Here is a 57671-nt window from a genome sequence, read left to right as displayed (position 1 = left end):
GAAAATAATTTTTAGGCATCAATTTAAAAATGCTCCATTTGCTTTCAAAGAACATTCCTCCAGTTTCTATGCTAGGATTTGATGCAGAAAAAAAGAAAAAAGATTTAGCTCTTACTGCCAAGTATGTGTAATAAAACCCTAATGGGAAATATACCACCCACATAGGCCAATATTCCCAGCTACATAATTTAATGTAGAATGATTTGAACTTAAATATTGCGTCTTGAGAAATCATAAATAGGGTACTTCAACCAATCGCTTTAAGGCTAATGTGGTTGTACTTTTTGTAGCATTTAAAAAATCGTGATACTGTATATTGACAGATTCAGCTAATGCTATAAAAGTGTAGCTGAGCGTTTGCATTGTAGCACTTCTATTAATTAAGAAGCCATTTGTAGTATCATTTACTGATTGAAAAAAACTAAGAATAGATTGCTGTGAAATCTGAGGATTTAACGATAACCATTGTTTAAATATTTGGCTTCGTTTTGTTTTTGCAGCGCTATTATACAGCGTTGAGGATGACCATATATGAGGCTGTGTAGCATCTAAAGAAACGCTGTGTTTTTTTTGACCATCCCAAACCAATTGATACAAATTATTATCACTAAACACAACCAAAGTAAACGGTTCAATATTACTTAAATCCATCTCTAGCCAATCGCTTACAGGTGCTTCAACAGCTAATAATTCTTTTACAATCAAACCTCTACTTTTTCTGTAACTAGCTTGCCTGATATGATTTTCAAAACCTCCATTTAATAAGATGACAACGTTACCAAATTCATTTACACCAACCCATGTACCACCAGCTTTTGCATCTAACGGCGCAACATAATCAACATCATATTTTGTGTAAATAGCAGGTACTAATGCAGCCTCCCTCAATGGACTTTCATCTCTTAAAGAAGCGAAGCAATGTTTACCATTATTTGGCAAAAAAACAACTGTACACATACGTGATTATTTATGAACTAAAACCCTACCCTTGTACCAACTAGTATTGACAATGCTTTAGGTTTACTGTTTTGCACCTCAATATTAGCAGACCAAAATGCTGCATCTACATACAATGTTTGCAACACTTTAGATTTTGTATTATAACCTAATCTTAACCCTTCCTTTAAGTATACACCTTGCATCCGTGTTACTTCTTGCAATACAATACCAGTAACAGTATTTACCATCAAACGTGGCTCTCCAATATTGGCATAGCCAATACCAATGTAAGGCGATACAAATACTTTCTTTGACTTGGCAATAGCAATATTTCTGCCCACATTAAACCCTGCTAAAAACACAGAACTGTTAGTATGCTGAAACAAATAATTTGAGCTGGCATCTTTTACTTGCTGATTATATTTTACCGCATTAAAATCGAGCACAAACTGTACAAAATAACGTTTACTAAAGCGGTATTCAATACCAGAATTTAAAGCCAAAGAATTTTCATAAGCATTTGCAAATGATGATTTGGGCACAAACACACCAGCAGCCGTTGTAAAATATATCTTGCTACTATCCTGCGCCAGCAAAGCCTTACTGGTACTGCTTAATATCAATACTAAAACAATGTATTTAGCAATCCGCATCATTAACTGTTTAGTGTTGCTTGGTATTTTATTGTTGAATAAGCCATACCAAATTGACTATCTACAACTGCTAATTTCATTTCTATTAAGGCTACTTTTATTAGTGCTAAATGATGAATGGTATGTTCTGTATTGTACACAATTTCTCTGAAATAAGTAGTACTTACAATAGGTGCTGTCGTATCACCAATTTCATCTACTACCATAGTTAATAACTTGTCTGGCATTCTTAACTGCTCATCTATTGCATCTAATGTTGAGGCTGCTAATGTTCTACTTGTTTCTAAAGCAAGGTTACGCATACGGTTCACATAATCTACCTTACCATTTTTATAGCCGTTGATAGCACACTGCAACAACTCAATAATGTGTCTAGTGTGGCCACCAATACTTGCATTACCTAAATGCTCAATTTTATGTGTGTATTGCTCGTCTTGCAATGTTTTTAATAGCTTACTGAGGGATTGTAGTTGTTGCGATAATTGTAAGAAAATCATAAAAGCAGTTTTCAATTTAATAATGCTGAACCAAACAAATGATTAAAAGCCACGCAATGTATAGATATATATTTATAACTAGTAAAATCTGGCATACCTGTTATGGTATAAACCTGATTACCATTGGTAGATTTTAAAGCACCTAAATCAATAAAGTTTACAGGCATTGCCTCTTTAGATACAAAAACATGTAACGCCGGCCCATTAGATACATTGAAATTACTAAGCTGTAGTACAAATGCATTAGAAGCAGTTTTATAAATTTCTGCCTTGCCGCTAGTACTGCCATAAGGCCCAGAATTAAAGCTGCCTGAATATTTTAACACAGCGGTTGTATCTGTACCGCCATTGTTTCCACCACTGCCAGTTCCTCCACCGCTGCCACCACCATTTGCAGAGGTATCAATAATTACTTCGTTCAATGTAACTGTTGGTGCTAATTGCTCTTTTTTACAAGCAACAGCTACTATCACCACTAACAAAACCATAATTACGTAACGCATGATTGTTCAGTTTTAAAAATGAAAAATTATTTCAGGTGATACTACAAATGAGCGCGTTAAACCATCTGGTCTGATGTCTCTAACCACAAATGGCACGCCACCTGTAAGACCTAATGAGAAGTTAGAACTAGGCTTGTACCAAGCAGAAAAAGTGCCATTTAACGTTAATCCATCTGAGCCTTGCAACTCAATAGGTTTATTGCTGACGTTGCCATCTATGTAGGTATCTTTTCCTAAATGATAGATGCCTAATAAGCCTGCATTTAGTTTCCATTTTTTAGTAGTGGCAACATCATAGCCAGCTCGTAAAAGCACATCACCTTTACGGTTAAAATCGTTTGTTGGCGAATATTTTGCAGCTTCTGCAGTACCCCAATAAATAGGCAAAAATGTATTGCGATTAGTACCAGTAAGCGGCTGTTGAATAGCCGTAGCAAATAACCATTTGTTATTAGTAACAGTAATACCAGCAATTATATCAATAGTGCCTAAACTACTTTGATACTGCATAGGTAAAGGCTTGCTACCATTTTTAATATCACCAAGATTTAATGGAAATTTACCTCCCAAAATAAAAGAAGTTACCCATTTTTTATTGGTTTTAGGGCTATAAATACCAGATAAAAAACCATCACCTAAGCCGAATGCTGTACCCAAATTGCCGGATGCATAATTGGCTGTAAGTCTTGCCTGTAAAGCCCATCGCTGGGTCAATCTCACATCGTATTGAATGCCTGGGGTAAACACATACACATTTTCATCGCCTACACCATTTGCCAAAATAATTGTGAGGTTTTGTTTTTTTAACGATGAAGAATCTGCACCGTGTGGCTTTATATTACCAAGCGTACAAAAGCCAGCATCGCTACAACCTTGGGCTAGTATTTTTGCCGAAGGCACAAAGAAAATGACACATAAAACAACAATTGCTTGACGCATGATTAGTTCTTTTTTAATAATTTATTGTACAGTGCAATGCCTTCTTTTCTATGAATAATTGATATTGCTAAGCAGCATACCAATACCAATATGGCAAGCATAAACAATTGCCCACCATCGCCTTTAGACTCAATACCAATAACGGTTAGATGCGATAGTATTGCGCCAGCCATTAACCCAATACCTAAAAAAGCACCTATAAAAGCGGTAGTAGGAATTAGAAGTAGAATACCTGTAATCAATTCAATAACACCAGTACCAATTCTGCCCCAAGGCTCTACACCAAGTTTGGTAAATAATTCAACTGATTCTGGATGACCTGTAAATTTAAAGTACAAGGTTTGTAGCAAAATAATAGCTGCGGCAATGCGTAAAAGCCAAGATATAATGATAGTTGTTTTGTTCATGATAGTTAGTTTGGTATTTGTGTCCCGATAGCTATCGGGATGAAATGGTTTAAGTGATATAGTGCTAAAATGAAAGTGTTGGTTTATTTGAATTTTGTTGCCCAATTAGCGTCTGCTTTTGGCTTTAAAGTGCCTTCGTCTTTATTCCATTTGGTAAGCGTATTGTTTACCCAACTGTGATAAAACAGGTACAATTTACCACCAACTATTTTAAAGGTTTCTGGGTCTATTTCTACTTTCTCGTTAGTTGCACCCATAGCGTAAGCACACCAGCCACCATATTGCGGTTCGTATTTTTTAGGGTCTTTTACAAACAAGTCTTTATCAGCAGCACTTGCAAAATTGTAAGTTATACCTTCTACAGTGGCAGCAAATTGTTTATTACCTTTTACAGCTTTGCTTTGGGTAAAATAAGCCACAGGGTCGTAGCCTTGAATTGCCACACCTTTTTCTATGTTAAATTGTTTTACTCTGGTATCGGTTTGTGCTTGTAAGTTGAAGGTAAATACAGTTGCTAGAATAGCTAGAACGATTGTTTTCATTTGTTATTTTATTTAAAATTTAATTGAGATTATTTATTTAATGAAGGCCATAAACCATCTGCCTTTTTTATAAGATTGGTAGTATCTTTTATCCAAAAGCCTTTTACTTTTAAGTTGTAGTTTAGGTACAATTTGTCGTTCACAATTGTCCAAGCATTTGGGTCAGTTGGCGATAAGTGATTATCGCTGCAACCATAGGCACAGTAACCACCATATTGAGGGGCATATTTTTGTGGGGCAATTTTAAAACTGTCTAAGTTGGCTTTAGATGCAAACTTCCATTTACTGCCACTCCATTCTGTGGTAAAAGCATCGTTGCCTACAACGGCTTGTTGTTGGCTAAAATAAGCCACCACATCGTAGCCTTTAATGGCCACACCATCTGTACTGTTAAACTTTACATTTTGTGCATTTGTAATACCAATTGTAAGTATTGTAAGTAGTATTACTGAGAGAATTTGTTTCATTATTTGTTTGTTTCCCCTAAAAACGGCTGTGGAAACAAAACCTTACAACTTGCAGTAACTTTTATTTTTTTAACAAATAGGGTATTTGTAAGTTTTATTATAGTTGTATTTGTAAGTATTGCATATTTATGGCGTCGCCCGCTTGAGGCGGGTCGGGCTGTTCGCTGCAATCTTTTTTTCGTACCTCAAAAAAAGAGAACTCTAACATAAAATTAAACTGCTAATTGGTGATTACAAATAGTAACGATTAGGTTAATTCTAAGTGTAAAACTTCTTCTTCTGTTTCTGTATTTTTTGGCTAAGACACTAAATATTTTCATAATTCGGATAACATTTTCTACTACAACCTTTATTGAAGATAACTGCTGATTCTCTTTTTTCTGTGCGTTTGTAAGCGGTATTTACTTTTTACCCTTGATGAGTATTTACTATTATGATGCTTGCGCCTGTTTTTGTAACAACAGGCTAACAATGCATTTCACTAATGCCATAACTTTCACTGATGTGTAAAAAAGTACGATAATCTTGATAGTACATCAGTAACATTAACAGTTAATCTTCTATTGATAATTTAGGCAGCCTACTATGTTTAGAATCCTTGGACAATGCAATTGCTTATAGTTGATAACTAACAATGTCATCTCAATAAATATCGTTGGTTTTACACCTGTACAAATGCTTTAGACGCCACCACAAAGTGAAGATGCTGCACAGGCGTCTCGTTGTGAGACGATAATTATTGCAGCGACAACTATATACCAATCTGTATTGGAATAATCATCATTTTTTAACGAGAGAAAAGTCTCCTCGAATTAATTGACATTTACAGCACACTTCTACGTTCTGTTCGCTTTACAGCACTAGTGTGAACCAAGACTGTACAGGATTGATAATTAGTGAAAAAAACATATTAATCCCCAATCCTTTTAATCCATCTAAATCTAGGTTCAGACGAATACATTTGCAACCTTAAAACACCTACAATGCCTATAAATACTGTAATTTTTGATATGGATGGTTTACTTATAGACAGTGAACCATTATGGAACGAAGCGGCCATAGAAGTGTTTGCCACATTTGGCGCCACACTTACCGATGAACTTTGCAACACCACCACAGGCTTGCGTACAAGAGAATTTATACAATGGTGGTTTGCCTATTTCAACATCAATCACGTTGAAACTAAAACCGCTGAGAACCTCATTTTCGATAGCATTTTACAAAAAGTAGAAGCTAAAGGCACCATCATGCCGGGTGTGCATCACATCATCAACTTCTTTCACGATAAAGGCCTTAAAATTGGTATTGCCACATCATCACCACAATCGCTAATTGACTTAGTAGTAAGGCTTACAGGTATTGCCCCATACATTCATGCAACTTCTTCTGCTGAAGATTTACCTTATGGTAAGCCGCACCCACAAGTGTACCTTGATTGTGCCCAAAAACTAAACACCAACCCTACTAATTGCTTGGCGTTTGAGGATAGTTTTAATGGTATGATTGCAGCAAAAGCCGCCAGAATGAAATGTGTAGTAGTGCCACATGGTAGCGTTCAGAAAGATGATAAATGGGGCGCCGCAGATTTAAAATTGTCATCGCTACAAAACTTTGGTGAGCTACATTTTGAGATGCTTAATCGATAGTTTCTTTTTGTCATGCTGAGGCACGAAGCATCTAACCAAATATCAGGCAGATTCTTCCTTCGTTAGAATGACAATCAACTTTTCTACTTCTTGCATGGTATTAAAACTATGTAAAACAATTCTCAACCGCTCTTTGCCTTTTGGCACAGTTGGGTACAATATTGGTCTGATGTCAAAACCTGCATCTTGTAGTTTATTGGCTAGTTGTTTTACCGCATCATTGTTAGGTACAATAACTGCTTGTATTGGTGTATGTGATACCAATTTTTCATAAGCTATTGGCGCAGCCTGAAAATAGTCAATCAATGTTTGTAAATGCGCTCTTTCAGCCACCATTTCAGGAAATATTTGGTAGCTTTTTTCTATTGCAGCTACAGCATGTGGCGGCAAGGCCGTTGAATAAATAAAACTTCTTGCAAAGTTGATGAGATAATCACGCAACAAGCTAGAACCTAATACCACAGCACCATGGCAGCCACAAGCTTTACCAAATGTATGCACCCTTGCAAACACATTTGCTTGTAAACCTAAATGCTGCACCAAGCCTTCACCTTTTGCCCCAATAACACCTGTTGCATGTGCTTCATCTACAATTAAGTGAGCTTGATACTGCTCGCATAATGCCACTATTTCCAGCAAAGGACACATATCGCCATCCATACTAAACACAGATTCTGTAACTACGAAAATATTACCGCTAGCTTGCTGTAAACGCCTTTCCAAATCAGCTACATCATTATGCAAAAAAGCAAAAGATTGTGCAGCAGATAATTTGATGCCATCACGAATAGAAGCATGACTAAGAAAATCGTATAAAATAGTATCGCCTTTTTGTGGTACGCTAGAAAGCAAGCCAATATTAGCATCGTAACCAGAATTGAATATTAATGCTGCTTCACTTTGATGAAAGTTTGCTATTTGCACTTCTACCCCTTCTATCAGTTCATAATTACCAGCCAATAAACGAGAACCAGTTGAACCCAAATCGGTCGACGGTCGACGGTCAACGGTCAACAGTTTTGCTAGCCCCAAATAATCATTACTGCAAAAATCAATCTTGCCACTTGGCAGGCGCAAGGTTCTAAACGCATTTTGCTGCCTACGCTCATCCAATTTCTTTTGTAAAAATGTTTCGTTCATATTTGCAGTGGTAAATATCTTCTTAATCTATTTAACAGCAAAACCTTGACGCACACAGAAGACGTAAAGAATATTTTAGGTTTACAATTACCAACAGACCCTCGTTGGGTAGATTTGGCTTCGCTTGATTTAGAAGCCATATTAACTGACCATGCTTATTGCGAGCAAAAAGCTGCCCTTACTTGCATTTCTTATATTCAGCGCTACTCACATTTAGAAAAATTAGTGGCAGACCTTGCACCAATTGTTACTGAAGAATGGGGACATTTTAGACTAGTACTAAACGAACTTAAAAAACGTAACCTACAACTTGGTAGGCAACGTAAAGATGAATACGCCAACCAACTGATTAAGTTTCAAAAAACTGGTGGCAAAGAAGAAGATAGATTGCTAGACCAATTGCTTACCATGGCCATGATAGAAGCAAGAAGCTGTGAGCGTTTCAAGCGCTTAAGCGAGGGCTTAAATGATGAGTACATGCGTAATTTTTATCGCCGCTTTATGGAAAGTGAAGCTGGCCATTACACTTTATTTATAGAGCTTGCAGAAACCTATATTGATAAAGAAAAGGTCCGTAAACGCTGGAAAGAATGGTTGGATTATGAGGTAGAAATAATGAAAGAATTAGAGGTTAGAGGTGATAGGATACATTAGTGAATGGTCAATAGTCAATAGTCAATAGTCAATAGTCAATAGTCAATAGTTGGTGATTGGGTTTTCAATAATTATGTTGCGTGAATTGTAAAATTCTCACTGAGCTTTCACAATTCACTATTGACTATTCACTTCTCACCAAAAAAACCTAGCTCTTCACTAAAATCTAAATACGGATACAATTCTTGCAGCTTTTGAGTTTTTTGTAATTGGGCTTTTAAAAACTGTTGGTGCTGATTAGAAGTTGGGTTAAATGGCTTGTGGTTACGAGCAATTATAAGCTTCTTAATCTCATACATTAACTGTTGTGTGTCTTTATTGGTACAGCTTTCAGCAAAATGCTCTAGTACAAATTGTGTAGCGGCATAATTAGGATGTGCCAAGTCAATATCAAAAAAGCGATAGTCACGCAATACATCTACTACTAACTCGTAAGCAGGAAAATAATGCAGCTTGTCAAACTTGTTTACCAAGTGATGCACCGCTTCTATCAACCTTGCTTTGCTGCGGTTATTATCTACCACACCATCACGCAAATGCCTTACAGGGCTGATGGTAAACAATACTTTTAAATCAGGATTAAATTGAAACAACTGGTACAAAATGGTATCTAAAGCCACGATTGTTTCTTCAATAGTTGACAAGTGCTTTTGAAAAGTTTGTGCAGGTGCTTTGTGACAATTGGCAACGGCAGCACCACCCCCTGCCCCTCGCCCAAAGGGGAGGGGGGAATTATCTAGCAGTTTGTATACAAAGGAAGAACCTAGTGTTATAATTAACCAATCTGCTTCTTTTAAAAACTGATGCGCAGTTTGTTGTGATTGATTGATGTTTGCAAGCACTTCATCTTTATCAATACCAGAAAAGCGACTATGGTGCTGCCAACTGTGCCAAGCCTCGTTTAAATACACCAAATCATCTGCTATGTATTGCTTGTTTTGGATGTAGGATGTGAGACTATTGCACACACTTATCGGATCAAACAGAATGCCGTTGGGATTTTGCAATGCCCTAAACTTTACATCCATTAAATAATTACCAATATGCTCGGTAAAGCACGAACCAATGAGCAATAGCTTATCGTGATAAGTAATGCTTGGTTGCAATAGTTTAATATTGATGTTGGCTTGAAATTGCACTTTTATGTTTTTGAGTTTTGTGTTATGGGTTTTGAGTTCTTTGTTTTGTGTTATGGGTTCTGTGTTTTTGGTTGATTGAAATGATTGGCTAAAAGGCTTTTGTTGAAGCGGTTATTTTACCTTTTGTAGCGGTTTACCAGTTTCTTGATGCGGTTTAGTCATTTCTGGCAGCGGTTTTATGATTTTCTACTGCGGTTCTACCATTTCTTGATGCGGTTTATTCATTTCCTTACGCGGTTATGCGGTTTTCAGATGCGTTTCTATCATTTTCGGTAGCGTTTCTACGATTTTCTCATGCGTTTTTGCATGTTTGTATGCGTTTTTGGGCTTTCTGTTGCGTTTTTGGACAGTTTAACACATGTATTTTCATCATACCTTGGCTAAAGCCTTGGGGTATGAAAATGGCTTTGTGTTCTTAGTATTCTTAGTTACGTTGTATTAAAAACTACGCTACGATAAAAGACCCACAACGTTCTGAACGTACAAGTGAGTGACACAACAGACGATGAAAAGAACTACTACAGCTGGTAACCAAAAAATCTTCGCTTTCAAAGCCCCACCTTTGGAGGGGTTGGGGCGGCCAGTGTTTTACATTCTATTTTTCATGGCTTCGTACAAAATAATACCTGTGGCAACTGATACATTGAACGAATCGAACTTAGTGACCATTGGTATGGTAAAGTATTCATCAGCGGCTTTGGCTAAGTAAGGCTGTACACCTTTTTCCTCATTACCCATAATAATACAGCAAGGCTCGGTGAGCGGTAAGTCGAATACTTTTTTATCGGCTTTCATATCGCTGGTAAATACGAGAATGCCACGTTCATGCAGTGTATCTACGGCTTTAAGTAGGCTATTTACACGCACAATATTGATGTGTTCTAATGCGCCTGCACTACTTTTCATGGCTTCTTCGTTGAGTGCGCCCACACCTTTATCGGGTATAATAATGGCCTGACAACCGCAGCAATGCGCACTACGAGCAATAGCGCCGATGTTGCGCACATCGGTAATACCATCGAGCATTACAAACAATGGCACTTCGCCTTTGGCTTGCACCTCGTCTAGCACGGTTTCTAAATCTTTATATTCAATCAATGCAGCCAATGCAATAACGCCTTGGTGATTGGCCTTGGTCATGTAATTCAACTTTTCAGCAGGCACCATTTGCATAGGCACTTTGTACTCGTTGCTTAGCGCTCGTATAGCACTCATCACTTCGCCATTGGCATTTTTTTGTACCAATATTTTATCAATGGCTCTACCACTGCGCAAGGCTTCTATTAACGGTTGACGACCTATGATTAAGGATTCTTGTTTTGACATATTATTTCACGAATTACTTACACGGATTTAAGAACAATTGCACTAATTACACGAATAAGTGAACTATTTAAACTACTATAAACTCTAAACCCCAAACTAAAAACTATAAATTGACTTTCTCTTGCAACATCAACAATTGTAACTTTTGCAACGCCAAAATAGACAAGGTATCTGTAATTGTACCATTGTCTACCATGGCAAAGACTTCATCTAAAGGTAGTTTTTTCAAAACCAATTGCTCGGTTTCTTCTGGCTCGGCTTGATGTTGGGTTAAGCCTGTGGCTAAAAAATACTCTGCATATTCATCACTTACCGAGTTTGATAAATAACTACTACCAAGTTGTAGCCAATTGCTGGCTTTTAAGCCTGTTTCTTCAAGCAACTCACGTTTGGCAGTTTCAAGCGAATCGGTATGTTCAGGGCAGCCGCCTTCAGGAATTTCCCAACTATAAATATTAATAGGAAAACGATATTGACCTACTAAATACGTATTTCTATCAGCATCTACCGCTACCACACCTATGGCTTTGTTTTTAAAATGCACCTTACCATAAATGCCTTTGCCACCGCTTGGGTTAATTACGTTGTGGTGAATGACTTGTAACCAAGGGTTGTCGTAAGCCACCGTTGCATCTACAATTTGCCAAGGATTTACCGATTCATCAACCGCCATAGTTTGTTTTTTGGCAAAAGTACCCGCATTGCACCTTACTGGCAAACCATAATTATCAGCTAATTTTTACCACATAGGCACAGTAGGTACATAGTAAAATATTAAGAAATCACAATAACTCTTAGCAGTTCTCAATACTTGATGATTACTAGATTTTCACCTTCCTATTTGCGCAAAAACTATGTGACTATCTGCCTATGTGGTGCATAAAACTTAAATAGTAACCTTATATCCACCGCTAACACATTATTTTTGCGCCGAAAATTGTAAGTATGTCGATAGTAAAAATTGGTACCGTACAAACTACCTGTACCGCTAACAAAGCCGAAAACTTGGCAAAAGCCATTGAGCAAATTCGTGTAGCTGCTGCCAAAGGCGCACAAATTGTTTGTTTGCAAGAGTTATTTACCTCATTATATTTCTGCGATGTAGAAGACCACGATAATTTCTTATTAGCAGAAGCTATTCCTGGCCCATCAACCGATGCTTTAAGCCCTGTGGCTAAAGAATTAGGCGTGGTAATTATTGCGTCTTTGTTTGAAAAAAGAGCGCAAGGTTTGTACCACAATACCACCGCAGTAATTGATGCTGATGGTGCGTATTTAGGTAAATATCGCAAAATGCACATACCTGATGACCCTGGCTTTTACGAGAAATTTTACTTTACACCAGGCGATACTGGCTACAGAATTTTTGAAACTAAATTTGCCAAAATTGGTGTCCTCATCTGTTGGGATCAATGGTACCCTGAAGCAGCAAGAATTACTGCTTTAATGGGTGCTGAAATTCTCTTTTACCCTACTGCAATTGGCTGGGCCACTACACAAAACGAAGAAACCAACGTAGAACAATACAATGCTTGGCAAACCATTCAGCGCAGCCATGCTGTAGCTAATGGTATACCTGTGGTAAGCGTAAATCGTGTGGGTTTTGAGGCCGATATGAAGTTCTGGGGCGGCAGTTTTATTTGCAATCCTTTTGGCACATTGTTGTACAAAGCATCGCATGAAGCCGAAGAAACCGTGGTTACAGAAGTGAACCTAGAAAAATCTGAATACTATCGCACACACTGGCCGTTTTTACGTGACAGACGCATAGATAGCTACGAACCAATTTTAAAAAGATTTATAGATTAAAACGAGGCAAAGAGTTGTGAGGCAGAAAGGCAAAAAGTTGGAAGTATTTATGTAACCAGCTTTTGTATTTCAATGTAGCATCGTTGCGAGTTTACACTGAGTTTACGAAGTGCCTTGTACGTTCAGTTCTTTTTTCATCTTTTATCGAAGCAAAAAATTCAATGCAAATATCTCTTACAAATACACCAGCCGCTCAAGGGTTTTCTTTTCCAGCAGAGTGGCATCCTCATGTGGCTACATGGTTAAGTTGGCCACATAAAGAAGAAAGTTGGCCTGGCAAAATAGAGACTGTTTATCAGCCTTATGCCAAGTTTATTAAAGCCGTAAGCGAGGGCGAAAAAGTATGCATCAACGTGTACAACGAAGCCATGCAAGCCTTTGCCACACGGTATTTGGTAGCAGAAGGTGTAGATATGAACCAAATTCAGTTCTTCCACCACCCTACTAACGATGCTTGGTGTAGAGACCACGGCCCTGCATTTTTAATTAACCCAACTACTAAGCAAAAAGTGATTGTTGATTGGGATTACAATGCTTGGGGCGGTAAATATCCACCACACGATTTAGATGATGTAATACCAACTTTAATTGGCGAGAAATTAGGCTTACCAGTCTTTAATCCTGGCATAATCATGGAAGGCGGTTCGGTTGAGTTTAATGGTGCAGGTACAGTGTTAACCACTACAGCTTGTTTATTAAACCCAAATAGAAACCCACACTTAACTAAAGAACAAATAGAACAATACTTAAAAGACTTTTATGGTGTGCAACAAGTATTGTGGCTAGGTGATGGTATTGTAGGTGATGACACCGATGGACACATTGACGACATTACACGTTTTGTAAATGAAGATACCGTAGTTACTGTGGTAGAGGAAAATCCAGAAGATGATAACTACCATTTACTGCAAGAAAATTTAGCGCAGCTAAAAACCATGCGATTGCTAGATGGCAGACCATTAAAAGTGGTAGCATTACCTATGCCAAAAGCCGTTGAATGGGAAGAACAAAGATTACCTGCATCTTACGCTAATTTTTACATTGCTAACGCAGCAGTAATTGTACCTACTTATAGAGACGAAGTTAATGATGCCAAAGCATTAGACATTTTATCGGCATTATTTACAGACAGAAAAGTAATTGGTATAGATAGTACAGATGTTATTTGGGGCCTTGGTAGTTGGCATTGCTTAAGCCAGCAAGAACCATCAATTTAGATAGGAACACTAATGACACTAATTGAACGAGTGGAAAGACCTTTCTGCTGGTGCAGATTTTGAATAATTAGTTGCATATTTTTATAAAACACCTGCTAAGTTTTAAAAACTTAGCAGGTGTTTTTATTTGGTTACCATCAGTAGTAGTGCTATGATGCTTTTGTTGCGTCGCACACTTGTACGTTTTGTTCGCTACGCAGCTTTTTCCACCAAGTATTACCATTTGCCTGCTTTTTTAATGCACCAATAACACACATTCGCTTTGTGGCTTATGCCGTAACAACTATTTTTGCGCCTCAAATCATAAACCAATAGATACATGCAAAGAGATACTTTGGTATTCGACCTCATCAATCAAGAATTGCAACGCCAGCGCCATGGCATAGAACTTATTGCCAGCGAAAACTTTACATCGTTACAAGTAATACAAGCAACTGGTAGCTGCTTAACCAATAAATATGCAGAAGGCTACCCAGGCAGACGTTACTATGCTGGTTGCGAAATTGTAGACCAAACAGAACAACTGGCCATTGATAGGTTGAAACAAATTTTCAATGTAGAATATGCTAACGTACAACCACACAGCGGTGCGCAAGCAAATGCTGCTATTGCTTTGGCAGTATTACAGCCAGGCGATAGAACTTTAGGTTTAGATTTAAGCATGGGTGGTCACTTGACACATGGTAGCTCTGTAAACTATAGCGGTAAAACTTATGAAGCCCATTTTTATGGTGTAGTAAAAGAAACTGGCTTGGTAGATTACGAAATGCTTGAAACAAAAGCTCGTGAACTAAAACCTAAATTAATTATCTGTGGTGCTAGTGCTTACAGCCGCGATTGGGATTACAAACGCATTCGTGCAGTAGCCGATGAAATTGGCGCATTGGTTTGGGCCGATATTGCACACCCAGCAGGTTTAATTGCAAAGGGCTTATTAAGCAGTCCTTTCGAGCATTGCCACATTGTATCTTCTACTACACACAAAACGTTGCGTGGTCCTCGTGGTGGTGTAATTATGATGGGCAAAGATTTTGAAAATCCATTTGGTCAAAAAGATCCAAAAGGTAATATCAGAATGATGAGTAGCTTGCTAGACCTAGCAGTATTTCCTGGTACACAAGGCGGCCCATTAGAGCATGTGATTGCTGCTAAAGCCGTGGCTTTTGGTGAAATTTTAACCGATGAGTTTTTAGTATATCAACAACAAGTACAAAAAAATGCCCAAGCAATGGCAAAGGCATTTATGGATAAAGAATATGGCCTTGTAAGCGGCGGTACTGATAACCATTTAATGCTAATTGATTTGCGCAGCAAAAACATTAGTGGTAAAAAAGCAGAACAAGCTTTGGTAAAAGCCGATATTACTGCCAATAAAAACATGGTGCCGTTTGATGATAAAAGTGCTTTCATTACAAGTGGTATTCGATTTGGTGTACCAGCCATTACTACTCGTGGCATGAAAGAAGAACACATGGGCTTTGTGGTAGATTCTATTGACAAGATATTGATGAATGCTGAAGATGAAGCCGTAATTGCTAGCGTTAAAAAGCAAGTAAACGAGTTTATGACACAGTTCCCTTTATATCCAGAATTGTAGCCCCCCGCCCTAAAGGGTGCTTAGGTAAATAACTTGTTTTAAGAGCACCCTTTAAGTTTGGGGTAAAATATTAGCAATATGATACAACGCATTCAATCAATTTGGCTTTTACTAGCAGCAACTTGTGGTTTTATTACCCTTGTTGCTTCTTTTTATATTGGCAGTAGCGGTACATTACCTGTAGAGCATTTTACCGCAAAAGACAACTTACTGTTACTCATTTTCACCGTTATAGCAGCTACTTTATCAGCGGTAACTATCTTTTTATATAAAAACAGACCTTTACAAATAAAATTAGGTTTTGCCGCCTTTGCGTTAAGCATTATCAATATTGTGTTGTTTTTTGTAGGTATCAAAAAATACACGTTAGGTGGCATTGCTTTAGAATCTGTTGCAGCTTTTGCAGTACCTGTATTTATTCTTTTAGCCATTCGTGCCATTTGGAAAGATGAAAAATTGGTAAAAAGCACTGACAGATTAAGATAAACTTATCTTATGAGTTTCAAGTAACCAACAACCTATTTGCTTTTTAAACTTTCATATCCAAACGTTTGTAATAATCCTGCGTCAAAATTCTTTAATCAATGGAAGTTCACCACCATTCACACAGCGGTCATGGCAAAAAAACTTGGAAATCTTATTTCTGGGAATTTTTGATGCTATTTCTTGCTGTGTTCTGTGGCTTTCTTGCTGAATATCAATTAGAACACAAAATTGAACACGATAGGGAAAAAACCTACATCCATTCAATGATTGAAGACTTGCAAAAAGATACTTCCAATCTACGCATTTCATTAGCAAGTTTTAAAAAGCAAGAAAACAACTTCGATACTGTTTTAGCCCTATTTCCTGAATTGACCAAAGGCTATAACTATACATTACGCAGTAACCTCAATGCCATTATAGGCTATAAAGATTTCTTTGCTACTGACAGAACATTGCAACAGCTAAAAAGCTCTGGCAATATGCGATTAATAAGAAACAAAAATGCCGCCGATGGTATTATGTTTTACGATGCCAAGCTAAAAGAACATGAAAAATCCTTAAGTACCTTAGACGATATATTTTTCAAATTTTACGAATTAAATAGCCAAATTCAAGACAATCTCTCACTAGATTTAGATAAGAAAACAATGTCTATTGAGGCGCTTGAAAATGGGAATAAAAACTATTTGTTAGTGAGTGACAAAGCCACACTTGGTTTGTTTTACAATCGCATAAAGTCGCACCGACTACTTAGGCAAATTGTTATTAGACGCATGGAAACACTTTCTAAAAGTGCCAACGACCTTATCGCAACCCTGAAAAAAGAATACGACATAGAATAAAGTTAGATACTTGGATGAACCTCTAAGCATTTTAGTCTTTGCTATATTAATTTCTTCTCCTGCAAATATAATTAAAAGCCATTTTTGGTAGCCATTAGAAGTAATGAAATAATAATTTGGTTTTGTATAAAATTTTAGTAATTTGGCATCGCCAAAAACAAATTTTACAAAACCAAAACGACACTCATGAAGAAATCTTCGCTACTTGGTTATGCACTAGTGCTAACCGTTGTATCCTTTTGTGCATTGATGCAATCGTGCAAAAAAGACCTATTTAATTTAGACAAACTAGTTGCTAACCAATGGGATCCAGAATTTGCTGTTGGATTAGCAAGCGGTTCTGTAGGAGTTAATGACATTAATCTAAATGCGGATAGCTATTTACTAATAGCTGGCGATAAATCGGCCAGTATTGTGTACAATGGTAGTTTTAAAACCTACAAAGCCTCAGACTTTATACCAGGATTATCATCGGCACCATTTGTTCAAACTATTGCATTAACAACACAACAAGCTGCGGCATTATCATCACCATTTGTACCAGTTGGTACCACATTTACAAGTTCATCTAGCCTATCGCAGCCTGTTGGTGCATCAGGCACAAGCTCAAGAGTTTTTATAGATTCTGTAATTTTAAAAACAGGAGCCATAAAGCTTGATATTGATAACCAATTCGCCCACACAGTAAAAGTAGATTTGACTGTTCCAGGTGTTTTGAGAAATGGTGTGCCAGTTGGCGGTACTGCAACAGTACTTTCAAAAGCAAAAGGTGTAGTAAACATCGATATAAGCAATTTAACTTCCATTTTAAAAAGAGGCGGTGCTACTACAACTGACTCGCTAGAGATTAAATATGATGTTACAATTACAAAAACGGCCTCAACGGCTACGAATGGTAATTTAACGTTTTCGAGTAGTCTTGTTAACCCTGCTTTTAGAATAGCTTATTGCGATACAAGAATCCAAAATATAAATATAACAAGCAATGATAGTATCGCACTTAGTGTGTTTAAATCTGCCCCTACTGGTTCATTCACGTTTAACGATGCTACAATAAAACTAAATTTTTCAAACTCATTTGGAATACCAATTGGTCTTAAAGTCAATAGTATAAAAGGATCTACCCCTTCAGGTGAAATTTTATTAAATGCAGCAGGTATTGCACCTTTCACTATCGCCGCACCTCTTAGTCCTAATCAAACAGCTACTTCATCACTTATATTAAATAAAACAAATCCAACAGGAAATGGTACTTTATTAAGCCTTCCAGATTTTTTAAGTAAATTTCCCAGTGGCATGAAACCCGATTTTAGTGCAACTACCAATCCAGGGTCAGGGTTACCAGCCAATAGAAATTTTGTAACAGATACTAGTAAAATTGCAATTACTACAGAGACTACAATACCATTCGATTTCAAATCAACCAATTTTGTAGTAAGAGATACATTTGATTTTGATTTCGGCACAATCGACAATGTAAAATCGTTTATCCTTAGAGCGTATTTTAACAATGGATTTCCAGTAACACTTGCCCCAAAATTCACATTTACCGATAATTTGTATAATACAATTTATACAATTAATGGGCAAACTACTGCATTAATTAATTCTGCAACGGTAGATGCGACTGGCAAGGTAACCGCAAAAACTGCTACTACTAGCGACTTTGAATTTAGCTCAACAGTAGTTCCAAACTTAAGTAAAGTTAAAAAAGTAATAATGAGTGCTGGCATCACAAGTGCAAATAATGGTAGTTTATTTACCAAAATTTACTCAGACTATCTTTTAGATGTAAAAATTGGAGCAAAAGCAAAATTGAAACAATAAACAAACAGCAGCCTAATTTTAAACAATCATTATCACTAATAATACTATAACCATGACTACTAAATATAAATACGTATTTATTTTACTTGCTTCACTGCTTGCTCGCAATGCACAAGCTCAAGAAAACCTAACATTATATCACATGAAAGGTATACAACAGTCTATTTATCAAAACCCAGCTAAAATACCAGAGAATAAACTGAATATTAGCTTGCCAGGTTTATCATCTACCAACCTTCATTATAATAATAACGGCTTTGCATATGCCGACTTAGTAGCCAAGCGTTCAACAGATGACAGCTTAGAATTAACTATAGACAATATGCTTAGTAAATTAAAAGATAATAACACATTAAGTACCACAATTTCTACCGACATTATTGGTATTGGTTTTAAAGTAAAACGTAGTTATTGGTCTTTTAATGCAGCAGTTAAAACAGATGTAGGATTTAATTTTTCTAAAGACTTGCTTACGTTTGCTTTAAAAGGTAATTCAGCATTTTTAGGTAAAACCGCCGATCTTTCGTTTAAACTAAACAGTACTGCTTACTTAGAATATGGTTTAGGTTTTGCTCAAACATCTAAGAATCAAAAATTGAGCTACGGTGTACGATTTAAATTACTATCTGGCATAGCCAATACACAAACAGAAAGAACAAATATTACTGTTTTTACCAATGAAAATGATTATTCAATAAGAGCAAAAGGAGACATCTTATTTAATACTGCAACACTAGATACAGGTGACATTAAAATAAATGCTTCTGATTATGCTTTTGGCAAAAATTCTGGTACAGCTTTCGATTTAGGTTTTGTGTACAAAGCAACCGAAAAATTAACCGTTTCTGCTAGTGTTACAGACATTGGGGCGATAACTTGGAATGATAAAGTAAGTAATTATAAAAGTAAAAACCCAAACGCGTCTTTTGATTTCAATGGCTTTAGCTTAAAAACTTTTTTTGATGGTAAAAATGGATTTAAGGCATCACTTGATAGCCTTGGTGATAGCTTAAGACACACCTTCGACCTAGTAAAAAGTACCGATGCATATAAAACCAAATTAAGTACTAAAATATATGCTGGCGCTAGCTATCAGCTTAATAAAACCTATACAGTAAACGCTTTATTTGCTGGTAGATTTGTTAATAGTCAAATGCAAAGCAATATATGCGTATCGGTAAATGCAGCTGCTACTAATTGGTTAAATTTTACAGGTAGCTACAGCATTACAAATGGCATTGCAAGCAATATTGGCTTGGGCGCATCTGCAAATCTTGGCCCATTACAATTCTATTTTGTTACAGATAATATTATTGGTTTGGCAAGCCCAGATAAAGCGCAGAATCTAAACGTTCAAGCTGGTCTAAACTTACGTTTTGGTAGAACCAAAGCCGCAAAATCTTTAAAAACAGACAAGCCGAAAGCATAATACTAAGTATGTAACAAGCAAAAGCAGATTGCGCATTTTTAAATGCCAATCTGCTTTTTTATGTCTACACTATTTAATAACAACCAAACAACATCTCAATTACGCACTATTTTTATTCACCTTTCACAAGTATTAGTCACCATCAAACAAGTTCGTTTGCCAATATTTTCCAAATGTGGCATCTTTACCAACTTATTAAGATTCTAAGCGTTTAAAATATTATAGTCTAATTCTAATTTTATGCTCGCAATAAGTAACAGAGGTAAAGAAATGCCGGCTTCGCCGATAAGAAAGTTAGTGCCATTTGCAGAAGCTGCTAAACAACGTGGTACCAAAGTGTATCACCTTAATATTGGTCAGCCCGATATTGAAACACCAAAAATGGTACTTGATGCTGTGCGCAATAGCGACTTTAAAGTACTAGAATACAGCCATAGCGCAGGTAATGAAAGCTACCGCAGAAAACTCGTTGGCTACTACGAAAGCGTAGGCATTCATGTCAATCACCAACAAATTATCATTACCACTGGCGGTAGCGAAGCAATTTTGTTTGGCTTTATGGCTTGCCTCGATGCAGGTGACGAAGTCATTATTCCTGAACCTTTTTATGCGAACTACAACGGGTTTGCAGTAGCAGCAGGCGTTAAAGTAGTGCCTATTACTTCTCATATCGAGAATGGTTTTGCTCTACCACCTATCGAAGCTTTCGAGGCTAAAATAACTGCTAAAACAAAGGCCATCGTTATCTGCAATCCTAACAATCCTACGGGCTATTTATACAGTGTTCACGAGATGGAGCAATTGAAAGCTATCATCTTAAAGCATAACCTCTATCTCTTTAGTGACGAGGCTTACAGAGAATTTTGCTACGATGGCGTTAATACCTCTGCCATGCACTTACAAGGTGTAGATGAGAACGTCATCATCATGGATACAATCAGCAAACGCTACAGTGCTTGCGGTGGTCGCATTGGTGCTTTGGTTACTAAAAATCAAACTGTGTTAGATGCGGTTATGAAGTTTGCACAAGCACGTTTAAGCCCACCAAGTTTTGCGCAAATTGCTGGTGAAGCAGCTATCGATTTACCAGCCAATTATTTTGATACCACCAAGGCCGAGTACAAAAGCCGCCGTGATTTAATTGTGCAACGCCTCAATGCTATGGATGGTGTTTTTTGCCCCAATCCTGGTGGTGCTTTTTATGCCATAGCCAAGTTACCCATTGATGATGCCGATATATTTTGCCAATGGCTACTAGAAGAATTTAACTACAAAAATACCAGCGTTATGCTTGCGCCTGCTACAGGTTTTTATAGCACACCAGACCTAGGCAAGCAAGAAGTGCGTTTAGCTTATGTACTCAACAAAACAGATATTGCTAACGCTATGGATTGCCTAGAAGCCGCCTTAAAAGCTTACCCTCGTAAAACGAATTAACCATAGTCATTGATAGGCAGGAAGCGATCTGCTTTTTATTTAGAAGCACAAAACATCTTACATAAAGCAAAAATCCCTGCACATCACCATGCGGGGATTTTTTATGTCTCCAAATTGGTGCTACTATGCATCGTTTAGTCAGCACACTTGTACGCTTTGTCTGCTTTTCGGCTTTTACTGTAGCGTAATATTCAGCAATTATAGTTAATATTGTAACTAACAAAATTTGGCAGATTACAATTACCATTTGTTACTTACAAATTTAATCCTTACTTTCTCTATTATTGCATTTTTACAAAGAGGTATTTTAAAACTAAAAATATAGTATGACAGAAAGTGAAGAAATAAAATTTATGCAGGAAGCTGTAAGACTTTCTGTGTCAAATGTAGAAGAAGGAAAAGGCGGTCCATTTGGTGCTATCGTAGTAAAAAATGGTAAAATAATAGCTCGTGGTGCAAATAGCGTTACTTTAACCAACGACCCCACAGCACATGCAGAAGTGGTAGCTATTCGTAATGCGTGTAATGTATTGCAAACGTTTCAACTGGATGGTTGCGATATTTATACAAGTTGCGAGCCCTGCCCTATGTGCCTTGGTGCCATTTATTGGTCAAGACCAGCACGTTTATTTTATGCCAATAGCAAAGAAGACGCAGCAGCAATCCAATTTGACGATAAATTTATTTACGAAGAAATAGTCAAGCCTATTTCTGAGAGAGCATTATTTACGAAGCAATTACTACGAGATGAAGCATTAGAAGCTTTTATAAAATGGGGTAAGAGTAACTCTAAAGCCGAATATTAATCCCCAAACTATACATCCTTAACAAATGGTTTTACTTCACTTAATGCACTAAAAATATAGTGCAAGCCAGTCTTAATTTCAACACATTGAAAACGTTTTCTACGTTTGGCTATCTTTTTAAATACTCTGCCATCTTCTGTTGCAAAAAGCGTGTCGTCAGGTAAAGTACTGATGGATACGAAGCCTATTTTTTGTGTGGTGTTATAGCGTCGCAAAACCAACATTAATTCGGTTTCGCCATTAGCTGTGGCAGCAGGATTAAGAATACTTTTTTGTAAGGCTTGTTCTATATCTTGAGGAAAAATATTGCGTTGAACAAAGTCAATTAATAAGCGACTGTAATTGGCTTTCCATTCTTTACCATGAGGTTCTACTCTATTTCTAAACTGTTCAAAAGTGAGTAAATGCGCAAGTTCATGCAGTAAAGTAATTAGAAACTCGTACTTATTCAAGTTACCATTTACACTTATTCTGTGATTATCGCCTAGCATACCAGAATGCCTATAATCACCCAAAACGCTTTTGCGCTTTTTAGTAACCGTTAAGTGTACTTTATAATGATGGATGTATTGCACTACAGGCTCAAAAGTATTATCAGGCAGATAATTTGCCAGCGCCTGCATTGGATGTTCAGTGGTTGGCATTTGGCTTTTTATTCAACTGTAAAGCAATGTTTACTTCTAAGGCTGTGTACACCAAATATAGTAGCATACCTGCATAAACAGCATACACATTTTTATTAGCGCCAGCCTTATTTACATACAACAAAATAGCTGCGCCAATGACTAGCAATTTTACAATCATCCCTACCATTACACTATTAATAAACGCTTTTGGGTTGGCGCTTTTTATAGATGCTTGGTGCATAAATAAGGTAAAAATAGAAATGGCAAATAATAGCAAATTAGCACTCAAAATAACCCAATGGTTCATCTTTAAGGCATCTAGCTGCGAGCCAAATACAAATGCTAAAACTGTTACCAAAACAAATATTATAAGGATAGATTTTGCTTTTACAAATACCATTATTGAGCGTCTTTTTTAGTAGTGTTATCTTTTATTATTTTATACAACATACCAATAATAAATATCAATGGTAGCAACCAAGTAAAAATGGGCTTACGTAAACCCATTTTACCATCAAGCCAAATACCTGCATATACAGTAATAGCTGTGCCTACTGCAAACTGTGCAGACAAGCCAGCATATTCTTGCATCATACTTTTACTGTTATCGTCTTTCATTATTCTTTGGAGGCTTCTGCGTTAGGCAAAGTATAAGTTGCTGTATCTAATTTATCAGGTGTATCACCGTTTAAAATCTTCTTTATATTGTTTAGGTATTGGTCTTTGTACTTAATGCTTTGTTCTAGAGAATCGGTTCTAATTTTTAATAATTGCAACTCGGTTTTACTTTGCCTGCTACCATAACCGGGTATATAATATTTTAACGGTGTAAATACAATTAATGCAATAGTAAAGCTGATTAACAATACAAAAATGGTACTCATAGCAATGTACACACTTAAGCGACTCAATTTAAAAGTCACCACTTCTTCATAAGTATCATCATTCATCACCACTAGCCTGTAGCGGTTTTGAAGCCTTTTTAACGTTGAGCTTGTATCTAACTTTGACATAATAAGAATAGTAAAAGTAAGTATCAATCGCAGAATGCAAGCCTGTTAATGCAAAACTTTGTCATTTTACTTTTGCGGCTGTATTATTACACCATTTATTGTTCAGGCAAATGGTATTATATGAGTGATTATTTAACCGATATAGAACAGTGTATTCGAGTTTTAGAAAATGGCGGGCTGATACTTTACCCAACTGATACAGTTTGGGGCATTGGTTGCGATGCCACTAACGAAGCTGCTGTAGCAAAAATTTACGCATTAAAACAACGCACAGATACTCGTAAAATGATTGTGCTTGTGCCTACTGAACGTGATATAATGCAATACATCACTACGCTAGACCTTGAAGTGTTTAATTACCTTAAAACCTGTACCAAGCCTACCACTATTATTTACAAAGGCGCTATTGGCATTGCAGATAACTTAATTGCACATGATGGTAGCCTAGCCATCAGAATATGTTATGATGAATTTTGCAAACATTTATTAAAACGCTTTAAAAAGCCAATTGTAAGTACTTCTGCTAATATAAGTGGCCAACCTGTACCACAATTCTTTGAAGATATTACGCACCCAATTAGTGCTGGTGTTGATTATGTAGTAAAATATCGTCAAGATAATAATGAAGCCAAGGAACCTTCTGCTATTATAAAATGGCAAAACGATGGCAAAATAGATATCATACGTTCTTAACACTAGTATTTAAAAGCAACGTAATAATAACTTGTAATTGCTAGCGTTACTTTTAAATACACTAAGCCAATACATTTGCAGCATGCAGAAATTCTTAGTTATTCAAACTGCTTTTATAGGTGATGTAGTGCTTGCTACAGGCTTGCTTGAAAAATTGCACAGTTGCTATGCTGATGCACAGATTGATATTTTGGTGCGCAATGGTAACGAGGCATTATTCAACAACCATCCATACATTAACGAAGTATTGGTTTGGCAAAAAAAAACACAGAAATACAAACACCTGCTACAAACCCTAAAAAAAATTCGCAGTAAAAACTATGATGTTGTCATTAATGTGCAGCGTTTTGCTGCCACAGGCATTTTAACTGCTTTTTCAAATGCTAAGTTGACTATCGGTTTTGATAAAAACCCCTTTAGCTTTTTATTTACACAAAAAATACAACACCATTTTAGCAACGATAACGTTAACACCATTCATGAAATTGAGCGCAATCATTTGTTAATTGCTTCTTTTACTGATGATGTTGCAAGTAAGCCAAAACTCTATCCATCGGAAGCAGATTATGCAAGTGTAGAGGCTTACAAACAGCAGCCTTATATTGTTATTGCACCTACATCTGTTTGGTTTACTAAGCAATTTCCTGCTGACAAATGGATTACTTTCATCAATACTTTACCAAGCCACTACAATATTTATTTGATTGGTGCACCAAGCGATAAACAAGCTTGCGATGCGATACATCAAAGTTCAACGCACCCAAATGTCACCAATCTTGCAGGGCAATTGCAGTTTCTACAATCTGCTGCTTTACAGCAAGATGCTGTGATGAACTATGTTAACGATTCTGCACCTATGCATTTTGCTTCGGCGGTAAATGCACCTACCACAGCTATCTATTGTAGCACCTTACCAAGTTTTGGTTATGGCCCTTTAAGCGATACAAGCTATATTGTTGAAGTTGAAGAAAAACTTGCTTGCAGACCATGTGGTATTCATGGCAAAAAAGCTTGTCCACTTGGCCATTACAATTGCGCCAATAAGATTAGAAATGAGCAGTTGCTGGGTAGTTTAAAAAAATGAAATATAAACTCTAAAAAAAACTTTCTTTTAAATGGTACAAGAAAACAATTTTTGACACATATTAATGTAGGCGAATAAAATGCTTACATAAACATGGCGAAAACAAAATTGGTATTAAGTTTTATTCAGCTAGTAATCAAGTTCATTTGTCTCATAGATATTGTAAAATCTGATGAGCATATAACGGCTCTTTTGAATCAATCAGAATTTATCATCGGTGTGCTAATTTTCTTAATAGAAAGCAAATTGAAATACGAAAAGAAAGCTGAGTAGCAAAACATGGAATGCTAATTATCTTACTGAAAACATATCTCATCCCTTCACTTACATTTGCAGTTTCAAATAATATAGTGAGTGGTCGATATACCTTGTACAGATAAAGAATTATTTCTCTTAAAAAAAATAGCCAGTGCTGCTGAAGAATTGGCCGTAGAAGCCTATTTAATTGGTGGCTTTGTACGTGACAAAATCATTGGCAGACCTACCAAAGATGCAGACATTGTATGCATGGGTGATGGTATTGCATTGGCACATAAAGTAGCCGAACGTTTTAATCCTAAACCAACCGTTGCCTTCTTTAAAACCTTTGGCACAGCGCAAATCAAAATCAACGATTTTGAAATTGAATTTGTAGGTGCACGTAAAGAAAGTTATAGCTATGATAGTCGCAAACCTGAGGTAACGCCTGGCAGTTTAGAAGACGACCAAAACCGAAGAGACTTTACTATTAATGCGCTTGCCATCAGTTTAAACAAAGACAATTTTGGTAAACTTATCGATCCTTTTGGTGGCTTGCTACACATTGAGCAACAGAATATTCAAACACCACTCGATCCGCTACAAACCTTTAGTGACGACCCTTTGCGTATGATGCGAGCTATTCGTTTTGCAACGCAATTAGGCTTTACCATTCATGCCGAAACCTTTCAAGCGATTATTGACAATGCACATCGCATAAAGATTGTATCGCAAGAGCGTATTACTGATGAACTGAATAAAATTATGTTGGCAGCAAAGCCATCTATTGGGCTTGACTTGTTGAGTAAAAGTGGTTTACTAAAAATCATTTTTCCGCAAATGATGGCCTTGCATGGCGCAGAAAATGTAGACGGTTTAGGGCATAAAGATAATTTTTACCACACCCTACAAGTGATAGATAATATCTGCGAAACCACCGATGATTTGTGGCTGCGTTGGGCGGCTTTACTGCACGATATTGGCAAGCCTGCCACCAAACGCTTCGAGCCTGGTCACGGTTTTACCTTTCATGGTCACGAGGTAGTTGGTGCTAGAATGGTGCCTAAAATTTTTACGCAGTTAAAACTACCGCTTAACGAGAAAATGCGCTTTGTGCAAAAGTTGGTTGAACTGCATTTACGCCCAATAAGTCTTACTAAAGAAAACATTACCGACAGCGCTATTAGGCGTTTGCTGTTTGATGCTGGTGAAGATATTGAAGCCCTGATGTTGCTGTGCAATGCAGATATTACCAGTAAAAACAGAGCCAAAGTAAAACGCTATTTACAAAACTTTGAGATGGTGCGCCTGCGCTTGAAAGAGGTTGAAGAAAGCGACCACATTCGTAATTGGCAGCCACCTGTTAGCGGCGAATTAATTATGCAAACTTTTGGCCTTAACCCTAGCAGAGAAGTGGGCATTATTAAAGACGCTATTCGCAATGGCATTTTAGATGGCTTGATTGCTAACACTTACGAGGCGGCTTTTAGCTTTATGCTAGAAAAAGGTGCTGAACTTGGTTTAAAACCCATCAATAAATCCTAGACTTAAACGTTCTAAGTTTTAAAAACTTGGAACGTTTAAACAATATTATTTTTGTTTACCAGCTTTAGTATAAGTATTGAACTTCGTTGTGTCACTCACTGCAACGGTTGTCTCGCTGCTCAACAAACAAAGAACACAAAACAAAGAACAGAGAACAAAGTACCACCACATGAAACAGAGAATTTATTTAGATAACGCTGCTACTACACCACTAGAGCCTGAAGTACTTGATGCTATGATGCCTTATTTTACCACACATTTTGGCAATCCTTCTAGTATTTATAGCTATGGTAGAGAAAGCCGTATGGCTATAGAAAATGCTCGCAAATCGGTGGCAAAAATTCTCAATGCACATCCTGCTGAAATTTTTTTTACATCTGGTGGTACCGAAAGTAGCAACACCGCTATTACAGGAGCAGTAAGGTTTTTAGGCTGTAAGCATATCATTTCATCCGTAATAGAACACCACGCTACCACACATACTGTAGAACATTTACACAAAACAGGCGAAGCCAAATTGAGTTATGTAAATGTGCTACCAAATGGTCATATTGACCTTGAAGATTTAGAACGTTTATTAGCCGAAAGCGAAGAAAAATGTTTGGTTACATTAATGCATGCCAACAATGAAATTGGCAACATGATTGACTTGCATACGGTTGGAAATATTTGCAAACAATACCAAGCCATTTTTCACAGCGATACGGTACAAACTGTGGGGCATTTTCCTTTTGACTTGCGCAACACACCTGTTCATTTTATTACTGGTGCTGGCCATAAATTTCACGGGCCTAAAGGTGTAGGTATGCTATACATTAACGAGAATGTAAAAATTGAACCCTTTGTGCATGGTGGCTCGCAAGAGCGCAATATGCGTGCAGGCACCGAAAACTTATATGGCATTGTTGGCTTTGCCAAAGCACTAGAACTAGCCACTAAACACTACGAAGAAGACAGCATTTACATAAAAGATTTAAAGTACTACATAATGGAAACGCTGAAAAAGCACATACCAGAAGTAGGCTTTAATGGCGACCCATTGGGCGAAAGTTTATACGCTGTATTAAGTGTAAGCTTACCTAAAACTGAGATGAGCGAAATGTTGTTGTTTAATCTTGACATCAATGGCATTTGCGCTAGCGGTGGTAGTGCTTGTACTAGTGGTGCAGACCAAGGTTCGCATGTTATTCGTGCTATCAACAATGACCCCAACCGAGTTACCGTTCGTTTTTCGTTTAGTAAGCACAATACCACCGAAGAAATTGATACAGTGGTAGAACAATTAAAAAAGATGATTTAATTATCAATAATATTATCACATTTAACCATAAAAATCCCTTGCCAAAATACGGTAAGGGATTTTTTTATTAAAAAATATGCCTCCCCAAACTGGGAAAAGGCATTTTACACGTAAAAAATGATTCCCCAACTTGGGAAAACGTTTTATGAGCAAAAAATGCGCTTCCCCAAACAGGGAAGAGGCTTTTTACGCTCAAAAAATAGTTTCCCAACTTTGGGAATAACATTTTACACGCAAAAAATAGTTTCCCATAATCGTTGCGTTTTCATTTTTCCAATAACAATCATGTCAAAAAGTATCAAAAGTCACCAAAAAGCATTTTGCGGTAAAATAGCTTGCGCCCTAAATAAAACAAACAATCATGGCACAGCACACAATTGAAACGCAATGGATGGGCAAAATGCAGTTTAACGCTTTGGTAAATGGTCACACTATTGTAATGGACGCACCAGAACGTGTAGGGGGCGAAGACAACGGCCCTATACCAAAACCCTTTGTACTAACGGCTTTATCTGGCTGCACAGGTATGGATATAGTGGCATTATTAAGAAAACAAGAAAAAGAAGTAGATAATTTAAACATTGTAGTTACTGGCGAACTGAGCAAACAAGCACCTATAGAATACGTAGCCATGCATGTTATCTACGACTTTAAAGGACCTGAAACAAATAAGGCTGCCGCACTAGAAGCGGTCACTTTATCGCAAGAAAAATACTGTGGCGTAAGCCACATGCTTAAAAAAGCACTACCAATTACCTGGCAAGTGTTGTACAATGGCACAAGCATCTTTAACAACAAGCCATTAACCGTAAACGAGAATTATTTGTAACAAATGTTACAGCACTAACCATTTTATCAACCTAGATTGCGTTCAAATAAAAAAACTAGCACATGAAAAAGAATATGGGTTCACTAGATAGAGGCATTCGCATTGCAATAGCAGTGATATTTGCTATCTTATTTTCTACAGGTATTGTTACAGGCGTATTAGGCACTATTTTATTAATTGTTGGTGGCGTATTTATTGCAACAAGTGTTGTAAGTTTTTGCCCACTATATACGTTAATAGGTGTCAATACCTGTGCAGTAAAAAAATAACCACCATGTCGTTTAAAAATCTTTGTTTATCTACCATTTTTAGTATCGCCGTATTTAGCAGTTGCAATAGCCAAAGCACTACCAATGTAGATGTGGCAGGCTTTGAGCAAGCCATTGCCAAAGGCAATATGCAATTACTAGATGTAAGAACAGCCAACGAATATCAAGCAGGCCACTTAAGCAATGCCCTTTTGGCAAATTGGAACGATGAAGCAGAGTTTAAAAAACGCATTGAAGCTTTAGACAAAAGCAAACCTGTGTACACTTATTGCTTAAGCGGTGTTCGTAGCGCTGCCGCTACACAATGGCTAAGGCAACAAGGCTTTACTGCTTACAACCTTACAGGAGGTATTAACGCTTGGAAAAAAGCCAACAAACCTGTAGAACAAGCCGCTACCGTAAAACAAATTACCAAGGCAGAATACGAAGCCATGATACCAACTGATAAAACCGTATTGGTAGATGTAAGCGCTGTATGGTGCCCACCATGTAAAGTAATGACACCCATTGTAGATTCAATAGCAAAAGCAAATAGTGGCAAAATGGTACTAGTAAAAATTGATGGCGGTAATCAAACAGAGCTTTGTAAATTCTTAAACGTGGACGCTTTTCCTACACTATTTATCTACAAACAAGGCAAACTTGTGTGGCAAAAAGAAGGGATTGTAAGTGCCAATGAGATTACCAAACAACTACAATAAATACCAATCATGTGGCGCAGTAACGATGCTAAACATACCAAGTTGGCAATACTGTTTCTTAGCTTACCACATAGGCACAGAAGACACATAGTTTAAATAAGATACGCTAAGAAATATAAGATTACTACTGCGTTAACCTTTAGCAACAAAAGCTGTTTGCGACTTACAAATACGATGTTTTCTCTTGCTATCTACTTTGTGGCTATGTTACTATGTGGTAAAAAATCTACTACACTACAAAGTGTAACTTTTGATACCAAAGCCTTCATGACGCACTACTAATTTTACATCATCAAATTCATTCCATCATGAAGCAACTCATATTCAGCAACTGGCATTTTATGCGCTTTGTAAGGCTAGGTTTAGGCATAGCCATTATTGCGCAAGCAATAGCCAATAAAGATGCGCTGTTTATCTTTTTTGGCGTAGCATTTACAGCTATGGCAATTTTCAACTACAGTTGCTGTGGCGCATCTGGCTGTTACGCACCACCTAAAAAATCTAATAATACTACCAACGATATTAGCTATGAAGAAGTGGTTAACAACAAATAAAACTTACCTCATTGGTGCAGCCATTGGCAGCATTTGTGGCTTTTGCTACTGGAAATTTATTGGCTGTGCTTCTGGTAGTTGTGCTATCACTTCTAGCCCTATCAACAGTAGTTTATATGGTGCTATGATGGGTGCATTGGTAGGTGGTATGTTTAAGAAAGAAGAAAAGAAAACCGCATCTTAAGAACTTGTACATCATAAATAGTAAGCGATGACATTCAACGAAATGATACAATCTGACAAGCCAGTTTTGGTAGATTTTTTTGCCGAATGGTGTGGCCCTTGCAAAACCATGGCGCCAATTTTAAAAGATGTAAAAGCAGCCGTAGGCGAAAACGCAACTATCATAAAAATAGATGTAGATAAAAATCCTAAAGCTGCTCAAGCCTATCAAATTCAAGGTGTACCTACTTTAATTCTATTTAAAAATGGTAAGCCTTTGTGGCGACAAAGTGGTGTAGTGCCTAAAAACAATTTGGTCAATCTAATTCAACAACACCTTTAAACAACAACCCTAATGAACTTTTTAAAACAACTATTTGGTTTAGGTACCGATACCAACCTAAGCGAATTGATTAATAATGGTGCCTTTTTAGTAGATGTAAGAACCGCAAGTGAATTTGCAAGTGGCAGTGTAAAAGGCGCCATTAATATTCCTTTAGATACGGTGAGTAATCAGCTTGCTAAATTCAAAAACAAGCCACACATCATTGTGTTTTGCCAAAGCGGTATGCGTAGCAGTCAGGCTGCATCTATTCTTAAGCAAAATGGCTTTACTAATGTAACCAATGGTGGCTCCTGGCGCAGTGTGAGTGCCTATGTGAAATAAGCAAACTTCTACCAATAGTTAACCTAACACATTACCTACCTTTATGCTCAATCTTTTTGTTACCTACTTTCTTTAACAATAGCTATGAGCTTGTTTATGAATAACCAACTCGGTTTTGAACCTGCACTACTAGACGAGATAGAACAATTTGGCGAACTGCGCACCTTTAAAGAAGGCGACATTATTATGGATTATGGCAAATACATCCGCATGATGCCGCTAGTGGTAAAAGGCACGGTAAAAGTGCTGCGCATGGATGATTCAGGCAAAGAATTGTTGCTGTACTATTTATCTAGCAACGAAAGCTGTTCTATGGCTTATAGCTGCTGTGTAGAAGCCAAAAAGAGCGAGGTAAAAGCTATTGCAGAAGACGATGTAGAACTCATAGCCATTCCTCATGCTAAGCTGGATGAGTGGCTTTGTAAATATCCAAGCTGGAAAAACTATATCATGCGCAGCTTTAATGACCGCTTTTTAGAACTACTAAAATCGATAGAAAGCATTGCCTTTCATAAACTTGATGAACGTTTAATTGCTTATTTAAAAGAAAAGCAACGACTAACAGGTTCAAGTGTTATAAAAGGTTCGCATTATTTAATTGCCGATGAATTGGCTACTTCACGGGTGGTGGTTTCTCGCTTATTAAAGCAACTAGAAAACGAAGGCAAACTGCTCTTATACCGTAACGAGATTAAACTTTTGAATAGTTTTTAGCTAAATTTTTAATATTACTAGGCAGCAATTTTCACCTACACACTAACTTCTTATTAAAAACGTTATGTATTGTGATAGTTAGCAACTATCGCTCATATTATTAACAAATAAGGGGTTATGACATCAAATATTCGCCTATTTCTCTTTGGCATTTGCATTTGCCTTTCTACTATCAGCTTTGGCCAAGGCAATGCCATAGGTGTACATGTAAGCACTACAGAATATGTAGGCGACCTTAACAACAACAATTTCGCCGACCTCTACCAGTTTAAGTTTTACGCACCCGGTGGCGGCTTATCGTTGCAGCAAAAATTGAATAGCTCATTTAATCTTATTGAATCTGCTTTTTACGATAAAGTGCAATACAAAACACCAGACAAATTGCTTGGTGTAGACGCTGATTTTTTTACCCTTAACCTTAAACTAAAATATAAATTCAACAACGGCTACTTACTAGGCGAGAAAGCATTTTTTGCACCTTTCTTAACCCTTGGTGTAGGTGCTACCTATATCAGTGCTATTAATTCTGGTTCTTTTCAGGCACCTTTTGCGGTAAATGAATTTAGACCAGACTTTGCTGCTGGTGCTGGTGCGGTTATTCGCTTTAGCGAAAAGTTTTACTTAGAATATGCCGCTACATTTCACCAACCTGTTTACGATGCCTGGGATGGTATTACTAAAGATAGAAACGACCTTTACTTACAGCATAGCCTTGGCCTAATATTTACCTTAAAAACACACGAGAAAAAAGACAGCGATGGTGATGGCGTAAAAGATAGTAGAGATAAATGCCCTGAAACGCCTGCTGGCACTAAGGTAGATTTTTGGGGCTGCCCAGAAACAATAAAAACAAACGACGACGACAGTGACGGTGTAAGAAACAGATATGATGAATGTCCTAATACACCAAGAGGTACAGCGGTAAATGATAGAGGCTGCCCTGTAACGGTGCGTAGTACCGATGATGATGGTGATGGTGTAAAAAATCGCTATGATGAATGTCCTGACACACCACCAGGCACTAAAGTTGATGAAAAAGGCTGCCCAGAAAAAGTGTACAATGCAAATACTAGCAACTACAACAGCCCTACAACAGCACCACCTGTAGATGGTGACGATGATGGTGATGGCGTACCAAATAGCCGAGATATGTGCCCTAGAACACCTAGAGGCCAAGCCGTAAACTACTATGGCTGCCCTACAGCCGACAATGGAGATAATGATGGCGATGGCGTGCCTAATAGTAGTGACAAATGCCCTTATACCTATGGCAGTAGCAACAATTATGGCTGCCCTGAAGTACGTGAAGAAAGTAGAAAGCGTCTCGACTTTGCCACCCATGGTATTTATTTTGAAACAGGCAAAGCCACTATTAAACCACTATCCTACTCAGTACTGAATGATATAGTAGCCATTTTGCAAGAATATAAAGACTATCATGTGCGCCTTGCCGGCCACACCGATGCAGTAGGTAGCGATGCCAATAATTACCAGCTATCTGATGCTAGAGTAATTTCGGTAAAAAACTATTTGGTAAGCAAAGGTATAGATGCCTACCGCTTTGAAACCCGTGGCTTTGGCGAAACAAGACCTGTAGCTAGTAACGCCACCGTAGAAGGCCGCGCCGAAAACAGACGTGTAGAAATACAGTTGTTTTTAAAGTAAAAAGTAATGATTTGAGATAGTAACCACAAGGCAACAGAGCAAAGAAGGGGTTGAAAATCTCTGTTGCTTCTTTGCCCTGTGTTTCTTACTTATTGTTTTGTAAAATGTAGGTTCGAAATGCTCGCTAAAGCTTTGAAAGCATTGTTTTTAATTTTGAAACGCTCGCCAGCATTTTGAAAGCATAAATCTTTCCTTTGAAACACTCGCCAAAGTTTTGAAAGGGCTAATTTTAATTTTGAAACGTTCGCTAGGGCTTTGAAAGTGCCAAACGCTCTTTTGAAATGCTCGCCAACGTTTTGAAAGCACTAAACTTTTCTTTTTGCTATTAATTTGTAAGGGATAATGAACACACTATGCCAAGTTGCTATCTCACCTTACAATGACATTGTATTTAACTAGTCTAATTGTATTTGAATAGTAAGCCTTCGCAATCTCTTTTATAGCATTTATTCTTTGTTTCTCTAAATCTAATTCCTGTTTTTCTTTCCTGTCAACTTTTTGAGATACTTGGGAAATTAGTTTTTTGACGTCGTTGTAACAAGATGAAGATGGGTCAATTTGTTCAAGTGTTTCAAGAGCGTTCGTAAAGTCATTAATAGCAATTGCTGCCTTTGCTTTTGTCAAATTTTTGGAACAAAGCTGGTTTTGATATTTTTTATAAATCTCAATAGATTTTGCTTGAGCTTCATTATAGCAATTTTCTATAGAATTTGGGATTGACTGTAAGATACCTAATGATTGCTCATAGTCTTGTTTAGTTGCTAAATTCTCTGCATTTTGAATTATTTTTTTGCAGTTTTCTATATAGTATTTGATTATTTTAGTTTTCGATGTTGATAGAAATTGTTTGAAAAACTCTTCGTTAGTTTTGATTTGGCTAAAAGCATTTGTAATTGACTGGTTTTTATTATTTCCACTTCCTTTAATTCTTTTAGAAATTGAATTATAGACAACGTTAGTAGAAACTTGTTTTACGAACAATGCCAAATCAATAGATGTCACAGTCAAGTTTTGAAGTCCGCCCTCAACGATATTTGTTTCCTCAATTGACACAATTGGATAAATAATAAAGTCATTAGAATAGCCAACCATAACATCATTTGAGTTATTTATTATTTGGATAATTTTCGACTCTAATTTTTGGATTTGTTCCTGACTAAAATCACTTGAAGAGTTAGGCATAACAATTCCTAATCTAAAGTCAGATTTCTGTGATTTTGCAATTGGAATTAGACAAAAAATGCTAAATAAAAGTAGAATAAATGGTTTTAGATTTATTTTAGACATTATCATTAATTAATAGTTATGTAAATAGTATTACCCTTGATGTCTTTAGAAGGCTGTAAACCAATTGATTTTAAATAATTGGATATTTGTAAAGCAAATTTACTTGCTGTAAATTGATTATTATTTACATCTCGTATTGGTATTTTGACTTCATCAAAAATCATTTTTAAGGTTGTAGTACCTTGTATGTGATAACTACCATTAACAGAGTTCTTAGTAAACCAATTTTCAAGAACATCAGAAAGAGCTTGTTTCTCTTTTTCAATTTCTGTAGTCATATTTATTGTAGAGTTTTCCGAAAAAGAAAAGTGAACTAGAACGGCTTGACCTTTTTTTTCAGTTTCGTTAAACTTTGTTATCATCGTTTCAGTAAATTCATCTATGCATTTTTCAACTGCTTTGGTGGTCAGTTTTCCAAAATCATCAGTAAAAAATTTACCTGAATTTCCGACCTTATTTGATAAAGAGTTACCTGTTGCTACTTCATATGAGCTTAAAATTACATTGACTGTTGAACCTGAATTGTCCTTTTTTGAATCAACTTCTGCGATAACATAAATATCACAACCTGACATTTCAATAATTCTTGATTTTATATCTGTTTGGTTATCAGATGCGAAAACCTGATTATCTCTTGCTGCTTTTAATTTGCCTACAAAATCAATAGTTATCAGCCCTTTGTTGTCAAATCCTTCTTTCACTTTTGTTATAGCAATTCGTCTGTTTACATCGTTATCCAACACTGTTCTTATATCTTCCCCATCTTTAGTAAATGGGATAACCATTATTTTGGGTTGTATTGGGCTAGTCTGCCCGGATACAAAACATGTTGACAATGTGAAAATGATTGATATAAAAATTTTATTCATAAATTATTCGTTTGTTATTTCACACTTAATTTTTGCACCCGTTCCTATTTTTTTAGATATTTCATCGCCACCTTCTTTGACCGTACACAAAGAAAAATTCTCATCTTCGACTTTTGCGACAATAATTTTACCAATTGTTTTTTTTCTTGTCAATTTCTTACCATCAACTAGTAATTCAGAAACCTCGTATACTTTAAAGGTATTATTTACAACGACTCCAGTAGAACTCCCGCCCGATATTAATACTTTCAAAGCATCTCCAGTACTATTTTTTTCCTCAATAGATACAACGGATGCAATAATCTTGAAATTGTCTTTAATAAATGATTCAATGAGAGGCTTAATTTCGTTTAAAGCGTTATCATATGCATTTTTACCTTTTGATATTTTGCTAAAACTACTTGAAGCGATTATTTCGCCAGTAGTTACATAAACGACTCTAATACTAAATGAAATTTCCGCTGTGTAACTTGTTGAAGTTCCTACAAATGGGATGTAGTCTTGCTTTTGCTCTTGTTTTGCACTTGAAATATTGCCAAGCACGACATACTGCGCACCTAAAGATTTAGACTGTTCAATTACAGAGCCATCAATAAAGTCCTCACCTTTTTGTAATTTCTTTTCAGATCTTAATTGATCCATTTTTTCTCTTTCGACTAATGAAAATCTTTTTGTTTTAAGGAACGCATCCGCAACCGCGTCTTGAATAGCTGTAGCATAGTGATTCACATTTGAACTTCTATAATAATAACTCTCATTACTTTGCGATGCATCTTTGAAAGGAACGATTCCTATAAGTGTTTTACCTTGTCCATAAACGATACATCCCAAAAAGAGTGTAACAACAATAGTTAAAATTTGCTTTTTCATTTTTTTCTTTTTTAAAAACTTAAATAATCTAAACTGTCTGCAATATAATTTTTTATATGAGAGATTAAACAATTTTCCCGCTTAATTGTGATGATTTCAGCAACAATATTTATTATAAAATTTCGAAACGCTTGCCAAAACTTTCGCCTTTGTTGGTGTTGCTTTCACCAACAATATTCGTTATAATGTTTTGAACTGCTCGCCAACATTTTGAAAGCACCAAACACTCCTTTGAAACCCTCGCCAGCATTTTGAAAGCACAAATCTTTCCTTTGAAATGCTCGCCAGAGTTTTGAAAGCTCAAATCTTTCCTTTGAAATGCTCGCCAACATTTTGAAAGGGCTGATTTTAATTTCGAAACCCTCGCCAAAGTTTTGAAAGCACAAATTTTTTTTTTGAAACCCTCGCCAAAGTTTTGAAAGCCCCCAAACAGCTAACTATTTAGGGGTAGTTGGTGGTGGTGGTGGCGTACTGCCATTACCACTGTTTTGCACGGTTTTTTTTATTGCTGAGAAACTAAACAAATCTTTCTTAACTGATTTTTTCTTTTTATAAAAGTCCTGTACCAGTTTCGCAAATTCTGTAACTACGGCTGTGTAGGTGGCATTTAGTGCTGTAACGCCTTCGGCAGTAATGGTTTTACTGTTGCTTTTGTAGGTTTCTTGGGTAATATTCTCGTTACTAAATGTATTGGCATAGCCTATAATACTATCTACTACAGTGGCTTTAATATCTTTAGTAGCTGTTATTTCTGCTTTTACCTCGGCTGTAAGGTTGGTTTTAAACTTTGCCAATAGTTCTATTAAAGCAATTTGGTCTTTCGCTTGTGCTTTTTTACCAAAGGCGGTAAAGCCAAGTAGTGTGAGTAATTCGGCACGTCTAGAAGCATCTTTAATAGCTACATTTAAGCGTAAACTCACGGTAGATAATAGTGGCAAGGCTTCGGCTTGTATGGCTTTTACGGTAGCGGTAGCTTCACGTTGGTCTTTCTTAGGGTCAATACCTAAAATATCTTTAAAGTCTTTGTCTACACGGGCTTTTAAAGCGGTAATTAAATCAAAGTTCCAGTTTTCGTTTTCTTCGGTTAGTTCTTTAATGTTGTCTAAAGCATTTTGAAGAATAACAGATAGTACGGTAAGCATTACAACATCCTTAGCGCTGTAAATACGTAGGTTAATTGCTTGCGGCATAGTTTATAATTTTATTATACACCAAAGTATGTAATAAATTATAACTGATAAAATATTTTTTATACGAAATAGGTTTTCTTGCAGAATGCGATGATTGATGCAGAATTGAATTAAACAATGCAGACTGCTTCGTGCCTCGCAGTGACGTGGAAAATTTCACCTTTCACATTTGACTTTTCACTTCTCACTTTTCACCTTTTTCGCCCCCAGGATGATATTGCTGTTCTACATGTTTTAGTACATCTTCTTTGTAAAATAATACCTCTTTAAATAGACCTTTTGTGTACATCGCTGCTTGGTCTTTAAAGTGTGGCGAATTAGGATTACCACTACTACCACCAGCTAATAACGATTTTGCAGTAATGCGTTTACCAAACTCAACAGCGCATACAAAGCTATTGCCGCTTTCGCCATAGCGTTTGTTAGTACCAGTAAATGTGCGGCTTTTATACGATGGCAATTGCCCCCAAAAAGAACTAGCAAAAGGTACAGGCAAACTTGGTGCTGCATCGCTATACTGATTTTGTATCTCACCACTTAAACGTTGAAAGCGGTTCACTTCACCCCAAGGCATTTGCCATTTACCAAACTTGGTGGTTAATTCTTGCAATACAGCTTGTAAATGTTTTACTAAGTAATGTGGTTTTGCAGTATCAGTAAATAGTTTAGTAGCTTGTACTTGGTCTAACTCACTAGGGTTAACATATATTTGGGTAATACTAGGCCCTAATTTTTGTGCCCATTCTACTGCCAAAGTTGTAGCAACTGAATTAACACCTGAATGATAATCCCACTGCTTTAGTACGCTTACGGCTTCTTGCAATTCAGGATAATCAGAGCCGACTCTTTCATACGCTTTAAGCAACGCAGGTACTAACACTTCAAACGATGATAACTTAGTATCGTAACCAGCAGCAATCACTTTATCAATGTTGTATTGCGAGCCCTGGCTTAGTACACGCACTGCATTGATGCCTCTAAAATTTTCACCATCAGGTGCCATATAAGTAGGATAATCTGCTTGCTTAGGGCTACTACTACCACTAACCGAAAAAGGTGTTGAGTTGCAATTTTGCAAGAAACCACTAGCAGGATTGTATTGGTGTACAATATCATCTACCATGTGTAGGCCTTGCCATTCGGTAGCTTTAATAGTGCCATCTACGGGTTTAGCCCAGTTGTATGCAGTATATCTTTTAGGCATATAATCACCGTGCCAGTAAGCAATATTGCCTTTATCATCTGCAAAAACGGTATTGTTACTTGTATTGGCCTTTAGATACATGGTTTGCTTAAAATCTTCAAAGCCTTTGGCCTTGGTACGTAGCCAACTTTGCTCAATACTTGCCATAGAACGATTGAACGAACGTAGGCTTATCCATTTACCTTCACGCTTAGCCATTATTGGCCCATGGTGGGTGTAAAAAGTAGTGAACACTTTTGTATATAAACTATCGCCTTGCTTGTATTTGATACTAATGCGCTTTTGTGTTACAGGCAATAGTTTACCGTCGTATTGATATTGCAAGCCTTTGGCATTGGCTACTATTTTTTCAGCGTACATATCTGCCACATCTACATTGCTGCTCGTGTGTATCCAACCGCAATGCTCGTTAAAGCCTTGGTACACGAAAAACTGCCCCCAAGTTACTGCACCATAAGCGTTTAAACCTTCTTCGCTTACTACTTGCACTTCTGGTCTAAAGTAAAAAGTAACGTGAGGATTGATGTATAAAATAGCATTGCCAGAAGCGGTTTTACTAGGTGCAATGGCAAAACCATTTGACCCAGTTTCTATATCTATGTTTTTAGCAATTGTTGCTACTGCGCTTTTATCATTGCCATAAAACTGTTTTAACTCTGATGTAGTAATATCAGCAGTATTAATGGCACCAATGCTGCCATCTGTCCACAATAATGCATACCAAGGTTTAAAACGTTTAAGCATAATCGGCTTTACAGTTGGGTGCTTGTAGAGGTAAAAATTAATACCATCAGCATAGGCATTTAAAAGCTTCTTTAGCCAAGGTTGTGCTTTGTTATAATCTGCCACCGCTTCTGTAGAATCTATCAATAACTTAATCAGTAAATCGTCGTACAGACTTGCCTCGCCTTTTACTTCAGACAAGCGGCCAAGCTTTTCTATGTAGTTCATTTCTACACGTTTAAAATCATCTTCACATTGTGCATATAGCAAGCCAAATACAGCATCAGCATCGGTTTTACCATAAATATGTGGTATACCATAATTGTCTCTAATAATGTTTACTTGCTTGGCTTGCGCTTGCCAGCGAGCAATTTCTGTGGATGTAAATGATTGAGCATTTGTGGCAAATACAATCATCAATAAAAAACTACTGAGCGCTATTCTCATACATGGTTTGTTTGGTAGATGGTGTAAGATAATTGAAAAATGTGCACAAGGCATAGGCCGTTTATCACAAGCAGTCATTTTTTTATTAAGTTTGATGCATGAGATACTTATTGCTAATTCTTTGTTGCTATACCATGCAAGCATTTGCCCAAAACAAACAGCCCTCAAAAAAAGATGTGAACCTGCTAGAACAATTGATGCGCAGCAAACCTGAGCGATTTGCCAGTATTTTGGAAAATAAAGACAGCTTGCGCTTGCAAATTATTTACACCAAAATAGACAGAGACAAACACAACAAGCCAACTTTTACTGATTATACGTTTAACCTTAACAACAATACCTACTTCTACCCTGCTAGTACGGTAAAAATGCCCATTGCTTTTTTGGCTTTAGAAAAATTGAATACACTTAAAAAATATGGTGTAGATATGAATAGCACCATGGTTACTGATAGTAGTTTTAGTGGTCAAGATAGGGTGTACACAAATCCTACAGCAAAAGACAGCAAAGCATCGGTAGCTAATTATATTAAGCAAATATTTTTAGTAAGTGATAATGATGCTTTTAACAGATTGTACGAGTTTTTGGGGCAAGCTTACATACAGCAAAAGCTAGCCGACAAAGGTTTTACAGATGTAGTTATTAGGCATCGCTTGCAAAGAAGCCTTACCAACGAACAAAACAGAGCCACCAATCCTATTAGCTTTTACGATAGCACATGCAAACTATTATATCGCCAAGAAGGTCAGTATAGCAATGCCATTTTTCCAAAACTAGATGTAGCTATAGGTAAAGGGTTTTATAAAGGCAGCAAGTTGATTAACCAACCATTCAATTTTAGTGAGAAAAACAGGGTGTACTTACAAGACTTGCACCATATACTTCAAAGCGTACTATTTGCAGATGCTGTACCAAGTAAACAGCAATTTAATTTATCGCCTACCGATTACAATTTTGTAAAACATTGGATGAGTGCTTACCCAAGAGAAAGTACTTATCCTTACTACGATACGGCCAATCATTGGGATGCCTATTGTAAGTTTCTGCTTTTCGGTAGCGAGAAAGGCAGCTTACCACCAAATATTCGTGTCTTTAACAAAGTGGGTGATGCTTATGGCTTTTTAACAGATGTGGCCTACATAATAGATACTGACAAAAAAGTAGAATTTATGTTAAGCGCTACACTACTATGTAATAAAGACGGGATATTTAACGACGATACATACGATTACGAAACGGTTGGCTTTCCCTTTATGAAAAATATTGGGCAGTTGATATATGACTACGAATTACAGCGCAAACGAAAAAATATCCCCAACTTGCAGTCATTCACAATAAACTATGCCCAAGATTAGTTTATAGTAAAATAAGTACCCACTATTTACCACATGACGTGTGCAGTATGCCCCAAAGGCTAGTTATTGCACATGATGGGTGAAATAGTAAACCGTTAAATACATACATGAAAACAAAATTCTTAATCGTTGCTTACATAGCATTGGCCTTAGCGGCCTGTGTAAAAGTAATTGACAACAGTACTAGTGGTACAGGCAGTAGCAGTGGTTCTGGTAGTGGCAGCAGTAGCGGTGGTGGTTCTAGCAACCCTAGTAATCCTGCACCTACACCGGGTCAAACACCTGGTACTGGCACCACAACACCTACTACACCCACAACACCTGGCGGACAAACTGGTAGTGGCGGCACAAGCAGCGGTACTATTGGCACTATTACTATCAACTATTCAAGTACAGCACCTTGCGCACCAAGTAACGAGGTATTTACATTTACCTGTTCAGCACCGGGCGCACCAGCTGGCTCTTCTTATGCATGGTACTATGGTGATGGAAATGCTGGCACAGGCGTATCAAGTACAAATACTTACATAAATGCTGGCACCTATACTGTTTTGGTAAAAGTGATTAATAACAACCAAATTCTTGGTCAGTCTACTCTGAATATTACCGCTTTAGGGCAAAACACAACACCAACAGCAGCATTTACAGCTGTTGCAGGTGCTACTACAAGCACCATGATATTTACAAGCACTAGTACTATTACCAATGGTACCATAAAAAATTATGTATGGGATTTTGGTGACGGCACAAGTGGCAGCGGTAGCGTAAATACCCACGTTTATACTCAAACTACTGTAGTACAAACATTTACAGCTAAACTAACAGTATCAAGTGCCATAACAGGTTGTACAGCTACAAAAACACAAATCATTACAATACCAGCATCTAGCAGTAGTGGCGGCGGCGGAACTACTACACCACCACCAGGTGGCACTAGCGGTAGTGGCGGTACAAGTAGCGGTAGTATTGGCAACATTACGATAGCATATACTACCACAGCGCCATGTGCACCAAGTAATGAAATATTCACCTTTAATGTGATTGCACCGGGTGCACCATCTGGTTCTACTTACGAGTGGTTTTTTGGTGATGGCAATTCTGGTTCAGGCTCAAGCACCACCAATACCTATAACACATCTGGCTCTTATACCGTATTAGTAAAAGTTAAAAACAATAACCAAATACTTGGCCAAAGCACCATGGCTGTTACTGCCGTAGGGCAAGGTGTAACACCAGTTGCTTCTTTTTATGCGCAGCAAACCAATGCTACAACAACTGGTAATTATTACACTTTCAACAGCACAAGCAGTTTAGCAAAAGGTGCTATTACATCTTACGTATGGGATTATGGTGATGGTAGTAATGGCACTGGTAGTTTTAGCACGCATACATATGTACAAACTTCAGTACAGCAGTCATTTACCGTAAAACTAACCATTACAAGCGATGCTGGTTGCGTATCTTCAAGGTCGCAAGTAATAACTGTGCCTCCTGGTTATAGCATAACTGGTGGCTTCACTTATACAAGCACTAGCCCTTGTAAACCAAGTAGTGAGATGTTTACATTTACTGGGCCTACAACAGGTGTACCCGCAGGCGCTATTTATAGTTGGGATTTTGGTGATGGTATTGGCGGTACTGGTAACCCAATTAATAAGAGCTACACATTTCCAAATTCATACAATGTAACGCTCACCATTACACTCAATAACTCACAGTTGTATAAAGTGTTGCAACCTGTTACCTCATTTGGGCAAGACGTAACGCCAACAGCGTCTATTTCTGTACAGCAAAGCAATGCATCTGGCAGCGCTTGGGCTTTTAACAGCACATCAACGGTACCGCATGGCACTATTACATCTTACGCATGGGATTATGGTGATGGCACTACTGGTGCTAATGCGTTTAACATAAAAACATATACACAAACCACAACTGCAAAGACATACACTGTAAAACTTACAGCCACTTCAAATGCTAATTGTTCAGCATCGGCTACTACAACAGTAATCGTTCCTGCTAAATAAATATCAACCCATGAAAGCACTTTTAAATACCATATTAATATTACTACTGGGCTTAACTGCTTGTACTAAAGTAGTGGATGGTTCTAGCACGTCTACAAGTACAGGCACTGGCACAGGTACTACTGGTACAGCAAATATTCGCTTCTATAACGTAATGGATTACGGCAATGTAAATGTCACCCTAAATGGTGTTGGCCAAGGTGATGTAGCGATATATTATTCAACTGCATATAAACAAGTTGCTGCTGGTAGTAGAAATATTAAAGTAACATTTGGTGGTAATACTATTGTGGATGTTTACGCCGACTTACTAAGTGATAAATACTATTCTTGCTTTATTTACCGTGTAGGTTATAACTGGCGTATTTCAATTGTAACAGATGATTTAACAACACCTGCAGCTGGCAAAGCAGGTATACGTGTACTTGACTTTAGATCACAGGCTTATTTTAATTACGTAAATGTCAGAATTATTAGCGTAGGTTTAGATCAGTTAGACTATACGAATAGAAACTTTTTAGACCATTTATCATACGATACTTATACCACCTTTAAGCAGGTAGCAGCAGGTACTTACAATATTAATGTGTTTACAGATACTGCCAATCTTACTTCAAAAACAGGTGTTGTACTTGGCAATGGTAAAATCTATTCGGTAATACTAATGACACCTGCTGATCTTACAGCAGCCGATGCACTTAAGTATATTAATATTGATTTTTCTACCTTAAAATAACGGCTTTACTTTTTTAAAAGCCTCACCCGTTTGGTGAGGCTTTTTTGTTGCTGTTAGAGGTAGAAAAATAAACAAACCAATCATAATATTACTGAACCATTCTACATTTCATAATAATATCTTCGCAAGCAAATAAACATTGGTATGAAGAAACGATTACTTGGCAAAACTGGCTTCGAGATTTCTGAAATAGGTACTGGCACATGGCAAGTTGGTGGCAAATGGGGCACCACTTTTAATCATACAAATGCTGATGCCATACTCAATGCATCGATAGATAATGGGATAAATTTTATAGATACTGCAGATGTATATAGCGATGGCGAAAGTGAAAAAGCAGTAGGCAGAGTGGTACGTTCGAGAAAAGAAAGAGTATATGTAGCTACTAAATGTGGTAGACAATTTTCACCTCATATTGATGCCTTATATCAACCAAAAGCTTTAAGACAATATGTAGAAGATAGCCTTACAAGAATGGGTTTAGAAACTTTAGACTTAATACAATTGCATTGCCCACCAACAGCAACTTACGACCGCCCAGAAATATTTGACCTTTTTAACAACTTGAAACAAGAGGGGAAAATATTGAACATGGGTGTAAGTGTAGAAACGATAGACGAAGCGTTGAAAGCTATTGAATACGATAATGTGACTACGGTTCAGATTATTTTCAACATGCTAAGACAACGACCTACTGAAGATTTTTTTGCGCAAGCAGCAAATAAAAATGTAGGCATTATTGTACGTGTACCACTTGCAAGTGGCTTACTTACAGGTAAGTTTTCTAACACTTCTACATTTGATAAAGATGACCACAGAAATTTCAACAGAAATGGTGAAGCGTTTGACAAAGGTGAAACTTTCTCTGGTGTTAATTATGAGAAAGGCTTAGCCGCAGTAGCAGCCATAAAAGAAGTATTTCCGAATGCTAATAATCTCTCTGCTATTGCCTTGAAATGGGTACTTATGTTTAGCGAAGTAAGTTGTGTGATCCCTGGTGCATCTAGCCCTGAACAGGTTGCTAACAATGTTGGCGCAGCAGCTTTAAATGATATTTCGGCTGAAGATATGGCTAAGGTGAAAGCTATTTACCAAGAGCTTATTTGGCCCGATTTATCAAAAGAAAAGTGGTAGTAAACATGATAACAATCCTACAGCAAGTATTAAAGATTCAACAATAAATCATGCAACCAAAAATGAAAATTACTAAACTACGTTTATTGCTAGTTGCTTACTAAAGTGATAAGTATTACAAACAGAGCATTAAAATATTACCTATAAAGAAATTTTATAGCATTTTCACGCAACTTCTTTGTAAATGTTTTGTTCTGCACAAGAAGTTGTACTACTTTTAGCCGCGCTGATAAGTGTATCTAAAAGTTCCAGTGTGCGACGCAACTAAAGATGGAAAGTGATACAACAGCTGACCCAAAAAACTCTTTACTCGCTATAAAAAATAACCAATTATCATGGGTGTACTTAAAGAAAAATTTAAGGTAAAGGCAGACATAGCCAATGCGGAAATAAAAAGTATTATAAAAGAGCATGGCGCCAAAAAAATTGGTGAAGTTACATTGGCTCAAATTTATCAAGGCATGCGTGGCATTACTGGCTTGGTTACAGAAACCAGCTTGCTAGATGCACAAGAAGGTATTCGCTTTAGAGGCTATACTATACCAGAACTGCAAGAAAAACTACCAAAAGCAGCAGGTGGTAGCGAGCCCTTGCCAGAAGCATTGTTTCATTTGATGTTATTAGGCGAACTACCTACCAATGAAGATGCATTACACATTTCTAACGTATGGCAGCGCAGAAGTCACGTGCCAATGCATGTGTTTAAAGCCATAGATGCTTTGCCACTTACTACGCACCCAATGACCATGTATGTGGTGGGCGTAATGGCCTTACAAACAGAGAGTAACTTTGCCAAAGAATATGCAAAGGGGCTTAATAAAAAAGATTATTGGAGTCTTGCTTACGATGATACGATGGACTTAATTGCCCGTTTGCCTCGTATTGCTGCTTACATCTATCGAAGAAAATACAAAAACAAAGAACATATTGAACCAAATGGTTTGCTAGACTGGGCTGGTAACCTTGCGCACATGATGGGCTTTGAAGATGAAAGTTTCAAAGAATTGATGCGCTTGTACATGACTATTCATGCTGACCATGAAGGTGGTAACGTATCTGCACACACCACACACTTAGTAGGTAGCGCATTAAGCGACCCTTACTTAAGCTATGCAGCTGGTATGAATGGCTTGGCGGGACCTTTACACGGCTTGGCTAACCAAGAAGTAATTAAATGGATTTTTGAGATGCAGGAGAAACTAAATACTGACTTACCTGCAAGAGAACAAATAGCGCAGTACGTAAAAGAAACCTTAGAAGGTGGTAAAGTAGTACCTGGTTATGGCCATGCAGTATTGCGTAAAACTGACCCTCGCTTTACTGCACAAATGGAATTTGGTAAAAAACACATGCCAGAAGACAAATTGTGCCGCACCGTATGGAACATTTACGATGTAGTACCTCCAATTTTACAATCACTTGGTAAAATTAAAAACCCTTGGCCAAACGTAGATGCACACAGTGGTGCATTGTTAGTACATTATGGCTTAGTTGAGTATGAATTCTACACTGTATTGTTTGCGGTAAGCCGTGCATTGGGTGTATTATCTAGCCTATGTTGGGATAGAGCTTTGGGCTTTGCATTAGAACGCCCGAAGAGTGTAACTACCGAAGCCGTTAAAAACTGGATTGATGGCAAAGGTGAAATTTGGGAATAATTACGTCTGAACCTTGATTTGAAAGGATTAGACTGATTTAATAGGATTTAAAGAAACAGCCTTGAGAAAATTTCTCAGGGCTGTTTTGTTTTTATGAAAATCACTTACTAGCTGTAAATACTATACATGAATAGTCATGTAGCTATTAATTGGTTAAACACTTGGTACATAAATAATCATGATGCCATTTGCCACGCAGAAATATGGTACATGAGTTTTCATGTAGGCATTTATCATTTAGAAATATCGCACACAAGTTTTCTCTATGCCATTTTTTAAGCTAAAATATAGTACATGAATTTTCATGTAGGTATTAAGCGTTAAAAAACTATGTACGTGAATTTTCACGATACCATTTAAAAAATAAGAGCCGCACAAAATGTGCGGCTCTTATTATTTTTTCTCACAATCATTCAAATCATTAAATCACAATTCTATTCTGGCACTACCAATTTGTTGTTGGTTTTATTGATATCTGCCAATCGTTGTGTTGGATCTATTTCTATACTTTTTAAATCTTTAATGCTTCTGCTAGTGGTAAAGCTATAATCAGGATGCGTCCATTTCCATTCTGCATGTACTGTTCTTCGTATCGCATTTTCAACAGGCTTTTCGCCAAATTGTAAGCTACTTGGTATATAATGCAACTCTTGGCTACCATCTTTAAAGGTTAGCAATACATCTACAGGCATTGGCATTTTACCTACACGTTTTAGGTTAATAGAGGTTTTACCATCTACCAAATCGATATTACCTACAGCGTAATCAATGGTTTTAATACTGTTAATCCAGTACTCTTTGTACCACTGCAATTGCATACCGCTTACTTTCTCAGCTACTCGAATAAAGTCATTCGCATTGGGATGTTTAAATTTCCACTCGTTGTAGTAAGCTAGTAGTATTTTATCTCTCACACTATCACCTACTATATAACCAAGTTGTGCCAAAAACGTAGCGCCTTTGCTATAAGCATCGTTGCTGTAAGCATAGTTGGTGTTATAATGGTCAGCATGTGTACTCATGGGCTCTTCGTAAGGGCTTTTGGCTAGGCCAAAATACCCTTGATAACTTGATGCCTGAACCAATGGTAACTGTGTTTTACTACGTTCTACAATACGTGCCACACCTGCTTTTGCACCAGCACTTAAGTAAGGCGATTGTGCAGCCCAAGTTGCATAATAATAATCAGACACTTCGCTTTCTGCAAAACTTGTAAAGCCTTCATCCATCCATGCAAACAAACTTTCGTTAGTACCTAAAATATGTTGGTACCAACTATGCATCCACTCATGAAATACCGTACCAAGGCTTGGCCCTTTTATTAATGTAGCCATTGCGTATTCCATACCACCATCACCACCTTGTATAAATGAGTATTGAGGGTAAGGATATTTACCATATTTCTTTTCTATAAATGGCAATGCTTTTTCAGCAGCCCATAATACATTGTTCCAAGCACTATCTGCTACCAAATCTTTGGCTTTGTAAAACACATGTAAGGTTAAATCAGGTCTTACTTTTTTGCTTAAATGCTTAAACTGAGGGTCAGCAGCCCATACAAAATCATGAATATTTTCGCCTTTAAAGTTCCACGTTAATGTATTAGCAGTTGGAGCAGGTACTTTTACGCCTGCTGCTTCAAAGCCATATCCTATAGCATTGGCATTTTGTAACACACCAGTTGCAGCTACCATATAGCTTTTATCTATGTTAATGGTTACATCATAATCACCCCACACACCATAAAACTCACGAGCAATGTATGGGTTAGCGTTCCAACCTTGGTAGTCGTACTCAACCATTTTAAGATACCATTGGCTCATACTGTAACGCACACCTTCTGCATTATCACGGCCACTTCTACGCACTTGTAATGGCACTTGCGCTTCAAAAGTTACATCAATTAATGTCTTAGTTTTTGGTAAAATAGCTTTGCTCAACTTTACTTCTAGTATCGTTTCATGCTCTACTAGTTCTTGTGCTACACCATTTATCTTTAAGCTTTTCACACGTTGATAGCCAATTTCAGCATCGGTCAATTTGCTGATTCTGTCTTTTACACGAGCATCCCAGTCGTACAAATCCTCACCTGTTCTACTTTTACCTATCAAGGTTTTACCTAGCTCTCTACTACGCACATCCATACTACTATTGGGCTGAAAAGCATTCCAATACAAGTGTAAAAACAAGCGCTTTAAGGTGTCAGGCGAATTGTTGGTGTATTCAAGTTTTTCAGTACCAACAAATCTGTTGGTTACCACATCCATTTTTACGTCAATATTGTATTTAATACGTTGCTGCCAGCGGTCGCTTTGGGCAGTTGCAATAGCCGAAAATGAAAGTGTAAAAAGTGAAACAATCAGTAGCTTTTTTGTCATTGTCAGTATATTTTTAAAGGCTTTACCACAAAGAACACGATGTAAAACACAAGGTTCACAATGATTGTGTACTTAGTGAAAATCCCTTGTGCACTTTGTGGTGAAAATAAAATTAAATATCGCCGAAAATACCACAATTACCAATCAAAAATGATTAACGGTTAGCCAATAAAAAAGCTACACACCATTACGTGCGTAGCTTTCATTTGTTTATTAACAATTTCCTATATCGTTATTGAGTCTTTTGCCAATTTGCCATTTTTATCAAAGTATAAAAAACGCTTTGTAATGTCATTCTTCTTTACCGTGATTCTGTAATAAAAAGGTTTATCAGTTTCTTGAAACGTAATCACTGCTTTTACTTCCCAGTCTGCAAACTTACTTTTATTAAAACCATCCTTTACGCTAGTGGGTAGTTGTACAAAATCAAGCTCACCAGTGGTTTCTATCATTGTACCCTCTTTGGTAAACTTAGCGGTATGATTGATATTTTTCAACTTAAAGCTTGCTTCAAAATTGGTAATTCTGTCTTTCCACTCAACTTGCGATGCAGTAGCAAACTTCACTTTAAAAGCATCAGTAACAGTGGCTGGTACTTTTCTTATTTGTGCATTTGTAGTAATTACCAAAGCCATTGCAATAATTACTAACGATACTATTTTTTTCATGGTACTATTTGTTTCTAGCAATAATTCTATAATTGTGCCAAAAAGTAAATAAATCAGAATTACTCATAAAAAATCAGTGACAACTAATTACCCCGCTAGCAGCATGATTCATAATTGGGCTTATAAAAGGTATACCTAGGTTCATACCACGTAGTATTAGTAGGCAAGCCATTAAGCCTACACAATAAGGCAAGGCTTTACGCAGTTGTTGCTTTACCGTTACAGGTATGGCACGGCCTACTATCATTAAGCTAAACATTAACGGTAATGTACCTAAGCCAAAGGCAAACATTAACCAAGCTGCATGCGCTGCACTACCTGTAGCGGCAGCGGCTGCAATGCCCATATACACAAGGCCACAAGGTAGCAACCCATTTGCTGCGCCTATTACATAAAAACTTGCGGTACTTTTTTCTGCATGTAAATATTTAGCCAATAACCCTTGCACACGCCTATGAAAGCCTTTAAATACAGTCGCTTCTAGGTTAATAAACTTACCTAAAAGCAACACAAGCAAAATCAAACACCCAAGCACTATAGACAATACCTGCTGATAACCTGTTAAAAAGAAGCGATTGCTCACAATACCTACCAATGCACCGAGTGCTGCATAAGTGGTGGCTCTGCCCAAATTGTATAGCAAAATAAGTAGTAAGCGTTTTGCTTTTGATTCATGCATGATAGGTAAAGACAAAGCAATAGGCCCACACATGCCTACGCAGTGAAAGCTTCCTAAGAAGCCAATACTTAAACCTATGAATGCAATTGCTAGCATATTATTTTGTAACAGTTAAAACTTGCTGATGAAAATAGGCAGTACCAGTTGTAACCCAGTCTAAACGCAACTGATACACACCATTTACAAATAACGCTTTAGATAACACTTGTCTACCAGCTGCATCAACATGTAACTGTAGCATTACATCTTTTTTCTGCTCAGCAGAGCGAATGCACTCAATAGTACCGGTAGTATTACTGCCTACTGTAGCCAGCGGCAACTGCAATACCACTACATTGCCACTATCGGTAATGCTTAGCTTTTCAGCTACAGCACTTAAGTTTTTAGAAGCGTCTATCTTATCTTGATATTTCAACTCTTTCTCGTAGTAATTATCATCTATCATTTCATTGCTTTGCTTCATGGCTACGCCTACCATACAAAGCATACCTATTACAAAGGTTGAAAAGCCGATTAATATTTTATATCCCCAGTTCATAATTGTATGTATTGATTTGAATGATGTAATGATGATTGGTTGCTTACAAAAACGGCCCAAGAAACACGGTTTTCACAGTTTGTATTTTCTGCCCATCTTTATAAATACCCACTTTTATATCTGTACTTCTTCTAGTAATGTATTGCTTATTTACACGAATAAAAAACGTCACTTCATTTACTGCTTCAGGTTTCATTTGTGCATCTTTTGTGCTTACAAAACTTACCTCACCCGGTATATTTTCTAGCTTCATGCTTACGCCAAAAGTTTTGTTTGTTTTGTTCAATACAATGGCATTAAACAAATTGCCCAAAGTATCTTTTCCTACTTCTTGGTATAGTTGACCACGCACTCTAGTGATATGTGTATCTACGCTTCTTCTTGTAAATACAAGCACGGTGGTTACTATTAGCAATATCACCAGCAATACAGAATAGGCTTTCATTCTGCCATTAAAGTGAAACTTATTGCCTTTGGCTATTTCATTTTCAGATGCATATCTTATTAAGCCTTTCGGCTTATTTATCTTAAACATCACTTCGTTGCAAGCATCTATGCAAGCCGTACAGCCTACACATTCTATTTGCACACCATCACGTATATCTATACCAGTTGGGCATACTTGTACGCACTTGTTACAATCAATGCAATCACCGGTTGTAGCTTCAATGTGTCTAGATAGTTTACCTCTTGGCTCGCCACGTTTGTAATCGTAGGCAATTTGCATGGTGTCTTTATCAAACAACACACTTTGTAACCTACCATAAGGGCAAACTGTGGTACAAATAATATCACGTACAAAAGCAAAAACCGCATAAAACAAAAAGGTAAAAAACAATAACCCAGTTAATAAAACTGTGTGTTCAGCTATTGGCTCTTCTATAATTTTTAATAACCCATCTAAGCCTAAGACATACGCTAAAAACGTATTGGCTATTAAAAAAGAGATGGCTAAAAACACACCATGCTTTACAAACTTTCTTATGCGCTGCTCGGCTGTTAATGTAGTGCCACTCATTTTGCGCTGCTGCGCACCAGAGCCTTCTATCCACCACTCTATTTTTCTAAACACCATTTCCATAAACACTGTTTGTGGGCACACCCAACCACAAAACAGTCTACCATAAATGACAGTAAACAAGGCAACAAACACAATGAACGTAATCATCGATACCGCAAAAATGAAAAAGTCTTGCGGCCAAAAAATATTGCCAAATACTATAAACTTACCCTCAGGAAAGTTGAGCATAAAAAAGGGCATACCATTGTATTTTATTAGCGGCAGTATAAAAAATATCGCCAAATAAAATACAGACACCCAAGTGCGGTACTTATAAAACTTACCGCCTGGTTGTGTTGCATACACCCATTTGCGTAAGCCCTTTTCGTTTACATTACTTACCCTATCTCTAAACGTTACTTCGTGTTGTATATCGTTTGCCTCGTCTATCATATCATCACATTTTACCCAATCATTTCTACTACTTTTTAGCTGCGGTACTATCTGCTACTTTGGGTGCAGCAGCAGTAGCAGAATCAGCAACTTCTTTATATAAATCGCCCTGTGGTTCTTTTGGTGTTGGTGGTTTGGTGCCTTTTAATGACTTTACAAAACTTGCTAGCTGCGCTATTTGTACTGGTGAGAAATCATCTTTCCAAGACTTCATACCTTTTTCTTGCCAGCCATATTTTACGGTTTTAAAAATGTCTTTAATGCCACCACCGTGCAACCAATACTCATCGGTCAAGTTTGGCCCTACACCACCCTGCCCTTGCGCACCATGGCATGCCACACAGTTGGTTTTAAATAAAGCGGCACCAGAACTCACACCATCTGCATCTAGCATTACCACACTGTTCTCATCTACATTGTCTTTCTGACTCTTTAAATATTCTTCTTGTTGCAATTTGGCTTCAGCAACTTCAATGGCATATTCTTCTACCTGCATGGGTGCAGATTTAGCCACATGGTAGCGATATAAATAGCCAAAGGCAAAAATGATAGAAGCTATAAACGCTATTTTAAACCAAGGTGGCGTTACATTATCTAGCTCGTGTATACCATCGTAACTGTGGCCTGTATCTATACTTGCTTCGTGATCTAATGGTTTAAATTGGTTAAGGTTATTCCATATTTTACCCCAGTTAATCAAAGCAGGTTTTGGCGCTCTTGCTTCTTTGGCTATAAATAAAACTTCTGGGTTTATAAAGTATTTTATTAGCTGTGCAAATAGCACAATAATCAACATTTCTAAACCTACAATGGTGTATAGCAATATTCTAAAACCACTGGTATGCGATACTGCCACAGGTTCTGTAGCCGCAGCAGTAGTAGCTTGCGCCATAGACGATGCACTCACTAGCATTAAACCAATAAACATGGCTGCTTTTACAGTAGCATCTGTTTGTTTTTTAAGTTGCACCTTATCCTTATACGACTTCATTGAGAAGATAAGTGTATTGCCTAAAAATGCAATTACAATAGCCAATAAGCTAATGCAGATTACTAGCATGGTATCGCCATCAATAACACTTGAAGAAACCGTATTGCTTGGTGTTTCTGCCATTACTAAAGATGTAGCAAAAGCACCTATTGTAGTTGCAGTAATTTTTTTTATTAGTTGCATCGTTGTAAAAAGTTTAGTTATCTAAAGGCAGGTTTTCTATGTGGTTTATTTCAGATTGGCTTTGCTTAAATACCAATACCGTAACCACTGTAAAAAAGAACACAAACAGCAGTAGCGATACCATAGGATATACACCTACACCTGTTATTTTTTCTAGGTAATGAGAGAATTTCATCGTTGTAAATTTTTGTTTGATTCAAACGTTTTGTATCGATGCTGCTAGGTGGGCTTTTACACCCACCATCTACAGCAGGGATTATGAAACTATTTCGAATAATTAGTGGTATCTGTTTTTATGTCTTTGCCCAAGCGTTGTAAATAAGCTATCAATGCAATGATTTCTTTTTTACCACTTACTGTTATTTTATCTTTCTTCAAGTTATCGGCTATGCCTTGTGCTTGTTTTTCTAAGTCTTTATTGGCTTCGCTTTCGTAACCTTCTGCATAAGGTACACCTAGCTTGCGCATAGCGTGTATTTTAGAATTGGTAGAACCTTCATCAATATCTTGATCGTACAACCAACCATAAGTAGGCATAATAGAACCTGGCGACATAGATACTGGCTCTAGCATGTGGTTAAAATGCCAGCTATCTGGATATTTACCACCAATACGAGCTAAATCTGGTCCTGTACGTTTGCTACCCCATTGAAAAGGATGGTCGTACACCGATTCACCTGCTTTAGAATAATCACCATAGCGGGCTACTTCGTATCTAAATGGTCTTATCATTTGTGAGTGACAATTGTAGCAACCTTCACGTATGTAAATGTCTCTACCTTGTAACTCCAATGGTGTGTATGGTTTTACACTAGCAATGGTAGGCACGTTAGATTTTACCAAGAAAGTAGGAATCATTTCTACCATACCACCAATAGCTACTACTATTAAACTTAACGTTAGCAACATTATTGGCTTACGTTCTATTACAGAGTGCCAGAAAGAGTTAGCAGGTGCTTTGTATGCTTTTTCTAGTGCAGGTGCTTCAGCATATTCTACAGCTTCAAAGCTACCGGCTTTAGCGGTTTTAATTAAGTTGTACACCATTAAAAACACACCTAGTAAATAGATAGTACCACCTATAGCACGCAATACATAAAACGGTACTACTGTTTGTACAATGTCTATAAACTGATACTGCAACTGACCAGAAGGTGTAAAGGCCTTCATCATAAAGTAGCTTCTAAAAGCTGCCCAATACATAGGTATTGCGTATAGAATAATACCTAACGTACCTATCCAAAAGTGCGTGGCAGCAAGCTTAATTGAATGCAATTTGGTATTGAACATTTTAGGGATTAACCAGTACAACATACCAAAGGTTAAAAAGCCGTTCCAGCCCAATGCACCAATGTGTACGTGTGCAACCGTCCAATCGCTATAGTGAGAAATAGCATTCACATTTTTCAATGATAACATTGGCCCTTCAAAGGTGGACATACCATAGCAAGTAACCGCTACTACATAAAACTTCAATACAGGGTTTTCACGCACTTTATCCCAAGCACCACGTAGGGTAAACAAACCATTAATCATACCGCCCCAGCTAGGTAGCAATAGCATGATAGAGAAAGCCGTACCTAGTGACTGTGCCCATTCTGGCAAAGCAGTGTATAATAAGTGGTGAGGACCAGCCCAGATGTATAAGAAAATTAAGCTCCAAAAGTGTACAATACTTAAGCGATAAGAATAGACTGGTCTGCCAGCCGCTTTAGGTAAAAAGTAATACATTAAACCCAAGTAAGGCGTGGTTAAAAAGAAGGCCACTGCATTATGGCCATACCACCATTGTACCAAAGCATCTTGCACACCTGCATACCATGAATAACTTTTCCAAAGGCTTACTGGCAATTCGAATGAGTTAACAATGTGCAACATAGCCACCGTAACCCATGAGCCTATGAAGAACCAAATAGCTACGTATAAATGACGCTCACGACGGGTAAGTATCGTACCAAACATATTTACACCAAACACTACCCAAATCAACGTAATGGCGATATCTATAGGCCATTCAAGCTCGGCATATTCTTTACCAGCGCTTAAACCAAGTGGTAAGGTAATGGCAGCGGCTACAATAATTAATTGCCAGCCCCAAAAGTGAATTTTGCTCAGCAAGCTATTCCACATAGGTGTTTTAAGCAAACGTGGTAGCGAGTAATATACTGCCGTAAAAATACCATTACCCACAAAAGCGAAAATCACTGCATTGGTATGCAATGGACGAATTCTACCAAAAGTGGTGTATTGCAAACCAAAGTTTAAAACAGGGAAAGCCAACTGAAAAGCGATAATAACGCCCACTAACATGCCCACTGCGCCCCAAACTACGGTAGCGATGGCAAAATTTCTAGGCATCCTGTTGTCATAAGCGAATTTTTGTAATTCCATATATACTGCTGATTGATTAGTTGATGGTTTTGGTTTCGTCGAATAATATTCTGTGCGGTGGTGAGTAGCTATCATCGTACTGACCTGTTTTGGCGCTCCATAAAAAAGCCACCAAAAAGCCAAGCGAGATAACTAGGCTACACAATGCGATGACAATGAATATTCCCATAGTTATTATTTATGCAGCAAAAATGCCCCTATAGCCACGGCCTGCCTATGCGATGAGTCATAGAAAAACATGATTCTTATCATAAATAGTTAGTAGGTAGCAGTGAATGGTGAGAAGGCAGTAGTCAATAGTCAGTAGTCAATGGTGAAACTGCTCGTCATTGTAAGGAAGCGTTTTAACCACAGAGCAAAGAAGCAACAGAGGTTTTCACTTCTAACTATTGACCATTGTCTATTCACCTTCAGCGACATCTGCGCTATCTGCGAGCAATAAAACTTCCTTTGTCTTGTCCTAAAATAGGTTTACACTAAATCATTAAAGTGTAAATTATGTCAAGAGTTATTATTCAAAAGTCGCAAC

General features: G+C 37.3%; 62 protein-coding genes (1 of these 62 running past the window's edge). 30 read left to right on the top strand and 32 right to left on the bottom strand.

The genetic code is table 11. The features are described 5' to 3' along the window. The 10 genes from ACT9TX_RS08410 to ACT9TX_RS08365 all read right to left on the bottom strand — a co-directional run. Positions 1 to 121: the start of a hypothetical protein gene (locus ACT9TX_RS08410; protein WP_481337830.1), read on the bottom strand. The gene continues 827 nt to the left of window position 1, outside the view; the window shows 121 of its 948 coding nt (coding positions 1–121); its start codon is at positions 119 to 121; the stop codon falls past the left edge of the window. Between the two features lie 110 nt (positions 122 to 231). After that, a complete protein-coding gene (locus tag ACT9TX_RS08405) occupies positions 232 to 957 on the bottom strand; it encodes an NRDE family protein (protein ID WP_481337829.1) in 726 nt (241 codons plus the stop codon). A 17-nt stretch (positions 958 to 974) separates the two neighbouring features. Then, a complete protein-coding gene (locus ACT9TX_RS08400; RefSeq protein WP_481337828.1) occupies positions 975 to 1595 on the bottom strand; it encodes a hypothetical protein in 621 nt (206 codons plus the stop codon). Next, a complete protein-coding gene (locus tag ACT9TX_RS08395; RefSeq protein WP_481337827.1) occupies positions 1595 to 2089 on the bottom strand; it encodes a DinB family protein in 495 nt (164 codons plus the stop codon). Before ACT9TX_RS08395 ends, ACT9TX_RS08400 begins: the two co-directional genes overlap by 1 nt. Positions 2090 to 2100: 11 nt before the next feature. Next, positions 2101 to 2592, bottom strand: coding sequence for a DM13 domain-containing protein (locus ACT9TX_RS08390; RefSeq protein WP_481337826.1), 492 nt, complete (start codon positions 2590 to 2592; stop codon positions 2101 to 2103). Between the two features lie 12 nt (positions 2593 to 2604). After that, positions 2605 to 3531, bottom strand: a complete 927-nt coding sequence (locus ACT9TX_RS08385) for a hypothetical protein (RefSeq protein WP_481337825.1) — start codon at positions 3529 to 3531, stop codon at positions 2605 to 2607. 2 nt (positions 3532 to 3533) lie between these two features. Continuing rightward, complete coding sequence (locus tag ACT9TX_RS08380; protein ID WP_481337824.1) at positions 3534 to 3938, bottom strand: DoxX family protein; 405 nt, start codon at positions 3936 to 3938, stop codon at positions 3534 to 3536. Between the two features lie 83 nt (positions 3939 to 4021). Beyond that, positions 4022 to 4480 (bottom strand): YHS domain-containing (seleno)protein, encoded by a 459-nt coding sequence (locus ACT9TX_RS08375; protein WP_481337823.1) that lies wholly within the window; start codon positions 4478 to 4480, stop codon positions 4022 to 4024. A 29-nt stretch (positions 4481 to 4509) separates the two neighbouring features. Continuing rightward, a complete protein-coding gene (locus ACT9TX_RS08370; protein WP_481337822.1) occupies positions 4510 to 4947 on the bottom strand; it encodes a YHS domain-containing (seleno)protein in 438 nt (145 codons plus the stop codon). A 212-nt stretch (positions 4948 to 5159) separates the two neighbouring features. Further along, positions 5160 to 5348, bottom strand: coding sequence for a transposase family protein (locus tag ACT9TX_RS08365; protein WP_481337873.1), 189 nt, complete (start codon positions 5346 to 5348; stop codon positions 5160 to 5162). 582 nt (positions 5349 to 5930) lie between these two features. Here ACT9TX_RS08365 and hxpB point away from each other — a divergent pair. Next, on the top strand, positions 5931 to 6593 hold the full coding sequence (gene hxpB / locus ACT9TX_RS08360; protein ID WP_481337821.1) for a hexitol phosphatase HxpB: 663 nt from the start codon (positions 5931 to 5933) through the stop codon (positions 6591 to 6593). 42 nt (positions 6594 to 6635) lie between these two features. On the opposite strand, the gene ACT9TX_RS08355 is transcribed toward hxpB, so the two are convergent. Beyond that, positions 6636 to 7733, bottom strand: coding sequence for an aminotransferase class I/II-fold pyridoxal phosphate-dependent enzyme (locus ACT9TX_RS08355; RefSeq protein WP_481337820.1), 1098 nt, complete (start codon positions 7731 to 7733; stop codon positions 6636 to 6638). Between the two features lie 45 nt (positions 7734 to 7778). Between ACT9TX_RS08355 and ACT9TX_RS08350 the strand changes: the two genes are divergently transcribed. Then, positions 7779 to 8387 (top strand): MiaE family protein, encoded by a 609-nt coding sequence (locus ACT9TX_RS08350; protein WP_481337819.1) that lies wholly within the window; start codon positions 7779 to 7781, stop codon positions 8385 to 8387. A 128-nt stretch (positions 8388 to 8515) separates the two neighbouring features. Here ACT9TX_RS08350 and ACT9TX_RS08345 read toward each other — a convergent pair whose 3' ends face one another. The 3 genes from ACT9TX_RS08345 to ACT9TX_RS08335 all read right to left on the bottom strand — a co-directional run bounded on the left by ACT9TX_RS08345 (position 8516) and on the right by ACT9TX_RS08335 (position 11525). Then, on the bottom strand, positions 8516 to 9526 hold the full coding sequence (locus tag ACT9TX_RS08345) for a GSCFA domain-containing protein (protein ID WP_481337818.1): 1011 nt from the start codon (positions 9524 to 9526) through the stop codon (positions 8516 to 8518). A 588-nt stretch (positions 9527 to 10114) separates the two neighbouring features. Then, positions 10115 to 10852: a 23S rRNA (guanosine(2251)-2'-O)-methyltransferase RlmB gene (rlmB, locus tag ACT9TX_RS08340; RefSeq protein WP_481337817.1), complete on the bottom strand. Its 738-nt coding sequence runs from the start codon at positions 10850 to 10852 to the stop codon at positions 10115 to 10117. A gap of 103 nt (positions 10853 to 10955) precedes the next feature. Further along, positions 10956 to 11525 (bottom strand): NUDIX domain-containing protein, encoded by a 570-nt coding sequence (locus ACT9TX_RS08335; RefSeq protein WP_481337816.1) that lies wholly within the window; start codon positions 11523 to 11525, stop codon positions 10956 to 10958. A gap of 272 nt (positions 11526 to 11797) precedes the next feature. Between ACT9TX_RS08335 and ACT9TX_RS08330 the strand changes: the two genes are divergently transcribed. The 9 genes from ACT9TX_RS08330 (at position 11798) to ACT9TX_RS08290 (ending at position 22302) form a co-directional block, all read left to right on the top strand. Then, positions 11798 to 12661, top strand: coding sequence for a carbon-nitrogen hydrolase (locus tag ACT9TX_RS08330; RefSeq protein ID WP_481337815.1), 864 nt, complete (start codon positions 11798 to 11800; stop codon positions 12659 to 12661). A 161-nt stretch (positions 12662 to 12822) separates the two neighbouring features. Continuing rightward, a complete protein-coding gene (locus ACT9TX_RS08325; protein WP_481337814.1) occupies positions 12823 to 13878 on the top strand; it encodes an agmatine deiminase family protein in 1056 nt (351 codons plus the stop codon). Between the two features lie 319 nt (positions 13879 to 14197). Then, positions 14198 to 15475, top strand: a complete 1278-nt coding sequence (locus ACT9TX_RS08320) for a serine hydroxymethyltransferase (protein ID WP_481337813.1) — start codon at positions 14198 to 14200, stop codon at positions 15473 to 15475. 78 nt (positions 15476 to 15553) lie between these two features. Further along, positions 15554 to 15961 carry a DUF4293 domain-containing protein gene (locus tag ACT9TX_RS08315; protein ID WP_481337812.1) on the top strand — a complete coding sequence of 136 codons (408 nt, stop codon included), beginning with the start codon at positions 15554 to 15556 and terminating at the stop codon, positions 15959 to 15961. A gap of 98 nt (positions 15962 to 16059) precedes the next feature. Then, entirely contained in the window at positions 16060 to 16803 is a 744-nt protein-coding gene (locus ACT9TX_RS08310) for a hypothetical protein (protein ID WP_481337811.1), read from the top strand. Positions 16804 to 16989: 186 nt separating this feature from the next. After that, entirely contained in the window at positions 16990 to 18630 is a 1641-nt protein-coding gene (locus ACT9TX_RS08305) for a hypothetical protein (RefSeq protein ID WP_481337810.1), read from the top strand. A 142-nt stretch (positions 18631 to 18772) separates the two neighbouring features. Next, positions 18773 to 20059, top strand: a complete 1287-nt coding sequence (locus tag ACT9TX_RS08300; RefSeq protein ID WP_481337809.1) for a DUF5723 family protein — start codon at positions 18773 to 18775, stop codon at positions 20057 to 20059. Positions 20060 to 20299: 240 nt separating this feature from the next. Beyond that, complete coding sequence (locus tag ACT9TX_RS08295; protein WP_481337808.1) at positions 20300 to 21496, top strand: pyridoxal phosphate-dependent aminotransferase; 1197 nt, start codon at positions 20300 to 20302, stop codon at positions 21494 to 21496. A gap of 326 nt (positions 21497 to 21822) precedes the next feature. Then, positions 21823 to 22302, top strand: a complete 480-nt coding sequence (locus ACT9TX_RS08290; RefSeq protein WP_481337807.1) for a nucleoside deaminase — start codon at positions 21823 to 21825, stop codon at positions 22300 to 22302. Between the two features lie 8 nt (positions 22303 to 22310). Here ACT9TX_RS08290 and ACT9TX_RS08285 read toward each other — a convergent pair whose 3' ends face one another. From ACT9TX_RS08285 to ACT9TX_RS08270, 4 genes are read right to left on the bottom strand one after another with little or no spacing between them, the layout of a single operon-like run. Further along, positions 22311 to 22946 (bottom strand): SprT-like domain-containing protein, encoded by a 636-nt coding sequence (locus tag ACT9TX_RS08285; RefSeq protein WP_481337806.1) that lies wholly within the window; start codon positions 22944 to 22946, stop codon positions 22311 to 22313. Further along, the gene (locus ACT9TX_RS08280; RefSeq protein WP_481337805.1) at positions 22933 to 23328 is read right to left on the bottom strand and encodes a hypothetical protein; all 396 of its coding nucleotides are present in this window, start codon (positions 23326 to 23328) and stop codon (positions 22933 to 22935) included. Before ACT9TX_RS08280 ends, ACT9TX_RS08285 begins: the two co-directional genes overlap by 14 nt. Continuing rightward, complete coding sequence (locus ACT9TX_RS08275) at positions 23328 to 23546, bottom strand: AtpZ/AtpI family protein (RefSeq protein ID WP_481337804.1); 219 nt, start codon at positions 23544 to 23546, stop codon at positions 23328 to 23330. Before ACT9TX_RS08275 ends, ACT9TX_RS08280 begins: the two co-directional genes overlap by 1 nt. Beyond that, positions 23546 to 23941: a hypothetical protein gene (locus ACT9TX_RS08270; RefSeq protein WP_481337803.1), complete on the bottom strand. Its 396-nt coding sequence runs from the start codon at positions 23939 to 23941 to the stop codon at positions 23546 to 23548. The genes ACT9TX_RS08275 and ACT9TX_RS08270 overlap by 1 nt, the downstream gene beginning before the upstream one ends. A 120-nt stretch (positions 23942 to 24061) precedes the next feature. Between ACT9TX_RS08270 and ACT9TX_RS08265 the strand changes: the two genes are divergently transcribed. The 13 genes from ACT9TX_RS08265 (at position 24062) to ACT9TX_RS08205 (ending at position 34361) form a co-directional block, all read left to right on the top strand. Next, on the top strand, positions 24062 to 24634 hold the full coding sequence (locus tag ACT9TX_RS08265) for an L-threonylcarbamoyladenylate synthase (RefSeq protein ID WP_481337802.1): 573 nt from the start codon (positions 24062 to 24064) through the stop codon (positions 24632 to 24634). 82 nt (positions 24635 to 24716) lie between these two features. Further along, on the top strand, positions 24717 to 25718 hold the full coding sequence (locus tag ACT9TX_RS08260) for a glycosyltransferase family 9 protein (RefSeq protein ID WP_481337801.1): 1002 nt from the start codon (positions 24717 to 24719) through the stop codon (positions 25716 to 25718). Positions 25719 to 26072: 354 nt separating this feature from the next. Further along, positions 26073 to 27500: a CCA tRNA nucleotidyltransferase gene (locus ACT9TX_RS08255; RefSeq protein ID WP_481337800.1), complete on the top strand. Its 1428-nt coding sequence runs from the start codon at positions 26073 to 26075 to the stop codon at positions 27498 to 27500. A 169-nt stretch (positions 27501 to 27669) separates the two neighbouring features. After that, entirely contained in the window at positions 27670 to 28800 is a 1131-nt protein-coding gene (locus ACT9TX_RS08250; RefSeq protein WP_481337799.1) for a cysteine desulfurase family protein, read from the top strand. Between the two features lie 361 nt (positions 28801 to 29161). Beyond that, entirely contained in the window at positions 29162 to 29629 is a 468-nt protein-coding gene (locus ACT9TX_RS08245) for an OsmC family protein (protein WP_481337798.1), read from the top strand. A 62-nt stretch (positions 29630 to 29691) separates the two neighbouring features. Then, positions 29692 to 29898, top strand: a complete 207-nt coding sequence (locus ACT9TX_RS08240) for a YgaP family membrane protein (protein WP_481337797.1) — start codon at positions 29692 to 29694, stop codon at positions 29896 to 29898. Between the two features lie 5 nt (positions 29899 to 29903). After that, entirely contained in the window at positions 29904 to 30599 is a 696-nt protein-coding gene (locus ACT9TX_RS08235) for a rhodanese-like domain-containing protein (protein ID WP_481337796.1), read from the top strand. Between the two features lie 308 nt (positions 30600 to 30907). After that, positions 30908 to 31153, top strand: coding sequence for a hypothetical protein (locus ACT9TX_RS08230; RefSeq protein WP_481337795.1), 246 nt, complete (start codon positions 30908 to 30910; stop codon positions 31151 to 31153). Continuing rightward, positions 31128 to 31337 carry a DUF6132 family protein gene (locus ACT9TX_RS08225; RefSeq protein WP_481337794.1) on the top strand — a complete coding sequence of 70 codons (210 nt, stop codon included), beginning with the start codon at positions 31128 to 31130 and terminating at the stop codon, positions 31335 to 31337. The genes ACT9TX_RS08230 and ACT9TX_RS08225 overlap by 26 nt, the downstream gene beginning before the upstream one ends. 27 nt (positions 31338 to 31364) lie before the next feature. Further along, the gene (gene trxA / locus ACT9TX_RS08220) at positions 31365 to 31658 is read left to right on the top strand and encodes a thioredoxin (protein ID WP_481337793.1); all 294 of its coding nucleotides are present in this window, start codon (positions 31365 to 31367) and stop codon (positions 31656 to 31658) included. 12 nt (positions 31659 to 31670) lie between these two features. Further along, the gene (locus tag ACT9TX_RS08215; protein WP_481337792.1) at positions 31671 to 31982 is read left to right on the top strand and encodes a rhodanese-like domain-containing protein; all 312 of its coding nucleotides are present in this window, start codon (positions 31671 to 31673) and stop codon (positions 31980 to 31982) included. A 96-nt stretch (positions 31983 to 32078) separates the two neighbouring features. After that, positions 32079 to 32696: a Crp/Fnr family transcriptional regulator gene (locus ACT9TX_RS08210; RefSeq protein ID WP_481337791.1), complete on the top strand. Its 618-nt coding sequence runs from the start codon at positions 32079 to 32081 to the stop codon at positions 32694 to 32696. 117 nt (positions 32697 to 32813) lie between these two features. Next, a complete protein-coding gene (locus ACT9TX_RS08205) occupies positions 32814 to 34361 on the top strand; it encodes an OmpA family protein (protein WP_481337790.1) in 1548 nt (515 codons plus the stop codon). A 369-nt stretch (positions 34362 to 34730) separates the two neighbouring features. On the opposite strand, the gene ACT9TX_RS08200 is transcribed toward ACT9TX_RS08205, so the two are convergent. The 5 genes from ACT9TX_RS08200 to ACT9TX_RS08180 form a co-directional block, all read right to left on the bottom strand. Then, positions 34731 to 35648 carry a hypothetical protein gene (locus ACT9TX_RS08200; protein ID WP_481337789.1) on the bottom strand — a complete coding sequence of 306 codons (918 nt, stop codon included), beginning with the start codon at positions 35646 to 35648 and terminating at the stop codon, positions 34731 to 34733. A 5-nt stretch (positions 35649 to 35653) separates the two neighbouring features. Next, positions 35654 to 36517, bottom strand: coding sequence for a DUF6175 family protein (locus ACT9TX_RS08195; RefSeq protein WP_481337788.1), 864 nt, complete (start codon positions 36515 to 36517; stop codon positions 35654 to 35656). Positions 36518 to 36520: 3 nt separating this feature from the next. Next, entirely contained in the window at positions 36521 to 37387 is an 867-nt protein-coding gene (locus ACT9TX_RS08190) for a CsgG/HfaB family protein (protein WP_481337787.1), read from the bottom strand. Positions 37388 to 37824: 437 nt separating this feature from the next. After that, the gene (locus ACT9TX_RS08185; protein ID WP_481337786.1) at positions 37825 to 38577 is read right to left on the bottom strand and encodes a hypothetical protein; all 753 of its coding nucleotides are present in this window, start codon (positions 38575 to 38577) and stop codon (positions 37825 to 37827) included. A 184-nt stretch (positions 38578 to 38761) separates the two neighbouring features. Beyond that, the gene (locus ACT9TX_RS08180) at positions 38762 to 40951 is read right to left on the bottom strand and encodes a penicillin acylase family protein (protein WP_481337785.1); all 2190 of its coding nucleotides are present in this window, start codon (positions 40949 to 40951) and stop codon (positions 38762 to 38764) included. A 98-nt stretch (positions 40952 to 41049) separates the two neighbouring features. Between ACT9TX_RS08180 and ACT9TX_RS08175 the strand changes: the two genes are divergently transcribed. The 6 genes from ACT9TX_RS08175 to ACT9TX_RS08150 all read left to right on the top strand — a co-directional run bounded on the left by ACT9TX_RS08175 (position 41050) and on the right by ACT9TX_RS08150 (position 48140). After that, a complete protein-coding gene (locus ACT9TX_RS08175) occupies positions 41050 to 42306 on the top strand; it encodes a serine hydrolase (protein ID WP_481337784.1) in 1257 nt (418 codons plus the stop codon). A 107-nt stretch (positions 42307 to 42413) separates the two neighbouring features. Further along, entirely contained in the window at positions 42414 to 44333 is a 1920-nt protein-coding gene (locus ACT9TX_RS08170) for a PKD domain-containing protein (protein ID WP_481337783.1), read from the top strand. A 10-nt stretch (positions 44334 to 44343) separates the two neighbouring features. Beyond that, complete coding sequence (locus tag ACT9TX_RS08165; protein WP_481337782.1) at positions 44344 to 45069, top strand: DUF4397 domain-containing protein; 726 nt, start codon at positions 44344 to 44346, stop codon at positions 45067 to 45069. Between the two features lie 144 nt (positions 45070 to 45213). Beyond that, positions 45214 to 46203 (top strand): aldo/keto reductase, encoded by a 990-nt coding sequence (locus ACT9TX_RS08160; RefSeq protein ID WP_481337781.1) that lies wholly within the window; start codon positions 45214 to 45216, stop codon positions 46201 to 46203. 335 nt (positions 46204 to 46538) lie between these two features. Next, positions 46539 to 47861: a citrate (Si)-synthase, eukaryotic gene (locus ACT9TX_RS08155; RefSeq protein WP_481337780.1), complete on the top strand. Its 1323-nt coding sequence runs from the start codon at positions 46539 to 46541 to the stop codon at positions 47859 to 47861. A gap of 126 nt (positions 47862 to 47987) precedes the next feature. Next, positions 47988 to 48140, top strand: coding sequence for a hypothetical protein (locus ACT9TX_RS08150; protein ID WP_481337779.1), 153 nt, complete (start codon positions 47988 to 47990; stop codon positions 48138 to 48140). Positions 48141 to 48295: 155 nt separating this feature from the next. Here the strand turns inward: ACT9TX_RS08150 and ACT9TX_RS08145 are convergent, their stop codons facing one another. From ACT9TX_RS08145 to ccoS, 9 genes are all read right to left on the bottom strand, one after another. Continuing rightward, a complete protein-coding gene (locus ACT9TX_RS08145) occupies positions 48296 to 50239 on the bottom strand; it encodes a M1 family metallopeptidase (RefSeq protein WP_481337778.1) in 1944 nt (647 codons plus the stop codon). A 224-nt stretch (positions 50240 to 50463) separates the two neighbouring features. Further along, complete coding sequence (locus ACT9TX_RS08140) at positions 50464 to 50907, bottom strand: hypothetical protein (RefSeq protein ID WP_481337777.1); 444 nt, start codon at positions 50905 to 50907, stop codon at positions 50464 to 50466. 73 nt (positions 50908 to 50980) lie between these two features. After that, positions 50981 to 51682 (bottom strand): sulfite exporter TauE/SafE family protein, encoded by a 702-nt coding sequence (locus ACT9TX_RS08135; RefSeq protein ID WP_481337776.1) that lies wholly within the window; start codon positions 51680 to 51682, stop codon positions 50981 to 50983. Position 51683: 1 nt separating this feature from the next. Then, positions 51684 to 52124: a FixH family protein gene (locus ACT9TX_RS08130; RefSeq protein ID WP_481337775.1), complete on the bottom strand. Its 441-nt coding sequence runs from the start codon at positions 52122 to 52124 to the stop codon at positions 51684 to 51686. Positions 52125 to 52167: 43 nt separating this feature from the next. After that, the gene (gene ccoG / locus ACT9TX_RS08125; RefSeq protein ID WP_481337774.1) at positions 52168 to 53577 is read right to left on the bottom strand and encodes a cytochrome c oxidase accessory protein CcoG; all 1410 of its coding nucleotides are present in this window, start codon (positions 53575 to 53577) and stop codon (positions 52168 to 52170) included. A 28-nt stretch (positions 53578 to 53605) separates the two neighbouring features. Then, entirely contained in the window at positions 53606 to 54751 is a 1146-nt protein-coding gene (locus tag ACT9TX_RS08120; protein ID WP_481337773.1) for a cbb3-type cytochrome c oxidase N-terminal domain-containing protein, read from the bottom strand. A 13-nt stretch (positions 54752 to 54764) separates the two neighbouring features. Continuing rightward, a complete protein-coding gene (locus tag ACT9TX_RS08115; protein ID WP_481337772.1) occupies positions 54765 to 54926 on the bottom strand; it encodes a CcoQ/FixQ family Cbb3-type cytochrome c oxidase assembly chaperone in 162 nt (53 codons plus the stop codon). A gap of 89 nt (positions 54927 to 55015) precedes the next feature. Next, complete coding sequence (ccoN, locus tag ACT9TX_RS08110; protein WP_481337771.1) at positions 55016 to 57142, bottom strand: cytochrome-c oxidase, cbb3-type subunit I; 2127 nt, start codon at positions 57140 to 57142, stop codon at positions 55016 to 55018. Between the two features lie 16 nt (positions 57143 to 57158). After that, positions 57159 to 57311, bottom strand: a complete 153-nt coding sequence (gene ccoS / locus ACT9TX_RS08105; RefSeq protein WP_481337770.1) for a cbb3-type cytochrome oxidase assembly protein CcoS — start codon at positions 57309 to 57311, stop codon at positions 57159 to 57161. Positions 57312 to 57671: the final 360 nt, after the last annotated feature.

It is taken from the genome of Parasediminibacterium sp. HNIBRBA5674 (assembly GCF_056745525.1).
This window is presented reverse-complemented; position numbering and strand designations above follow the sequence as displayed.

What these genes read in the sequence shown, in the direction of transcription:
- ACT9TX_RS08405 (WP_481337829.1), bottom strand. Translation starts at nt 957, where the DNA reads ATGTGTACAGTTGTTTTTTTGCCAAATAATGGTAAACATTGCTTCGCT.
- ACT9TX_RS08400 (WP_481337828.1), bottom strand. Translation starts at nt 1,595, where the DNA reads ATGATGCGGATTGCTAAATACATTGTTTTAGTATTGATATTAAGCAGT.
- ACT9TX_RS08395 (WP_481337827.1), bottom strand. Translation starts at nt 2,089, where the DNA reads ATGATTTTCTTACAATTATCGCAACAACTACAATCCCTCAGTAAGCTA.
- ACT9TX_RS08390 (WP_481337826.1), bottom strand. Translation starts at nt 2,592, where the DNA reads ATGCGTTACGTAATTATGGTTTTGTTAGTGGTGATAGTAGCTGTTGCT.
- ACT9TX_RS08385 (WP_481337825.1), bottom strand. Translation starts at nt 3,531, where the DNA reads ATGCGTCAAGCAATTGTTGTTTTATGTGTCATTTTCTTTGTGCCTTCG.
- ACT9TX_RS08380 (WP_481337824.1), bottom strand. Translation starts at nt 3,938, where the DNA reads ATGAACAAAACAACTATCATTATATCTTGGCTTTTACGCATTGCCGCA.
- ACT9TX_RS08375 (WP_481337823.1), bottom strand. Translation starts at nt 4,480, where the DNA reads ATGAAAACAATCGTTCTAGCTATTCTAGCAACTGTATTTACCTTCAAC.
- ACT9TX_RS08370 (WP_481337822.1), bottom strand. Translation starts at nt 4,947, where the DNA reads ATGAAACAAATTCTCTCAGTAATACTACTTACAATACTTACAATTGGT.
- hxpB (WP_481337821.1), top strand. Translation starts at nt 5,931, where the DNA reads ATGCCTATAAATACTGTAATTTTTGATATGGATGGTTTACTTATAGAC.
- ACT9TX_RS08355 (WP_481337820.1), bottom strand. Translation starts at nt 7,733, where the DNA reads ATGAACGAAACATTTTTACAAAAGAAATTGGATGAGCGTAGGCAGCAA.
- rlmB (WP_481337817.1), bottom strand. Translation starts at nt 10,852, where the DNA reads ATGTCAAAACAAGAATCCTTAATCATAGGTCGTCAACCGTTAATAGAA.
- ACT9TX_RS08335 (WP_481337816.1), bottom strand. Translation starts at nt 11,525, where the DNA reads ATGGCGGTTGATGAATCGGTAAATCCTTGGCAAATTGTAGATGCAACG.
- ACT9TX_RS08330 (WP_481337815.1), top strand. Translation starts at nt 11,798, where the DNA reads ATGTCGATAGTAAAAATTGGTACCGTACAAACTACCTGTACCGCTAAC.
- ACT9TX_RS08325 (WP_481337814.1), top strand. Translation starts at nt 12,823, where the DNA reads ATGCAAATATCTCTTACAAATACACCAGCCGCTCAAGGGTTTTCTTTT.
- ACT9TX_RS08320 (WP_481337813.1), top strand. Translation starts at nt 14,198, where the DNA reads ATGCAAAGAGATACTTTGGTATTCGACCTCATCAATCAAGAATTGCAA.
- ACT9TX_RS08315 (WP_481337812.1), top strand. Translation starts at nt 15,554, where the DNA reads ATGATACAACGCATTCAATCAATTTGGCTTTTACTAGCAGCAACTTGT.
- ACT9TX_RS08310 (WP_481337811.1), top strand. Translation starts at nt 16,060, where the DNA reads ATGGAAGTTCACCACCATTCACACAGCGGTCATGGCAAAAAAACTTGG.
- ACT9TX_RS08305 (WP_481337810.1), top strand. Translation starts at nt 16,990, where the DNA reads ATGAAGAAATCTTCGCTACTTGGTTATGCACTAGTGCTAACCGTTGTA.
- ACT9TX_RS08300 (WP_481337809.1), top strand. Translation starts at nt 18,773, where the DNA reads ATGAAAGGTATACAACAGTCTATTTATCAAAACCCAGCTAAAATACCA.
- ACT9TX_RS08295 (WP_481337808.1), top strand. Translation starts at nt 20,300, where the DNA reads ATGCTCGCAATAAGTAACAGAGGTAAAGAAATGCCGGCTTCGCCGATA.
- ACT9TX_RS08290 (WP_481337807.1), top strand. Translation starts at nt 21,823, where the DNA reads ATGACAGAAAGTGAAGAAATAAAATTTATGCAGGAAGCTGTAAGACTT.
- ACT9TX_RS08285 (WP_481337806.1), bottom strand. Translation starts at nt 22,946, where the DNA reads ATGCCAACCACTGAACATCCAATGCAGGCGCTGGCAAATTATCTGCCT.
- ACT9TX_RS08280 (WP_481337805.1), bottom strand. Translation starts at nt 23,328, where the DNA reads ATGGTATTTGTAAAAGCAAAATCTATCCTTATAATATTTGTTTTGGTA.
- ACT9TX_RS08275 (WP_481337804.1), bottom strand. Translation starts at nt 23,546, where the DNA reads ATGAAAGACGATAACAGTAAAAGTATGATGCAAGAATATGCTGGCTTG.
- ACT9TX_RS08270 (WP_481337803.1), bottom strand. Translation starts at nt 23,941, where the DNA reads ATGTCAAAGTTAGATACAAGCTCAACGTTAAAAAGGCTTCAAAACCGC.
- ACT9TX_RS08265 (WP_481337802.1), top strand. Translation starts at nt 24,062, where the DNA reads ATGAGTGATTATTTAACCGATATAGAACAGTGTATTCGAGTTTTAGAA.
- ACT9TX_RS08260 (WP_481337801.1), top strand. Translation starts at nt 24,717, where the DNA reads ATGCAGAAATTCTTAGTTATTCAAACTGCTTTTATAGGTGATGTAGTG.
- ACT9TX_RS08250 (WP_481337799.1), top strand. Translation starts at nt 27,670, where the DNA reads ATGAAACAGAGAATTTATTTAGATAACGCTGCTACTACACCACTAGAG.
- ACT9TX_RS08245 (WP_481337798.1), top strand. Translation starts at nt 29,162, where the DNA reads ATGGCACAGCACACAATTGAAACGCAATGGATGGGCAAAATGCAGTTT.
- ACT9TX_RS08240 (WP_481337797.1), top strand. Translation starts at nt 29,692, where the DNA reads ATGAAAAAGAATATGGGTTCACTAGATAGAGGCATTCGCATTGCAATA.
- ACT9TX_RS08235 (WP_481337796.1), top strand. Translation starts at nt 29,904, where the DNA reads ATGTCGTTTAAAAATCTTTGTTTATCTACCATTTTTAGTATCGCCGTA.
- ACT9TX_RS08230 (WP_481337795.1), top strand. Translation starts at nt 30,908, where the DNA reads ATGAAGCAACTCATATTCAGCAACTGGCATTTTATGCGCTTTGTAAGG.
- ACT9TX_RS08225 (WP_481337794.1), top strand. Translation starts at nt 31,128, where the DNA reads ATGAAGAAGTGGTTAACAACAAATAAAACTTACCTCATTGGTGCAGCC.
- trxA (WP_481337793.1), top strand. Translation starts at nt 31,365, where the DNA reads ATGACATTCAACGAAATGATACAATCTGACAAGCCAGTTTTGGTAGAT.
- ACT9TX_RS08215 (WP_481337792.1), top strand. Translation starts at nt 31,671, where the DNA reads ATGAACTTTTTAAAACAACTATTTGGTTTAGGTACCGATACCAACCTA.
- ACT9TX_RS08210 (WP_481337791.1), top strand. Translation starts at nt 32,079, where the DNA reads ATGAATAACCAACTCGGTTTTGAACCTGCACTACTAGACGAGATAGAA.
- ACT9TX_RS08205 (WP_481337790.1), top strand. Translation starts at nt 32,814, where the DNA reads ATGACATCAAATATTCGCCTATTTCTCTTTGGCATTTGCATTTGCCTT.
- ACT9TX_RS08200 (WP_481337789.1), bottom strand. Translation starts at nt 35,648, where the DNA reads ATGTCTAAAATAAATCTAAAACCATTTATTCTACTTTTATTTAGCATT.
- ACT9TX_RS08195 (WP_481337788.1), bottom strand. Translation starts at nt 36,517, where the DNA reads ATGAATAAAATTTTTATATCAATCATTTTCACATTGTCAACATGTTTT.
- ACT9TX_RS08190 (WP_481337787.1), bottom strand. Translation starts at nt 37,387, where the DNA reads ATGAAAAAGCAAATTTTAACTATTGTTGTTACACTCTTTTTGGGATGT.
- ACT9TX_RS08185 (WP_481337786.1), bottom strand. Translation starts at nt 38,577, where the DNA reads ATGCCGCAAGCAATTAACCTACGTATTTACAGCGCTAAGGATGTTGTA.
- ACT9TX_RS08180 (WP_481337785.1), bottom strand. Translation starts at nt 40,951, where the DNA reads ATGAGAATAGCGCTCAGTAGTTTTTTATTGATGATTGTATTTGCCACA.
- ACT9TX_RS08175 (WP_481337784.1), top strand. Translation starts at nt 41,050, where the DNA reads ATGAGATACTTATTGCTAATTCTTTGTTGCTATACCATGCAAGCATTT.
- ACT9TX_RS08170 (WP_481337783.1), top strand. Translation starts at nt 42,414, where the DNA reads ATGAAAACAAAATTCTTAATCGTTGCTTACATAGCATTGGCCTTAGCG.
- ACT9TX_RS08165 (WP_481337782.1), top strand. Translation starts at nt 44,344, where the DNA reads ATGAAAGCACTTTTAAATACCATATTAATATTACTACTGGGCTTAACT.
- ACT9TX_RS08160 (WP_481337781.1), top strand. Translation starts at nt 45,214, where the DNA reads ATGAAGAAACGATTACTTGGCAAAACTGGCTTCGAGATTTCTGAAATA.
- ACT9TX_RS08155 (WP_481337780.1), top strand. Translation starts at nt 46,539, where the DNA reads ATGGGTGTACTTAAAGAAAAATTTAAGGTAAAGGCAGACATAGCCAAT.
- ACT9TX_RS08150 (WP_481337779.1), top strand. Translation starts at nt 47,988, where the DNA reads ATGAATAGTCATGTAGCTATTAATTGGTTAAACACTTGGTACATAAAT.
- ACT9TX_RS08145 (WP_481337778.1), bottom strand. Translation starts at nt 50,239, where the DNA reads ATGACAAAAAAGCTACTGATTGTTTCACTTTTTACACTTTCATTTTCG.
- ACT9TX_RS08140 (WP_481337777.1), bottom strand. Translation starts at nt 50,907, where the DNA reads ATGAAAAAAATAGTATCGTTAGTAATTATTGCAATGGCTTTGGTAATT.
- ACT9TX_RS08135 (WP_481337776.1), bottom strand. Translation starts at nt 51,682, where the DNA reads ATGCTAGCAATTGCATTCATAGGTTTAAGTATTGGCTTCTTAGGAAGC.
- ACT9TX_RS08130 (WP_481337775.1), bottom strand. Translation starts at nt 52,124, where the DNA reads ATGAACTGGGGATATAAAATATTAATCGGCTTTTCAACCTTTGTAATA.
- ccoG (WP_481337774.1), bottom strand. Translation starts at nt 53,577, where the DNA reads ATGATAGACGAGGCAAACGATATACAACACGAAGTAACGTTTAGAGAT.
- ACT9TX_RS08120 (WP_481337773.1), bottom strand. Translation starts at nt 54,751, where the DNA reads ATGCAACTAATAAAAAAAATTACTGCAACTACAATAGGTGCTTTTGCT.
- ACT9TX_RS08115 (WP_481337772.1), bottom strand. Translation starts at nt 54,926, where the DNA reads ATGAAATTCTCTCATTACCTAGAAAAAATAACAGGTGTAGGTGTATAT.
- ccoN (WP_481337771.1), bottom strand. Translation starts at nt 57,142, where the DNA reads ATGGAATTACAAAAATTCGCTTATGACAACAGGATGCCTAGAAATTTT.
- ccoS (WP_481337770.1), bottom strand. Translation starts at nt 57,311, where the DNA reads ATGGGAATATTCATTGTCATCGCATTGTGTAGCCTAGTTATCTCGCTT.